This is a genomic window from Variovorax boronicumulans (assembly GCF_030812215.1).
Taxonomy (GTDB): Bacteria; Pseudomonadota; Gammaproteobacteria; order Burkholderiales; family Burkholderiaceae_C; genus Variovorax; species Variovorax boronicumulans_C.
In genome coordinates this window covers 1-55561 of sequence record NZ_JAUSSG010000004.1, presented here as the reverse complement: position 1 = coordinate 55561, position 55561 = coordinate 1, and the positions used below count along the sequence as shown (strand labels likewise).

The following is a 55561-nucleotide window of genomic DNA, read 5'->3' as shown; positions in this document are numbered from 1 at the left end:
TCACGAGCGATGCGGCCCGGCGGTGGAGGAACTCATCGAAGCCGGTCAGCTGCATGTGGCGGACAACTCGGAGCCGTCCGGCACGGTGCGCGTGACCGCGCCGACCAGCTTCTTCGATTTCTTCCGGATGGAGTGGGTGGAGACGTTCCTGGCCGAGCATCCGCTGGTGCGCCTGGACTTCGTGCTCAGCGATCTCCTGGTCGACCTGATTGCCGATCGCATCGACATCGCATTTCGGGGCGGCCCCCTGCAGGACTCCTGCTACGTGGCGCGACGGATCTTCGCAAGCTATGGCGAACTGACCGCCAGCCCGGCCTATCTGGCGGCGCATGGCGTGCCCACGTCGCTGGAGGACCTGGGCGAGCACGAGTGCGTGGTGCAGCCCGATGCCAGCGGCAACGCCGTCTGGCGCCTGCAGGACGCAGAGGGCGTGGAGAAGGACGTGCGCGTGAAAGGGCGCTTCAACAGCAACACGCAGACAGTGCTGCGCCAGGCCGCATGCGCGGGCCTGGGCATTGCCGCGCTGCCCTCGATCCTCACGGCCTCCGACATCGCCGCCGGCAGGCTGGTGCGGGTGCTGCCCGAGTACACGCGCGCCGGCCGCGGCCTGAGCGTTGTCTATCCCAGTCGCCAGCAGCGTCCGCTGGCCGTTTCGATGTTCGCCGACATGGCGGTGGAAAAACTGAGCCAGCAGGGGTGGGCCCCCGCATCTGGTGCATAGCGTTGGGCCGCGGCATTGCCTTGAAAAATGAGTGGCTGCATTTCATTCATTGATCTAGTCGAAAGCATTCGTTGTTGCAAACAATTGTCACATTAGTTTCTTGGTGACACCTACAAAGGCCAACTATTTGTGGTTGGAAAGCAGCGATGCAAATACGAATCTTGAGGGCGGCGAGGCGGCAGCGTGCGGCCGTCACCGCGGGCCGGAGCATTGCCGGCTTCACGTTGATCGAGGCGATGATCACCGTGGCCATCGTGGCCATCCTTGCGGCGATCGCGTTGCCCAGCTATCGCGACTACGTGCTGCGCGGCCAGCTCGTCGATGGCACGAACGGCCTGTCGGTCATGCGTGCCGACATGGAGCGCTACTACCAGGACAACCGGACCTATCTCAAGACGGGTTCGTTCGTGCCGCCTTGCACCGCCACCGCCAGCAGGACCAACGTCTCGGGCACCTTCCAGTTGTCGTGCGCGTCGGCGCCCGCTGCCACGTCGACCACCTACACATTGCAGGCCGTCGGCAGCGGGCCCACCAAGGGGTTCACCTTCACGGTCGATCAACTCGGTGTTCAAGGCACCACGGTCGAGGGCGTCCCCGGTTGGACGGGTTGCGACAAGGCCTGGGTGTCCAAGCGAGGCCAGGCGTGCCCCACATGAACAACCACCGGCGCCATGCGTCCGGGTTCACGCTGATCGAGATGATGGTCACGATCACGCTGCTCGGCGTTCTGACGATGCTGGCCATGCCGTCGTTCACGACCTGGATCGCCAACAACAAGGTTCGCACCGTGAGCGATTCCCTGCAGAACGGCTTGCGCCTTGCGCAGGCCGAGGCCTTGCGCCGCAGCCGGCCCATGGTCTTCTCGCTCACCAACAGCGCCGCGCCGCAGAGCGGGCTGACCGCTGTGGCCGACGGAAGCAACTGGTCGCTCAACGTTTCCAAGTCGAGCCTGGATGCCGGCAACGTGTTCGTGCAGGCCGGTGTGCTGTCGGATGTGGCGGCCGGCGTGCAGGTCAAGGGCGCGGCGGCTGTCTGCTTCAACGCCATGGGCCGCCTCGCGGTGAACAGCGATACCGGCGTGGCCGGCGCGAGCTGCAACACCGGTTCGCCGACCTTTGCCTACGACATCTCCGCGAATGGCTCGGACCGGCCGCTGCGCGTGCTCGTTGGCCTGGGCGGGCAGGTGCGCATGTGCGATCCGGCCCGAAAGCTTGCAGATTCCCCCGACGGTTGCCCATGAAGAAACGTCTTTCGAAGAAGCCCTCCGGCGCGGGGCAGTCCGGCATCGCCCTGTTGGAAGTGCTGGTCTCCGTCATGTTGTTCTTGCTGGGCATCCTCGGGCTGATCGGCTTGCAGGCGCGCGCCATCGGCCTGTCGACGGATGCGCAGGACCGCAACCGCGCCGCCCTGCTGGCCAACGACATCGCCAGCGCGATGTGGCTGGGCAAGTCGGTGGCCGTGGACACGAGCGCCGGTTCGACCTGGCAGAAACGCGTGAGCGACACCGCCAACGCAGGCCTGCCGAACGGCGCGGTGACCGTCACCGCGGTGTCGGGCACCACCAACAGCGCCGACATCGCCATCACCTGGAAAGCGCCCGACCGGTCAGGCGCGAAGGCCGAGCCACAGAGCAGCACGCTCACCACGCGGGTGACGCTCCCATGAAGCAGCAGCGCGGTCTCACACTGGTCGAGCTGCTCGTCGCGATGCTCATCGGCCTGATCGTGACGCTGGCCGTGGCCAGCATCGTCGTGGTGGGCGAGACGCACCGGCGCGTCACCACCTCCACCAACGACATGGAGCAGGCCGGCGCCTATGCGGCCTATGTGCTGGACCGCGCGCTGCGCAGCGCCGGCTCGAGCCTGGTCCAGTCGGTGCAGCCGACCGACCGGGGCGTGTTCGGCTGCAAGCTCAATGCGGCGGCCCTGCTACCCGCCGGCGCGTTTCCCGCGCCGTTCAAGAAGGCCTTTCTGCCCGGCACCACGTCCGACCTGCGGGTGGCGCCTGTGCTCATCGGCAAGAACCAGTCCGATACCGGCTCCGACGTGCTGGTGGTCATGGGCGGCGATGCGGTGGCCGGCGGCGTGCCGCGCGGCCTGACGGACCCGGGCAGCGCGAGGACGCTCTCGATGGACAACACGGTCGGCGTGTCCGCGGGCGACCTCGTGCTGGTCAGCCAGCAGGGCACGACGGACTGCCTGCTCGAGCAGGTCTCGGGCGTCGCGAGCAAGGTGCTCACGCTGGGCGGCGACTACTACACGGCCGGCAAGTCCACCTCGCTGGAAACATTGGCGGCCAGCACCTCCACCTATGTCACGCCGCTGGGCAATCCCGCGAACGGCAACGTGCAGTTCCAGCTCTTCGGCGTGGGCGACAACCGCACGCTGGTCGGCTACGACCTGCTGCTGGGCGCCGGCGGTGCGACGCAAGCCCTGGCCGACGGCGTGGCCGAGCTGCATGCCATCTACGGCGTGGACACCAACGGCGACGGCATCCTCGACAGCTGGACGGACCCGGGCGCGGCGGGGTTCGACATCGCCACCGTCATGCAGACGCCCGAGACGATGCGAAAGATCGTCGCCGTTCGCGTGGCGCTGGTCATGCGCAGCGCGAACAGGGAAAAGGAGGCGGTGTCGCCCGCCAGGCTGAAGCTCTTCGGCGACGACTTCCAGGACGCCTCGAAGAATCCGATCGCACAGACCGTGACGTTGGGCGAGGACGACCAGCACTACCGCCACCGGGTCGTCGAATTCACCATCCCGCTGCGCAACATGCTGCTGCTGCCATGAAGATTCCAAGCGCTTTCCCACGGGCCCGGCACCAGCGCGGCGTCGTCCTGCTGCTGTGCCTCATCGTGCTCGTGATCCTCCTGGCCGGCGGCGTCGCCGTGGTGCGTTCCATGAACACATCGCTGACCTCCGCCGGCAACCTGGCCTTCCGGCGCGACCTGGTGAACCAGGGCGAGAGGGCGGTGTCCTTCGTGCTGGCCAACAAGCTGGCGAGCGGGGGCGCGCTGGCGAACGCGACCGACGACCTGCCGGGCGAGAACTTCAAGGCAACCAAGCTCGACACCAACGCGCAAGGCGTGCCGCTGGCGCTGCTGGACGACAAGGCCTTCGGCGCCGTCGGCAAGGCTTCCAACGACCTCACCGACGCGGTGGCGCAGGTCAGCATCCGCTACCTGATCGATCGCCTCTGCACCAGCACCGGCCCGGCCACCAGCACCGGCTGCGTGCAGTCGTCTGCCGCGCCGGCCGGCGGCACCTCCAGCCCCACGCCGCCACCGACGCCACCCACCGCCACGATCTACCGCCTGAGCCTGCGCGTCAGCGGTCCGCGCGACACGCAGGTGTTCATGCAGTCGACGTTCACCAAGCCAGACCAGGAAGGCACCCCATCCCCATGACAAACGCTTTTTGCCGCGCATCGGCCGCGGCCTCCGGCATCGGGGCGATCGCGGCCGTCTGCCTGGGTCTGTGGTCGTGCCCGGCCGCGCTGGCGGCCACCGCCAAGCTGTCGGACCAGCCCGTGTTCGCCTCGTCCGATGTGCCGGGGAATCTTGCGTTGGCGCTGTCGGTGGAATACCCCACCGCGATCAGCGTGGCGAACCTCAACGACTACGCGGATGCCACGGAGTACCTGGGCTACTTCGATCCGCGCAAGTGCTACACGTACACCTACGTCGAGCCGGCGGTGAAGAACGGCGCCGCATCCGACAGCTACTTCCAGCCGGCCGGCGCGTCCACCGGCACCAACAAGCACAGCTGTTCGGGACAGTGGAGCGGAAATTTCATGAACTGGGCCACGATGCAGACCATCGACCCATTCCGCTGGGCGCTCTCGGGCGGTTACCGCAGCGTGGACACCACGAGCGAGACCATCCTCGAGAAGGCGTGGGGCTCCAGCCAGGGCAACACCACCAATTTCCCGCTGCGCGGCACCGATCAGGGAAACGGGCACAAGCTGCCCAAGGCATTGGTTTCCGCCGTCACGCCGTTCAGCAACTGGAACAACTTCAACACCAGCATCTGGTCGCGCGGCAACACCATGGTGTTCACCGGAACGGGCGATCCCACGGGGGCCGGGGCCGACCTGGTCAAGCTCGACGCCGCGAACAGTGCGAAGAGGGCGAACGCCGTCTACCAGGTCTACGTCCGCGTCAAGGTCTGCGACACCTCGGCCGGTGCCGGCGGCGTGGAGGCCAACTGCGTCAAGTACGGCACCAACTACAAGCCTGAAGGTTTGCTGCAGCAGAACGCCAACAAGATCCGCTACGGCACCTTCTCGTTCCTGAACGCTGGCGGCATCGCGCAGCAGGGCGGCGTGATGCGCGCGCCGATGGGTTTCATCGGCCCGACCTATCCGCAGCCGCTGTCCACCGCGGTGGTCACCAACACCCGCGGCGAATGGGATGCCACCACCGGCATCATGAGCACGAACCCCGACGCGGTTTCGGCCACGGCGAGCGGCGTCGTGCAAAGCGGGGTGATGAACTACCTCAACAAGTTCGGCCAGTCCGCGAAGAACTACATGATGTACGACAACGTCAGCGAGCTCTACTACGCTGCCGTGCGGTACTTCGAGAACCTGGGCAACGTCCCCGAATGGACCAACTCGGTGGCGGCCGGCGTGGAGGGCAGGGAGGCCAGGCTCGACGGTTTTCCCGCAGTGACCGACTGGAGCGGCAAGGACCCCATTTCCTATTCGTGCCAGAAGAATTTCATTCTGGGCATCGGCGATGACCACACCCACTACGACTACAACGTGGGCGGAAGCGCGGTGACGAGTTGGCGCGGCAATCCCGCGACGGTCGCCGCGGACTCGCTGAACAAGGCGGATGCGTGGACGAAGAACCTGCAGACGCTGGAAGGCTTCAAGGCGCCGACGCCCTGGTGGAAGGCCGGCGGCTCCGATGCGACCTACTACATCGCGGGCCTTGCCTATGGCGCGCACGTCAACGACCTGCGGCCCGACCTGGCCGGCGTGCAGAACATCTCCACCTACTGGATGGATGTCATGGAGTACCAGCGCGCCGAAGACCTGAACCCCTATTACCTGGCCGCCAAGTACGGCGGCTTCAGCGTGCCCGCGGGCTACGACCCGGCCAACACCACCGTGCCGCTCGCGCAGGAATGGTGGAACACCGCGGGCGACAGCATCGACATGAACGGCAACAAGCGCCTTCGGCCCGACAACTACTTCCTGGCCGGCAACGCCGGGCAGATGGTGAGTGGCCTGCGCGCCGCATTCACCGACATCGCCAACGCCATCAAGGCCTACACCACGTCCTTCTCGCTCTCCACCGCGCAGGCCGCGGCCACCGGCACCGCCTCGTATGCATCGCAGTACGACTCCAAGGGATGGACGGGCGTGGTCACCGCCAGCAAGCTCACCTTCGCCAGCGATGGCACGCCGTCCGCCGCACCCGTCTGGACGACCAGCACCACGCTCGAAGCCCAACTGGCCAATGGCGGCTGGGACACGGCGCGCCGCATCGCGACGTGGGACGGCAGCAAGGGCGTGGCATTCCGCGCCGCCAGCGTGACGTCGGCGCAGCTGGCCGCCCTCGCGCCCGCCTACGCCAGCACCACGAGCAGCATCGACTACCTCAACTACCTGCGTGGCGACCGCAAGAACGAAGGCGCCTCCACGGCGGCCGCAAGCACGCGGGCCTTGCGCAGCCGGTCCCTGCTGCTGGGCGACATCGTCAATTCGAAGGTCATGCCCGTCGGGCCGCCCGCGACCGGCTTTTCGGAGAAGAGCAACCCGGGCTACACGGCCTTCAAGACCAAGTGGGCCGCGCGCCCCACCATGGTCTACGTCGGCGCCAACGACGGCATGCTGCATGCATTCAATGGCGCACTGGCCGGCGCCAGCGCCGGGACCGAGCAGTTCGCCTACGTGCCGAGCGCCTTGTTCAAGGGGCCGAACGGCACGCCGCAGGTCGATGGGTTGGCGCAGCTTGGAAATCCCAAGTACGCCCACCGCTACTACGTGGATGCGACGCCACTGGCCTTCGACGTGGACCTGAACAGCGCCGGCGGCGCGTTCACCACCGCGAGCAGCGGCAACGGCGCCGACTGGCACAGCCTGCTGATCGGCGGGCTGGGCAAGGGCGGCAAGAGCTACTACGCCATCGACGTGACCGACCCCGCAGGCATGGACAGCGAAGCCGCGGTGGCCGGCAAGGTGAAATGGGAATTCACCGACGCCACCATGGGCTACAGCTATGGCGCGCCCACGGCCGTGAAGACGAAGAAGTACGGCTGGGTCGTGATCCTCACCTCGGGCTACAACAACAGCGACGGCAAGGGCTACCTGTACATCGTCAATCCCAAGACCGGTGCGCTGCTCGAGAAGATGGGGACGCCCACCGCCTCCAGCGGCCTGACGCAGGCGTCCGCCTATGTTGCCGACCATGCCGACAACACCGCGGATGCCGTCTATGCAGCGGACCTGGACGGCCAGCTCTGGCGTTTCGACCTCACTGCCGCCAAGGGCAGCAGCACCGCCTACCCGGCACCGACCCTGCTGGCCACGCTGACCGACGGATCGGGCAACGCGCAACCCGTCACCACCGCGCCGCTGATCGAGATCAACCCCGTCACCCGCAAGCGCTTCGTGCTGCTCGGCACCGGCAAGCTGCTGGACGCCTCGGACGTGAATTCGAAGGCGCCGCAGTCGTTCTACGCCATCGTCGATGGAACGGCCGGTGGCTTCAACGCCGTGACCGCGCCCATCACGCGCAGCCAGCTCACGAAGGTGGAGGATGTGCTCAAGGGCATCAGCCTCTCGAACACGTCGCCGGGCTGGTATCTCGATCTGGGTGTCGACACCGGTGTCGGCTGGCGCCTGGTCTCCAGCCCGGCGGCCTTCAACGGCATCGTGGCTTTCTCCAGCCTGCTGACCACCGGCGATGCCTGCAGTCCATCGGGGCAAAGCCGGGTCTATGCCATCAACTACGGAACGGGGCGCTCGGTGCTGCTGCCCGCCGGAACCGCCTACCAGAGCTTCCCGAGCGCCGTCACCGACCTGCGATTCGTGAGCGTGGACGGGTCCACCCGCATCGTCGTCGGGACCGACGGGAAGCCGGTGCCGGTGAAAGCCGATCTGTCGAAGGGCATCTCGCTGCGCCTCTTGAACTGGCGTGAAGTGCCGGCGGTGAACTGATGCGAATCCTCATGCAAACGGGAGGCAAGGCATGTCCGTTCTGAGAATGGGTGTCTACGGACTGCCGGCGGCCGAAACCGCCGTGATCCGGACCATCGTGCAGCTCTACGCGAGCGACCTTTCCTTTCCGTGGACGTTCGTCACCGCGCCGCCGTACGACGCATTGCTCGTCGACGAGAGCGCGACGGCGGCCGAGCGCGCCGGCTTTGCCCGCATGGCCGGTGCGCTGCTCACGCTCACGCGCAGGAACGCCGGCGGCCATGCGCACACGCTGGAGCGGCCGATACGCGCCGACCGTCTGCAGCAATGGCTCAAGAGCACCGAGCGCACCCTGCTGGCGGTGCAGTCCGTGCCATCGGGCGAGCCGGAGCAGATGGCGCCGAAGATCGAGGTCTCCGAGTCGGTGCGCTTCACGCTGCGCCGCTGGCCCTCGGCACTGCTGCTGCGCAACGACCCCGAAAAAGTGCGGATGGCCAGCCTGCTGGCGCGCCGTGCATTGAGTGCGACCGAACTGTCCGACCTGGGCGAGCTCCCGCTGTCGCGCTGCGTCATCTTTCTTCAGACGCTGCGCTCGGCGGGCGTGCTGGAGCTGCACGTGGTGCCGTCCGGCGCGCTGCCGCATGCGGACCTGCCGCGCATCCCGGGGTTGCCCGCTCCGGCGCGCGGCGCGTTCGCGCGCGGCCTCATCAACGGCATCCGCCGGCACCTGGGGCTCGCAACCCCATGAGGGAATACAAGATCCTCTTCACCGGCACCGTGGGCGCCGGCAAGACCACGGCGATCGGGTGCGTGAGCGACGCGCCGCCGGTCATGACCGACGTGCGGAACTCCGACACGTCGATCGCCAAGGAGCGCACCACCGTGGGCCTGGATTTCGGCGAGCTGACGCTGGACAACGGAGACCGCGTTCGCATGTTCGGCACTCCCGGGCAGGAGCGCTTTGCATTCCTCTGGAAGATCCTCGTTCGCAACGCGCTGGGCCTGGTCGTCCTGGTCGACAACTCGCGCCCCGATCCGCTGGCCGACCTGGCCGTCTACATGACCGGCTTCTCCGAGGCGCTGCGCACCATTCCCTGCACCGTCGGCGTGGGCCGCATGGAGACCCATCCGGTGCCCAGCCTGGACGACTATGCGCAGGCGATCGCAGCCACGGGCCGGGTGTTTCCAATTTCGAGCGTGGACGTGCGCAACAGGAGCGACGTGATCCTGCTGATCGACACGCTGCTGATGCAACTCGAAGCCGATCTGGGAGGGGAGAACGAATGACTGCCTCGCATGGCCTGTCGAAGACCGCCACCGCGCTCGCGCAGCGCGAAGCACGCAAGCTGGTCGACGAGCTGAACGGCGTGACGGCCGCGGTGATCGCCACCATCGACGGCTTCAGCGTGGCCTCGGCGGTCACCGGCGACGTGGATCCCGCGCGCGTGGCGGCCATGGCCAGTTCCATCGTGGCGATCAGCGGCGTGGTCTCCGAGGAGGCGCGCCTGGGGCGCCAGAAGAGCGTGATCGTGCAGACCGAGTCGGGCTTTGCGGTTTTCTGCAGCGTGTACCGGCGCGACGTCGAACTGGTCATCAACGTGGTCGCCCGCGATTCGGCCGTGCTGGCGCTGGTGTCGTACCGGGCCGCCCAGCTCGCCAGGACGCTCGCCGATGCCTCCCCCTTTCATGCCTGACACCTGATTTTTTCCGAAGCTTTCTTATTTTTTACTGGAGAACGAATTGGCATCCATCAAGCAGACCCTCGAAGACATCCTGTCCCTGGACGGCGCCATGTGCGCGGCCATCGTCGATTCCGGCAGCGGAATGATCCTGGGCTCCGCGGGCTCGGGCCTGGATCTCGAAATCGCCGCGGCCGGCAACACCGAGGTCGTGCGCACCAAGCTCAAGACGATGCGGGCCCTCGGCCTGAACGACGTCATCGAAGACATCCTGATCACCCTCGGGAAGCAATACCACATCGTCCGCCCCTCGATCTCCAAGGAAGGCGTGTTCATCTACGTCGTGCTGGACAAGCTGCGCGCCAACCTCGCGCTGGCCCGCCGCAAGACCCAGGACGTGGACAAGCAGCTGGATTTCTGAGCACCGCACCCCCGCCGGCCAGTGGCTGAATTCCATTTCGAGAACCCAAGGGCCACACCACATGCCTTCTCGCCCCATCCCCTCCCGTATGCTGCCGTCTGCGCCACGCACCCGGCGTTTCCTTCTGGCGTCCTGCGTCGCCGTCTCGCTGGGGCTTGCCAGCCTGCCGGGCGTCGCCAAGGACAAGGCCGTGGACGAGACGGCCATCGTGATCGGTCAGTCGGCGCCGTTCAGCGGCCCTTCCGCGCAGCTGGGCACGGAGTTCAACGTGGGGGCGCGCGTCTACTTCCAGATGGTCAACGACGCGGGTGGCGTCCACGGGCGAAAGATCGAGCTGCACGCCAAGGACGACGCCTACGACCCGAAGATGACCGCCAGCAACACGGCCGACCTGCTGGAGCAGGACCGCGCCGTGGCGCTGTTCGGCTATGTCGGCACCTCCACCACCCTGGCGGCGTTGCCTCTGGCCGTGGCTGCGCAGGTGCCGTTTTTTGCACCGGTGACCGGCGCCGAGGCGCTGCGCCAACCGTTCAATCGCGTCGTCTTCAACGTCAGGGCCAGCTATTTCGACGAGTCGGAATACATCCTCGAGCAGTTGGCGGTTACCGGCGCCAGGAACATCGCGGTCTTCCACCAGAACGATGCCTACGGCAAGGCGGGGCTCCAGGCGATGAGCAGGGCGACGGCCAAGCACGGCCTGCCGATCGTCGCGACCACCGCGATCGAGCGGCACAGCACCGAGGTGGCGGCTGCCGCCAAGGCGCTCCAGGCCGCGCATCCCGATGCCGTGGCGCTGATCAGCTCCTACGTGTCCAGCGCGGCACTCATCAAGGAAATGAAGAAGGCCGGCTATGCCGGGCGCTTCGTCAGCGTGTCCTTCGTCGGCGGCAAGGCACTGGCCGACGAGCTCGGCAGCCTTGGCGCGGGCGTGATGATTTCCGAAGTCGTTCCCTTTCCATGGGGCCGCGCGTCCGTGCTGCAGAACGAATATGCCCAGGCCATGCTGAAGGCCGGCGTGCCGCACATGAGCTTCGGATCGATGGAAGGCTTCCTGGCCGCGAAGACCCTGGTCGAAGGGCTGCGCCGCGCGGGCCGCGATCTCACGCGTGCGAGGCTGCTGGCCGCCCTGGAAACGATGAACAAGTGGGACGCGGGCGGATTCTTCGTCTCGTTCACCCCCGACAACCACAGCGGCTCGCGTTTCGTCGAGATGACGATGATCGGCACCGGGGGGCGCTTCGTTCATTGATGGCAGTACCCCGAAAGACTTGCGGCCTTCCTCGTTGCCGCATGCGCCCCGCAGGTGAGAATCCGCGCAGCTTCAACTTCCCGGCGTGGCCGTTTGAAAGAACCCCGATGCTCGAACTCCTGACAGATCCGCAGGTCTGGATTGCCTTTGCTACCCTCACGGCGCTCGAGCTCGTGCTGGGCATCGACAACATCATCTTCATCTCCATCCTGGTCGACAAGCTGCCGCCCGCCAACCGCGAGTTCGCGCGCCGGATGGGGTTGTTCATGGCGATGTTCATGCGCATCGGGCTGCTGCTGGTGCTGGCCTGGATCGTCGGGCTGGTCGCTCCGCTGTTCTCGGCGTTCGGCCAGGAGATCTCGGGGCGCGACCTGATCCTGATCCTGGGCGGCCTCTTCCTGATCTGGAAGAGCACGACCGAGGTCCATCAGTCCCTGGAGGGTGCGCACGAGCAGAAGGCGAGCGTGGCCCAGGCGACCTTCACCTCCGTCATGCTCCAGATCATCGTGATCGATCTCGTGTTCTCGCTGGACTCGATCATCACCGCGGTCGGCATGGTGGACGACGTGCGCGTCATGATCGCCGCGGTGGTAGCCTCGGTGCTGCTGATGATGGTGTTCGCAACGCCCATCGGGCGCTTCGTCTCGGCCCATCCCACCATCAAGATGCTGGCACTGGCATTCCTCGTGGTCGTGGGTGTCGTGCTGGTCGCGGAGGGCTTCGACCATCATGTGCCCAAGGGCTACGTGTACTTCGCGATGGCTTTCTCGGTGGCCGTGGAGATGCTCAACATCCGGATGCGCAAGAAGGCGAAGGCCGTGGAACTGCATCCGCCCCACATGCCGGGCTCCTGAATTCCGGCGCTCGCCCGCCCGCGCAGGGCGGGCGCATCAAGCGCCGCGCGCCCCCCGCGTGTCGGACGGCCGCTCCCCGAAGCGCGCACGGTACTGCGCCGCGAAGTGCCCGAGGTGAAGAAAGCCGTATTTCTGTGCCACCTCACGCACGCCGGTTCCTGCGACGCCGGCCGAGGTTTGCAGTTCGGCGCGGACCTTGTCGAGCCGGGCTTCGCGCAGAAACTCCATCGGCCCCTGCCCCGCATGCTGACGAAAGGCGACTTGCAGCGCGCGCGCACTGCAGCCGACTTCGCGGCAGACGTCGGCCAGCGACAGCGGCAGCTGCGCATTCGAGGCCATGTATTCCTGCGCCCTGCGCACCACGCGCGGCAGCAAGCGCCGCTGCGCGTTGCCGGCGAGTGCGCGCGAGTGGTTGTGGCCCGCCGACATCAGCAGGCTGGACATCAGGTAGGCCTCGGCATGCTCGGCCAGGGGGCTGCCCGGCTGCAGCGCATTGCCGGCATCGAGCGTGAGCCGCAGGTAGTCGATGAAATGCACCAGCGGCGCCAGCACGGGGTTGTCCAGCGGCACGCCGAGGTCGAACACCAGCGGCTGCCCGACAGGCGCCTGCAGCAGCGATTCGAGCCGCGAGAGCAGCGCGGAGCGCGCCAGCTGCACGATCAGGTGCGGGCTGTCGTCGGCCCAGCGCATCGAGAGCGGCTCGGTGGGGGAGGGCAGCGAAGCGAGCCGCGGCGTGGCATCCACCTGCTGCGCACCGCAGCGGATCTCCGCGCCGCCGCGCAGCGGAATCTGCAGCAGGAAAAAGTCCTGCAGGTACCCGGGGTCGATCTGCACGCCGGGCCCGTACTGCACGTAATTGAGGCTCACGTCCCGATGCAGGCGCGCGCTGTGGTGGCAGGCGTCCAGCTCGGTGCGCGGCCTCAGCATCACCAGCCCGTGCGGACAGAACACGCGGGCGACGCTTTCGCGTGCCTCGTCCATGTCGTGGCTCTCGAAAAGCCGGTAGCGCTGCAGCGGCAACGCGGGGGTGGTGAGGGTTTCCATGGGGCGAAGGCACCGTAGCAAAAACCATCCCCGCCCACAATTCGGGCCACCCCTCGGAAAAACCTGCGCGCCAGGGACATCGCCTGCGTTTGCGGGACGCTCCACGCGCGCGCCTCCTCGTAACGTTCGCCCCACAGGCCACCCTGGCCTGCGTGATCAATCAGTCGAACGACCAACCCAGGAGAGCAAGCGTCATGTTCAAGGGACTCGCAGGCAAGAGCGCCATCGTCACCGGCGGCGCCACATTGATAGGCGCGGGCGTGGTGCGCGCGCTGCACGCGGCCGGCGTGAAGGTCGTCGTCGCCGACATCGATGCCGACAACGGCCAGGCGCTGGCCGATTCGCTCGGCGCCGGCGTGCGGTTCGTCCGCACCGACATCACCGACGACGCGCAGGTCCAGGCCTGCGTGGCCGAGGCGGCCGCGCGGCACGGCGGGGTGCACTTTCTCGTCAACCTCGCCTGCTCGTACGTGGACGACGGCTTCAAGTCGCCGCGCGCCGACTGGCTGACCTCCTTCAATGTGAACGTGGCGAGCGCGGTGGCGATGCTGCAGGCCGCGCACCCGCACATGGTGGCGGCCGGCGGCGGGGCGGTGGTCAATTTCACGAGCATCTCGGCGCGCGTGGCGCAGACGGGGCGCTGGCTCTATCCGGTGAGCAAGGCCGCGATGGCGCAGCTCACCCGCAACATGGCGATGGACCTCGCGCAGGACAACATCCGGGTGAACAGCGTCTCGCCGGGCTGGACCTGGTCGGCCGTGATGGAGCGCCTGAGCGGCAACGACCGCGCCAAGACCGACCGCGTGGCCGCGCCCTTCCACCTGCTCGGGCGCGTCGGCGATCCGGACGAGGTGGCGCAGGTGGTGCTGTTCCTGTGCTCCGATCACGCGAGCTTCGTGACCGGTGCCGACTACGCGGTGGACGGCGGCTATGCCGCCATGGGCCCCGAGCAGGCCGTGCCTGCCATTCCCCTGTTGATGGACTAGCTCCTCGCGGAGCATCAAGGAGCAAAGCAATGAAGCGAATCGCCATCGTCGGCGCGGGCCAGTCGGGCCTGCAACTGGGTCTGGGCCTGCTCGCGGCAGGCTACGAGGTCACGATGTTCAGCAACCGCACGGGGGAGGACATCCGCCGCGGCAAGGTCATGTCGAGCCAGTGCATGTTCGACGCCTCGCTGCAGATCGAGCGCGACCTGGGCCTGGACCACTGGGCGAGCGACTGCCCGACGGTGGACGGCATCGGCCTGGCCGTGCCGCATCCCGAGCAGAAGGGCGCCAAGGCCATCGACTGGGCTGCGCAGCTCAACGCGAGCGCGCAGTCGGTCGACCAGCGCGTGAAGATCCCGGAGTGGATGGACGAATTCCAGAAGAAGGGCGGCGAGCTCGTCTTCAAGGACGCGGGCATCGACGAGCTGGAGGCCTGCACGCAGAGCCACGACCTCACGCTGGTGGCGAGCGGCAAGGGCGAGATCTCGAAGCTCTTCGAGCGCGATGCGCACAAGTCGCCCTACGACAAGCCGCAGCGTGCATTGGCGCTCACCTACGTGAAGGGCATGAAGCCGCGCGAGCCGTTCTCCGCGGTGTGCTTCAACCTGATTCCGGGCGTGGGCGAGTACTTCGTGTTCCCGGCGCTGACCACGACGGGGCCGTGCGAAATCATGGTGTTCGAAGGCGTGCCCGGCGGACCGATGGATTGCTGGGCCGAGGTGAAGACGCCCGAGGAGCATCTGGCGCGCAGCAAATGGATCCTCGATACCTTCACGCCGTGGGAGGCCGAGCGCTGCAAGGACATCGAGCTCACGGACGACAACGGCATCCTCGCGGGCCGCTTCGCGCCGACGGTGCGCAAGCCCGTGGCGACGCTGCCTTCGGGCCGCAAGGTGCTGGGCCTGGCCGACGTGGTGGTGCTCAACGATCCGATCACGGGGCAGGGCTCCAACAACGCGGCCAAGTGCGCCGACACGTACTTGAAGAGCATCCTCGCGCGCGGCGACGGCGCGGCCGATGCGGCCTGGATGCAGCAGACCTTCGACCGCTACTGGTTCGGCTATGCGCAGTGGGTCACGCAGTGGACCAACATGTTGCTCGCGCCACCGCCGCCGCATGTGCTCAACCTGCTCGGCAGCGCCGGCGCGGTGCCGCCGCTGGCGAGCGCCTTTGCCAACGGCTTCGACGATCCGCGCACCTTCTTCCCGTGGTTCGCCGACGCTGCGGAGTCGGAGCGCTACATCGCCACCTGCGCGGCTGTCGCGTAGCCCGGAGCGCACCATGAAGCGACGCGTGGCCATCGTCGGTGCCGGACAGTCCGGCATGCAGCTCGCGCTCGGCCTGCAGCGCGCGGGGCACGAGGTGACGGTTTTCTCGAACCGCTCGGCGCGGGAGATCCTCGAAGGGCCGGTGATGTCCAGCCAGTGCATGTTCGAGACCGCGCTGCAGACCGAGCGCGAGCTGGAACTGGACTGGTGGGCGGACGAATGCCCCGCCATCGAGGGCATCGGCATCGCAGTGCGCAACCCCGAGGGTGGCAAGGCCATCGAATGGCGCGCGCGGCTCGACGGGCCCGCGCAGTCGGTCGATCAGCGGCTCAAGATTCCCGCGTGGATGGCCGAGTTCGAGAAGCGCGGCGGCCGGCTGGTGCTGAAGGACGTGGGCCTCGACGATCTGGAGACTTGCGCGCAGACGCACGACCTCGTGATCGTGGCGAGCGGCAAAGGCGAGATCTCGAAACGCTTCGAGCGCGACGAGTTGCGCTCCCCATGCGACCAGCCGCAGCGCGCGCTGGCGCTCACCTATGTGAAGGGCATGAAGCCTGCCGAGCCGCATGCGCGGGTGTGCTTCAACCTGATTCCGGGCGTGGGCGAGTACTTCGTGTTTCCGGCGCTGACCACCTCGGGGCCGTGCGAGATCATGGTGTTCGAAGGTGTGCCCGGCGGTCCGATGGACTGCTGGGCCGATGTGAAGACGCCGCAGGAGCACCTCGCGCGCAGCAAGTGGATCCTCGAGACCTTCCTGCCCTGGGAGGCCGAACGCTGCACGCACATCGAACTGACCGACGACAACGGCATCCTCGCGGGCCGCTTCACGCCGACGGTGCGCAGGCCCGTCGCCGCGCTGCCTTCGGGCCGCAAGGTGCTGGGCCTGGCCGATGCGGTGGTGCTCAACGACCCGATCACGGGGCAGGGCGCGAACAATGCGGCCAAGTGCGCCGACATCTACCTCAAGCGCATCCTCGAACACGGCGACGCGCCGTTCGATGCCGAATGGATGCAGGAGACCTTCGATCGCTACTGGGAAGGCTACGCGCGCTGGGCCACCGACTGGACGAACAGCCTGCTCGCACCGCCGAAGCCGCACCTCTTGAAGCTGCTGCAGAGCGCGACCCACATGCCCGCTGTGGCGGGCACCATCGTCAACGGCTTCGACGACCCGCGCATCTTCGCGCCCTGGTGGTTCGACGCCGCCGAGGCCGACCGCTTTCTCGAAACCCGCGCACGCGAAGCGGCGGTGGACCGCTTCGACCGGCGCGACTTCCGCAAGGCGCTCGGGCAGTTCAGCACCGGCGTGACCGTCATCACGACCCGCGCCATCGACGGGCGCCGCGTGGGCATGACCGCCAATTCGTTCTCCTCGGTCTCGCTCGATCCGCCGCTGGTGCTGTGGAGCCTCGCTCGGCAGGCGCCGAGCGTGGCGGACTTCACCGGCGCCAGCCATTTCGCGATCAACGTGCTCGCGGCGAACCAGCATCACCTGTCGCGGCAGTTCTCCACGCCGCAGGCCGACAAGTTCGGTGGCGTGGACTGCTGCGAGGGCACGGCCGGCGTGCCGCTGCTGGACGGCGTCATCGCCCGCTTCACCTGCCGCAACGTGAAGCAGTACGACGGCGGAGACCATCTCATCTTCATTGGCGAAGTCGAGCGCTACGATCGCTTCGACGGCGAGCCGCTGGTGTTTCATTCAGGCTACTACCAGGTGACGACACGACACCCGGAATGCATGCAGTGAGCGCGAGCATGCGGCCCGCCTCACCACCCCACCTCATCCACGGAGCAGTTCACATGCAGAAAAAAATCCGCATCCAGGCCACCGACGGCAGCGGCAGTTTCAATGGCTACCTCGCATTGCCCAAAGCCGGCAGCGGCCCCGGCCTCGTGATCGCGCAGGAGATCTTCGGCATCAACCACACGATGCGCGAGGTCGCGGACTACTACGCGGAAGAAGGCTACGTGGTGCTGGTGCCCGATCTCTTCTGGCGCCAGGAGCCCGATGTGGAGCTCGGCTACAGCGAGGCCGACTGGCAGCGCGCCTTCGCGCTCTATGGCGGCTTCGACGAAGCCAAGGGCATGGAAGACATGCAGGCCGCGATCACCGCGCTGCGCCAGCGCCCCGAGGTGCAAGAGAAGAAGGTCGGCGTGCTCGGCTTCTGCCTCGGCGGCAAGCTCGCGTACCTAGCCGCCTGCCGCACCGACGCGGACGTGGCCGTCGGCTATTACGGCGTGGGCATCGATGCGGCGCTCGGCGAAGCCGACAACATCAAGCGTCCGCTCACGCTGCACATCGCCGAGCTCGACAAGTTCTGTCCGCCCGAGGCGCGCGACCGCATCGTGCAGACGCTGTCGGGCCGGCCCGGCGTTTCGCTCTACGTGTACCCCGGCATGGACCACGCCTTCGCGCGCAACGGCGGCGAGCACTTCCACAAGCCCTCGGCGCTCATGGCGCACGAGCGCAGCATCGCGGCGCTGAAGGGCGCCATCGGCCCCGACTACGACCTCTCGGCGCTCTGGGACAAGCACTGCGAATACGAGTTCGGCACGCGCAACGTCGACGACACGATGAGCACCATGGTGGCCGAGCCCTATGTGAACCACATTCCCACCATGACGGGCGGCGTGGGCTACAAGGCGCTGCACGCGTTCTATACGAACCACTTCGTCAACAGCAATCCGCCCGACACCTCGCTGGTGCCGATCTCGCGCACCGTGGGCGCATCGCAGGTGGTCGACGAGATGCTGTTCTGCTTCACGCACACCACGGAAATCCCGTGGATGCTGCCGGGCGTGGCGCCGACCGGCAAGCGCGTGGAAATTCCGCTGCTCGCGGTCATCAAGTTCCGCGGCGACAAGCTCTACCACGAGCACATCTACTGGGACCAAGCGAGCGTGCTGGTGCAGGTGGGGCTGCTCGACCCCAAGCTGCTGCCGGTGGCTGGCGTGGAGACGGCGCGCAAGCTCCTGGACGAGACGCTGCCCTCGAATGCCTTGATGCAGCCAAGGCGCTGAGGCACAGAGGCCGAGGTGGCAGGGCGGCGCGCGCCCCGTTGCTTCAGCTGCTCTGGCGCACCATCAGCTCGAAGCCCAGGTCCACTGTGCGCTCGGCCACCGTTTCCGCGCGCATCAGCGACAGCAGCATGGTGGCCGCGCGCTCGCCGATCTCGCGGCGCGGGGTGTGCACGGTGGTCAGCGGCGGCAGCATCTGGTCGCTGCCGCCCAGGTCGTTGAAGCCGGCGATCGCCACGCGCTCGGGCACCGGCACGCCGGTGCGCAGCGCGGCGAGCAGCGCGCCCTGCGCGAGGTCGTCGTTGCAATAGAAGATGGCGTCCACGTCGGGGTGGCGCGCGAGCAGGTCCTCGAACTGCCGGCCGCCCAGTGCCATGGACGTGGGGCCCGGCGCCAGCAGCTCGAGCGCCGGGTCGTGGCAGCCGGCCGCGCGCAGTGCCTCGCGGTAGCCCTCCAGCCGCATCATCACGCGCGGGTCGAGCTGGCCGGCGGCATAGGCAATGCGCCGGCGGCCGCGCGCGAGCAGGTGCTGCACGATGGCGCGGCCCGCGTCCTGCTGCGAGAACCCCACGCTGTGGATGCCGGGCGCGTCCGAGGTTTCCATCAGGTACACGCAGGGCGCGTCGCTGCGCGCGAGCATCTGCAAGGACGCGGCGCTGCGGTCGAAGCCGGTCAGCAGCACGCCCGCCGGCCGCTGCGAGAGGTAGCTGCGCAGCAGTGCCTCTTCCTGCGCAGGGTCGTAGTGCGTGACGCCGATGAGCGACTGGAAGCCGTGCGGCGAGAGCGCGTCCTGCACCGCCTCGAGCAATTCCACGAAGAGCTGGTTGGTCAGCGACGGGATCAGCACCGCCACATGCGAGCTGCGTGCCGAAGCGAGCGCGCGCGCCGCCACGTTCGGCACGTAGCCGAGCTGGTCGACCGCCGCCTGCACGCGGGCCTGCAGTTCGGGCGACACGTTGCGCGCGCCGCGCAGGGCGCGCGACACGGTGATCGGGCTCACGCCTGATACGCGGGCCACGTCGTCGAGCGTCACGTGGCTGGAAGAACGGGAGCGTGGGCGCTCGGGGGCGTCGGCCATGGTCGTTTTCTTAGGGTTAGTACCAAGATTGAATCGGACAGCGCTGTCCTAGGATAGCGCTGTCCAGCCCTGCGCCGATTCGGGACTAACCCCGAGCGCGCCAGAGAGCTGGTTTTTTTGGATTGTCAGGGATAGCGCTATCCCATTCATCGGCCCATCTTTGCAACGGCCGGATATTCAGGAGACAACACATGTTCGGAATGAGCAAAGAGGTTTTCCTGCTCGTCGATGCCCTGGTGGCAATCCTCGGGCTGATCCTTCTGATCACGCGCTGGCGCGTGCACCCCTTCATCGCGCTGACGCTGGCGGCCGGTTTCCTCGGGCTCACCTCGGGCATGCCGGTGGACCTGGTGATGAAGTCCTTCCAGGACGGCTTCGGCGGCGTGCTCGGCTTCGTGGGCATCGTGCTCGGCCTGGGCACCATGCTCGGCAAGATGATGGCCGAGTCGGGCGGCGCCGACCGCATCGCGCGCACGCTGATCAACGCCTTCGGCAAGGAGCGCGTGCACTGGGCCATGATGTTCGCGGCCTTCCTGGTGGGCATTCCGCTCTTCTTCGAAATCGGCTTCGTGCTGCTCATTCCGCTGGTGTTCATCGTGGCGCGGCGCACCGGCGTGTCGCTCATCCGCATCGGCATTCCGCTGCTGGCGGGCCTGTCGGTGGTGCACGGCCTCGTGCCGCCGCATCCGGGGCCGTTGCTGGCCATCGGCGTGTTCGGCGCCGACATCGGCAAGACCATCTTCTACGGCCTGCTCGTCGGCCTGCCCACCGCGATGATCGCGGGCCCGATTTTCGGCAAGTTCATCTCCAAGTACGTGCCGGGCGAAGCTTCGCCCGAGCTGCTGGAGCAACTGGCGCGCGAACCCGAGGCGCGCGAGTTGCCGGGCTTCGGCATCACCCTGGTCACGATCCTGCTGCCCGTGGCGCTGATGCTCCTGAAGACCTTCGCCGACGTGGCACTCGACGAGAAGAACATCGTGCGCCAGTGGCTGGATTTCATCGGCCACCCGATCACCGCGCTGCTGGCGGCGCTCTTGCTGTCGCTCTACACCTTCGGCTATGCGCGCGGCTTCACCAGCAAGCAGATCATGAAGTTCGTGGACGACAGCCTGGCTCCCACTGCGGCCATCGTGCTGATCATCGGCGCGGGCGGCGGCTTCAAGCAGATGCTGGTGGCCAGCGGCGTGGGCAATGCGATCGGGCAGATGGCGCTGCATGCGCAGGTCTCGCCCATCCTCCTGGCGTGGCTGGTGGCGGGCCTGATTCGCATCGCCACGGGTTCGGCCACGGTCGCCACCATCACCGGCGCGGGCATCGTCGCGCCGCTCGCCACCCTGGTGCCGGGCGTGAACCTCGAGCTGCTGGTGCTGGCCACGGGCGCGGGGTCGCTGATCCTGTCGCACGTCAACGACGCGGGCTTCTGGCTGGTCAAGCAATACTTCAACATGACGGTGGCCGAGACCTTCAAGACCTGGACGGTGATGGAAACGCTGATCTCGGTCGTGGCCCTCGCGTTCATCATGTTGCTGAGCCTGGTGGTCTGAGCGCGATCACCTGAACCTGATCACTGAGGCAAGGAGACAAGCCATGGGCCGCACCGTCATCGGCGTCGACATCGGAACCACCAGCACCAAGGCGGTGGCCTTCACGCCCGCGGGGCGTGTGCTGGCCCACCATGCGGTCGACTACCCGCTGCTGCAGCCCGAGGCCGGCGCCGCCGAGCAGGATCCCGAGCAGATCTTCCAGGCGGTGCTCGCAGCCATCGCGGGTTGCGTGCAGGAGAGCAAGGCCGCGCCCGCCGACGTGCTCGCCGTGTCCTTCAGCGCGGCCATGCACAGCCTGATCCTGGTCGACGGTGCGGGCGCGCCGCTGACCGCCAGCATCACCTGGGCCGACCAGCGCGCCGCGCGCTGGGCCGAGCGCATCCGCGACGAATGGGACGGGCTGGCGATCTACCGCCGCACGGGCACGCCGATCCATCCGATGTCGCCGCTGGCCAAGCTGGTGTGGCTGCGCCACGAGCGCGCCGAGCTCTTTGCCAGCGCGGCGCGCTTCGTCGGCATCAAGGAATACGTGTTCTTCCGGCTCTTCGGGCAATGGCAGGTCGATCACTCCATCGCCTCGGCCACGGGGCTCTTCAACATCGAGCGGCTCGACTGGGACGAAGGCGCGCTCGCGCTCGCCGGCGTGCGTGCCGACCAGTTGTCTCGCCCGGTGCCGACCACCTGGCACATCGAAGGCCTGCCGGCCGATGTCGCAACGAAATTGGGGCTTGCCACCGACACGCCTTTCGTCATCGGCGCCAACGACGGCGTGCTCTCCAATCTCGGCGTGAACGCGGTGGCGCCCGGCGAAGTGGCCGTGACCATCGGCACCAGCGGCGCGATGCGCACCGTGGTCGACCACCCGATGACCGACCCCGAGGGCCGCACCTTCTGCTATGCGCTCGCCGAGCGGCGCTGGGTGGTGGGCGGGCCAGTGAACAACGGCGGGATCATCCTGCGCTGGGTGCGCGACGAGTTCGCCTCGGCCGAGGCCGAGACCGCCAAGCGCCTGGGCATCGACACCTACGAGGTGCTCACCCGCATCGCCGAGCGCGTGTCGGCCGGCTCCGAAGGGCTGGTGTTCCATCCCTTCCTCACCGGCGAACGCGCGCCTTACTGGAACGCCGACCTGCGCGGCTCCTTCTTCGGGCTGGGCATCCACCATCGCAAGGAGCACATGATCCGCGCGGTGCTCGAGGGCGTGATCTTCAACCTCTACAGCATCCTGCCGGCGGTCGAGTCGATCGCGGGCCGCAGCGCGCACATCAAGGCCACCGGCGGCTTCGCGCGCTCGGGCATGTGGCGCCAGATGATGGCCGACGTGTTCGACCGCGAGGTGGTGGTGCCCGAGAGCTTCGAGAGCTCGTGCCTGGGCGCCGCGGTGCTCGGGCTCTATGCGCTGGGGCACGTCGATTCGCTCGACGTGGTCGCGGGCATGGTGGGCGCCACGCACCGCCACACGCCCAATGCCAAGAACGCGGCGCTCTACCGGCAGTTGCTGCCGGTGTATCTCTCGCTGCCGCGCAAGCTCGGCGAGGAGTACCGGCTGCTCGCCGCCTTCCAGCAGCAGACGGCCATGCCGCCGCCGGCGCGCAAGAGCTGACGCCTCACCCGTCCTTCACCGTTTGTCGTCCGTTGGAGATTTGGTCTTGCTGAACACGATCCCGCCGGCTTCCGCCTCCCGAGCGCATGCGTCCGCCGCGCTGCGCACCAAGCTGCAGGTCACGGCGCCCGCAGCGCGCCCGTACACCACCGCGCGCGTCCGCCCGCTCGATGCGCGGCGCGGCGCGACATCCGAGCCCGCCGTACCTGCGCTGGCGGAGACCCGGCTCACCATCCACTGCGAAACCTCCTCCGCGGCTTCGACGCGCGGCAACGATGCAAGCTGCCTGCACGAGCACGAGCTGCACCTGATCGGCGCCGCGCCCGCGCGCCTGCGCGTGGGCAACGGCATCGACGAGGAAACCCACCGCTTCGCGCCCGGCACCGTGGTGCTGCTGGGCCCACGGCTGCCGCACAGCCTCGCGTTCGAGCACCGTCCGATGCATGGCGCGGGCAATGCCGGCAGCCTGGTGCTGCGCTTCGGCGACGAGCCGCTGCGCCGCGGCATGGAACTGTTTCCCGAACTGCGCGATGCGGCGCCGCTCCTGGCGCGCGCGCGGCAAGGCGTGCAGTTCGTGGGCCTGAACGAAGGCATCGTCTCGCGGCTGCGGCGCATCGAGATGTTGCAAGGCCTGGCGCGCTTTGCGGAATTCACCGTGCTGCTCAACGAGCTCTCGCAATGGTCCGAGTACCGGCTGCTGGCCGACGCCGCGTTCACCGACGATTCGCTGGGCGAGCCCGGGGCCGCGACGCGCATCCACAAGGCGCTCGACCACATCCGCGACAACTACGCCGAGGAGCTTTCGCTGGCCGAGGTCGGCGCGGTCGTCGGCATGCGCGAGAACGCGTTCTCGCGCAGCTTCCGCCGTGCGACCGGCCAGACCTTCACCGACTTCGTGATCGGCCTGCGCGTGGCGCGCGCCTGCCGCCTGCTGGCCTCCACGCGCCAGCAGGTGAGCAGCATCTGCTACGAGGTGGGCTTCAACAACATCTCGAACTTCAACCGGCACTTCAGGCGAATCAAGGGCATGACCCCGGGTGAATTTCGGGCGGGGACCCAGGAAACCCAGAGGCCCGGCGCCTTCGCCACCCCCGCACCGTAGGCCGGATCAAGCCTTGGCCGCGGCCTCCGTGTCGTGGCCGCGCCGGCGGCGCTCGGCACGGGTGCGCTCCAGCGTGGCCTGGCTGCTTCTGGCTGCCGCCTCGCACTTCTCGTGCAGCGCGATCAGTTCGCGGTCGGTGAGCTTCTCGATGCCCATGAATTCGTTCTGGGCGTTGGACGACCGGATCAGCTCGTCCAGCTTTGTCTGCAGGGCCACGCCGTCGCGGTTCTGGGTGTTCTGGATCACAAACACCATGAGGAAGGTCACGATGGTGGTGCCGGTGTTGATGACCAGTTGCCAGGTTTCCGAGAAGCCGAAGAACGGCCCGGCAACCGCCCATGCAACGACCACGGCCACGCACACCAGGAACGTGAACGGGCTGCCCGCGATATGCGCGGTCTTGTTGGCGAACAAGGCGAACAGGCGATCCATGAGTGAGATTGCTCCTTCTCGCGCCGAAAGTGCCTGTGGCGGTGCCCGGCGTGTGTCGTCCGGTGCCGCGAGAAGGTGTTCATGAAGATGCTGCGGATGCGTCGGAGCACGCCGCAATGGACGTTCGAGAGCGCCACTGCCGGACCATGCGTGTATATACGAAGCATATATACTTCGCGTATATTTCGTATGGAGGCCGCCGATGGGCATCGTAAAGATTTCAGACCTGATGCACGAGAACCTGAGAGTGGCCGGCAATGCGCTCAGCCGGTCCATCAATTCGCAGGCCGAGCACTGGATGCGGGTCGGCATGCTGACCGAGATGCACCCGGAGCTGGACTACCGGGAAGTCTGCCAACTGCTGATACAGGCTGAACTCGCGGGGGGGCTGGACATCGCATCGGCGGTCACCGCCCAGGCCGGCAAGCCCCGCTCGCCCTCGCCCGGAAAACGCTGATGGCGCGCGACATCGTCATCAAGTCCGCCGAAGACATCGAGATGGCGCGGCGCGCTGGCCAGCTGGCTGCGGAGGTGCTCGCCATGATCGAGCCGCACGTCGTGCCGGGCGTGAGCACGGAGGCGCTCGATCGCATCTGCCACGACCACATCGTGAATGTCCAGGGCGCCATTCCGGCCAACGTGGGCTATCAGGGGTATCCGAAGACCATCCTCACTTCCGTCAACCAGGTGGTCTGCCACGGCATCCCTTCGCCCGACAAGATCCTGAAGAAGGGCGACATCGTCAACATCGATGTCGCGGTCATCAAGGACGGCTGGTTCGGCGACACCAGTCGCATGTACTTCGTCGGCACGCCCAGCGTGCTGGCCCGGCGCCTGGTGGAGACGACCTACGAAGCCATGCTCGCCGGCATCCGTCAGGTCAGGCCTGGCGCGACGCTGGGCGATGTCGGCCACGCCATCCAGTCGGTCGCGCAGCGGGAGCACTTCAGCGTGGTGCGCGAATACTGCGGGCACGGCATCGGCCGGGTCTACCACGAGGACCTGCAGGTGCTGCACTACGGGCGGCGCGGGGAGGGGCGGAGGCTGGAGGCGGGCATGGTCTTCACCATCGAACCGATGCTCAACGCGGGCCAACGCGACACCCGGCAATTGCCCGACGGCTGGACCGTCGTGACCAAGGACAGGTCCCTGTCCGCCCAGTGGGAACACATGGTGGCGGTGACGCCCGAGGGCTATGACGTGCTGACGACCTGGCCGGGCGGCACGGGCGCCTACGCGCCGATCTGATGCTTCGCGCTATTCCGGCTGGCCGCGCCAGACCCGGTGGCCGAAATACGCCATGAAGCAGAGGGAGAGCGCGATCCCGGCCACAGGGATCGGCCACGCCACATCGTCGCGCGCCAGCACGGCGCCGCAGCCCAGTCCGAACAGCAGCGCTATCGCGAAACGCATGGCGGGCTGCACCCGGTGTCCGATCGCATCGTCCAGGCCCCTGCGGCGTGCCCACGCATGCAGGGCGGCCACCAGGACGCCGATCACCATGGCCGTCGCGATGGCGCCCAGCAGCAATGGCCGCAGGCTCTCGTTGGCCCACATCACGCCGATGCCGCGGACGATGTCTTCCATTCAGGCCTTCTGCAGCTTCAGGCTTTCGACAGCTTTCGCCGTGCCTTGACCGCCGAAGCCAGTCCTTCGAGCACCGGCACCGTCTGCGCAAAGCCGATGCACGCATCGGTGATCGAAACACCGCGCTTCAGCGCGACGCCGGGCTTCAGGTCCTGCCGGCCTTCCTCGAGGTGGCTCTCGATCATGAGGCCCGTGATGCGCTGCTCGCCGCCCGCGATCTGCGCTGCCACGTCTTCGGCCACCACGATCTGCCGCTGGTGCTGCTTGCTGCTGTTGCCGTGCGAGACATCGATCATCACTTGCGGCCGCAGGCCGTTCGCAAGCAGCGCTTGGCAGCTGGACTCCACGTCCGCGGCCGAATAGTTGGGCGCCTTGCCGCCGCGCAGGATGACATGGCAGTCGTCGTTGCCGCGCGTCTCGAAGATCGCGGCCATGCCCATCTTGGTCATGCCCATGAAGGCATGCGGCGCGCGCGCCGCGAGGATGGCGTCGGCCGCCACCTTGACGCTGCCGTCCGTGCCGTTCTTGAAGCCGACCGGACAGCTCAGCCCCGAGGCCAGTTGACGGTGGCTCTGGCTCTCGGTGGTGCGCGCGCCGATGGCGCCCCAGGCGATCAGGTCGGCAATGAACTGCGGGCTCAGCAGGTCAAGGAACTCGGTGCCGGTCGGCAGGCCCAGCGTGGTGAGTTCGAGCAGCAGGCGCCGCGCGCGCTCCAGCCCTTCGTTGATGGCGAAACTGCCGTCCAGGTGCGGGTCGTTGATGTAGCCCTTCCAGCCGACGGTTGTGCGCGGCTTCTCGAAGTAGGCGCGCATCACGATCAAGAGGTCGTCCTGCAGCGAATCGGCCACCTTCTTCAGGCGTTGTGCGTATTCGAGGGCCTGGTCGTGGTCATGGATGGAGCAAGGGCCGACCACGACCACCAGCCGGTCGTCGCGCCCGTGCAGCACGTCGGCGATCGCCGCGCGGCTGCTCTCGACCAGCGCCAGCGTGTTGTCGCGCACGGGCACGCGCTCTTGCAGCAGCGCGGGAGTCATGAGCGGGCGAACGGCGCCGATGCGCACGTCGTCGATGCGGGTGGTGTCGAGCGTGCTGTCGCGGGAGCCGATTTCGGCGTCGTGGAGGGGGTCGTCGAGGCGGGGCATGGTCGTGACTTTGATTTCGGATGGGGCTCGTCCGATTGTCCATCCGAAGGCCCTAGCCGGCGGCCCCCTCATCGAAGCCGTGGAAGACGGTGAACGCCTCCACCGGCTCCCTCGGCATCGCGAGATGGTGCAGCGCCGAATCTGCCTCCGCCCAGCCGAGCGACATGCCGCACACCACGGTCTGGCCCGCGGGCAACGGCAGGCATTCGCGAATGACCGCCTCATGCCGCACGAACGACACCTGCGGGCAGGTGTCGAGCCCGCGTGCTCTTGCAGCGAGCATGAAGGTCTGCAGGAACATGCCGAAGTCGGCCCAGCTGTGCGGCATCAGCCGCTCGTCGATCGTGAAGATGAGGCCCACCGGCGCGTCGAAGAACAGGTAGTTCTGCGCCGTCCGCCGGTAGCGTGCCGCCGCATCCGCGCGGTCGATGCCCAGGGCCGCGTAGTAGCGGGCACCGAAGTCCGCCTGCCGCGATCTGCATGCGGCGGGCAGTTCCGGCGGAAAGTGCTGCGAGGCGGGCAGATCGTCGCGCTCGTGCGAGCGCAGCAGCGCCTGGCTGAGCCGGCGCTTGGCATTGCCTTCGAGCACGTGCACCGACCACGGCTGCGTGTTCGAGTTGCTCGGCGCGCAGCGCGCGACATCGAGCATTTCCACGACGAGCGCCTTGGAAACCGGCGTGGGCCGGAAGGCGCGAACCGCCTTGCGCGAGCGAATGACCGCGTCGACGACGTCTTGCGCTGCGCCGTCCGTAGGGGGAGCTTTCATCATGGCGTGATGCTCGCACGCGGGTGCGCGGCTGCCCATTGAAACTTGCGCAGCATGGGTATGCACGGCATCGGATTTGGGTGGGTCAGCCCTGACGCGTGCCCTGCTCGCCGCGCGTCGATTCCGCGATCTCCGCGAGCTGTTCCCTCAGCCAGACATGGGCCGGGTCGTGTTCGTGCCGCCGGTGCCATATGGCGCGCAGGCTCACGTTCGCCACCTCGTAGGGCAGCGGCTTGGCATGCACGTCGCCGCGGCGTGCGAAGGCCTGTGCGAGCGGCGCCGGCACGATGGAGAGCATGTCGCTGTCCACGAGGAGCTCGGGCACCGCGAGCGAATGCGGCACCGTGATGCGGTAGCGCGGACGCTGGCCGATGGCCGCGAGCGCATCTTCCAGCGCCTGCCGGTCGAACATCTCGGACTGGCGCGCCAGCCCGCGCTCGACGATGTAGCCGCTGACCGCGCCTTCCTCCTGCCCGCCGAGCGAAACCGTCACCAGCGGAAATTCCGCGAGGTCGTCCACGCGCAGCCGGCGCCGGCGCAGCGGATGGCCCTTGCGCATGACCAGCACGTCCTCTTGCGTCCACACGGGGCCGCTCTGGAAGCGTGGCGGCACCTCCGCGAAGATGCCGATGGCCAGGTCGATGCGGCCCACGTCGATCTGCTCGGCCAGGTCCAGCCGCGTGGACGGCCGCACGACGAGGTCCACCGCCGGCGCAATGGCGTTCACGCGGCGGCTGAGGCCGACCAGCAGCACCGAGGTCACGTAGTCGTTCGCGGCCAGCACGAAGGTGCGCGAGGCGGTCGCGGGATCGAAGGGCTGCACGCCGAGCGTGTCGTGGATGCTGCGCAGGGCCTCTCGCAGCGGCGCGGCCATCGCCAGTGCGCGTGCGGTGGGCTCCATGCCACGCGCGGTGCGAATGAAGAGTTCGTCCTGCAGCGCCTCGCGCAGGCGCGCCAGCGCATGGCTGATCGCGGACTGGCTCAGGTGCAGGCGCTTGCCCGCACGCAGGAGGTTCTGGTCCTCGAAGACGGCATCGAACACGCGAAGCAGGTTGAGGTCCATGCGGTTCGGATTCACTGCGGCCATCTTTTTCTCCTCATGTTGCACGCGCTGCATTGTCGTGTTGCAGATTGATCGCTTCCAGCGGCACAGGCGCGGTGGCACCGTTCGTCCATGCGTTCCTGGCGGGACATGGGCGAGACCAACAACTGGAGCAATCAATCATGGTGCATCACATTTCAAGGCGGACTTTCGCAAAGCGCGCTGCGTGTCTCGTGCCGGGCGCGGCGCTGTCGCCAGCACTTGCAATCGCGCAGACCGATGCAGCGGTGGGGCGGCTCGTCGTGGGCTATCCGCCCGGCGGCACGCTCGACCAGACCGCGCGCCGCCTCACCGAATCGTGGCGCGCGCAGGGCCGGCCATACCTCGTGGACAACCGGCCCGGCGCCGCCGGGCGCATCGCCAATGCGCAGCTCAAGCGCGAGAAGCCGGACGGCAGCGTGCTCCTGTGCACGCACACCTCGGCGATGACGATCTACCCGCACGTCTACGCCAACCTCGCGTACGACCCTGCCAAGGATTTCAGGCCCGTCGCATTGCTGGCCTCCGCGACCTGCGTCCTTGCCGTGAGCAGCGCCGTGCCGCCCGAAGTGAAGACGCTGGCCGACTACGTGCGCTGGCTCCGGCGCACCGAGACCGGCCGCGCCTACGCGTCGCCCGCGGCGGGCTCGCTCGCGCAGTTCCTGGGCTACCGCTTCTCGCAGGCGGCCGGCGTGCCGCTCACGCACGTGGCCTATCGCGGTTCCGCGCCCGCGGTGCAGGACCTGCTGGGCGCGCAGATTCCTGCCTACATCGGCTTCGTGGGCGACTTTCTCCAGTACCTGGAGAGCGGCAAGCTGCGCCTCCTGGCCGCGAGCAGCGAGCGCCGCTCGCGCTTCCTGAAGAACGTGCCGACCTTCACGGAGCAGGGCTTCGACAGCGTGACCGGGCTCGAGAGCTATGGGATCTACGCGCCCGCCGCCACGCCGGAGAAAACCGTGGCGGCGCTCGCCGAAGCCACGCAAACCGCATCGCGCGACAGCACGCTCGTTGCAGGCCTGTCGCAGATCGGGCTGGAAGCCGCCTACCTCGCGCCGGCCGACTTCACGCGCCTCATTGCCACCGAGCGGGAGCGATGGAAGCCGGTGGTCGCGGCCTCCGGCTTCCGGGCCGACGAGTAAGGCAAGAAGAACCCTCGAAGCAAAAGGAAAAACCACCGATGACCGACCACGAAAAACTGATCGAAGCCAGCCTGCCGTTTCTTGCGGAAATCCAGAACATGACCACGGGGACCGAGGTGGAGCAGTGGCTCAACGCCACGTATCCACCCGGCTCGCCGCTCTATGACGAGCTGGCCACGCTGGTGAAGGCCGGCGTGCGCGACGGCTGGGCCGCCAACGTCGAGATACGTGGGCGCAAGTACCGGCGCGCGCGGCTGTGCGACCCATCGGCGCGCACGTTCAACTTCAGCATCACCGCGGTCTACATGGACAGCACAGACAACATGCAAGGCAACCCCGAGGAAAGCTTTCGCGGCGACTACCACGCGCACCCCTACGGCGAATTCAACATGGTGGTGCCGCTCGACGACGGTGCCGCGCTGGCGGGCCCCAACGGATGGTGCTACGGCGGATGGACCGCCCCCGCGCCGGGGAGCCATCACTATCCGGAGGCGAAGGGCGGTGCGGTCATCGCGCTGTTCTACCTGCCGGCGGGGCGGATCTCCTACGACATGAAGGCGCCGGGCATCTCCGCCTAGCGCATGTTGCTCAAGCCTCGCTGGTCGCTGCTTCCGCCGCGATCCAGTTCTCGAAATCCCGCACCCGCTGCGGCACCGGCCGGTCCGCGCGCCAGGCCATGAAGTAGCCGCCCTCGGTGGGAACGCGCAGGTCGAAGGGCGCGACCAGCCGGCCGTTGGCCAGGTCGTCGCGCACGAAGGCGAGCAGCCCCACCATGACGCCCAGCTCCTCGGCCGCCGCCTGGTAGGCCATGGCGGCGTTCTCGAACTGCAGGCCCCGCCGCGTGTCGATGCCGGGCGCGCCGGCCGCCGCAAGCCAGGTCTGCCAGTCGTGCGGCCGGTTGAGCGAACTGAGCAGCGCCTGGTGCGCGAGGTCGCTCGGCTGCTCGAGCGGCGGTTCGCGCCGCAGCAGCGCCGGCGCGCACACCGGCAGCAGCGTCTCGCGGAAGAGCAACCTGTAGCCCGGGCCGACCGGCGGGCTCGGCTCCGAATGGATGCTCACGTCGATGTCATCGCGGTCGAAGTCGGTCGGCTTGTGCGAGGTGGTGATCTGCACGTCGATGCGTGGATGCAGCGCATGAAAGCGCGCGAGCCGCGGAATCAGCCAGCGGATCGCGAAGGTCGGCGGCAACTTGATGCGCAGCAGCCATTCGTCGGGGCTTTGCTGCTGCAGCTGGCGGGTGCCGTGCTCGATCTGGTCGAGCGCCACCCGCATGCTCGCGAAATAGCTCTCCCCGGCGGGCGTGAGGCGGATGCCGTGCCGTCCGCGCTCGAAGAGTTGCACTCCGAGCCAGTCTTCCAGCGTGGCGATGTGCCGGCTGACCGCGCCCTGCGTCACGAACAGTTCCTGCGCGGCGCGCGTGAAGTTGCCGCAGCGCGCGGCCGCCTCGAAGGCGCGGAGGGCATTGAGCGGGGGCAGTTTGCGTGTCATGGGGTATGAAGTTTACTCATGCCTGCATGCCTTTATTGTGATTGCGAGGCGGGCAGGTCGAGGCATAGCATGCGCTCATTACAAAGACAGGAGACACCGCCATGACGATGAAGAAACTGCATGCCTGCATGCGTTCTTGCCTGATGACCGCCGTGCTGCTCGGCGCGCACGCGGCCGCGTCGGCCGACGACGCGGCTGTGAAGAACTATCCCTCGCAGCCCATCAAGCTGATGGTGCCGTGGCCGGCAGGCGGCGGCGTGGACACCACCGCGCGCATCGTGTCCGAGCTGCTCGGCCATCGCCTTGGCCAGCCCTTCGTGGTGGACAACCGCGCCGGGGCGGGCGGCAACATCGGCACCGAGCTTGCGGCGCGGCAGAAGCCCGATGGCTACAACCTGCTGATGTCCTCGATCAGCCCGAACGCGGTGAACATCAGCCTGTACAGCAAGCTGGGCTTCGATCCGGTGAAGGACTTCGAGCCCATCGTCTATGTCTCGGCCGTGCCCAACATCCTCGTGGTGCCGGCCAACTCGCCGTTCAAGACCGTCAAGGATGTCATCGATGCGGCGCGGGCGAACCCGGGCAAGCTCAACTATGGCTCGGGTGGCATCGGTTCGTCGCAGCATCTGGCGGCGGTGCAGTTCGCTGCCGCCGCGAAGATCGACATCGTGCACGTGCCCTACAAGGGCACCGCGCCGGCCGAGGCCGACCTCGCGGCGGGCCATGTGTCGCTGATGCTCGACACCACCACCTGCCTGCCCTTCATCGCCGGAGGTCGCATGCGCGCGCTGGCCGTGGCCTCCAAGATGCGCAACCCCGCGCTGCCCGATGTGCCGACCTTCGACGAGGTGGGCCTCAAGGGCGTCTACGCCTCGTCGTGGTACGGCCTCTCGGCGCCGGCCGGCACGCCGCGTCCCATCATCGACAAGCTCAACGCCGAGGCCAACGCCGTGCTCAAGTCGCCCGAGCTGCACAAGCGCATGGCCGCGTTCGGCGCCGAGGTCGGCGGCGGCACGCCCGAGGACTTCGGGCGCTTCATGGCGAGCGAGACCAAGCGCTATGCGGAGATCGTGCGCATCTCCGGCGTGAAGCTCGACTGATCACTTTTCCTTCCATCGCTTCCCCCATGTCCTTCGCTCCCCGCACCCTCTTCGACAAGATCTGGCAGCCGCACGTGGTGATGCAGCGCGACGACGGCCAGAGCCTGCTGTACGTCGACCGCCACCTGGTGCAGGACGGCTCCGCGCCCGCCTTCGAGATGCTGCGCCAGCGCGGCCTTCCGGTACGCCGCCCGGACCGCGCCTTCGCCACGCCCGACCACTACGTGCCCACCGGTTCGCGCGCGCTCGCCGACATTGCCGACCCGGAGAAGCGTGCGATGGCAGAGGCGCTGAAGGACGACAGCGCGGCCGCGGGCATCCGCTTCTTCGGCCTCGACGATTTGCGCCAGGGCATCGTGCATGTGGTGGGTCCGGAGCAGGGCCTGAGCCTGCCGGGCAGCGTGATCGTCTGTGGCGACAGCCACACCGCCACGCACGGTGCGCTCGGTGCGCTTGCCTTCGGCATCGGCGCTTCGGAAGTGGCGCATGTGCTCGCCACGCAGACCCTGTGGCAGCGCAAGCCCCGCACGCTGCGCGTGACCATCGACGGACGCCTGTCCGAAGGTGTCTCGGCCAAGGACATCATCCTCGCGGTCATCGCGCGGCTCGGCGCCGCGGGCGGCACGGGGCACGTCATCGAGTATGCGGGGGAGGCGATCCGCGCGCTCTCGATGGCCGGGCGCATGACGGTGTGCAACATGTCCATCGAGGCCGGTGCGCGCGCGGGCATGGTGGCGCCCGACGACACCACCTTCGAATGGCTGGCCGGCCGGCCCGAGGCGCCGCAGGGTGCGGCGTGGGATGAGGCTGTTGCGCGCTGGCGCGAATTGCCCGGCGACGAGGGCGCGGTGTTCGACACCGAACTGCGCCTCTCGGCCGGCGACATCGCGCCGATGGTGACCTGGGGCAACAGCCCCGAGGACGCCTTGCCGATCACCGGCCGTGTGCCCGACCCCGCCGAGGCCGCCACTGCCGAGCGCCGCGCATCGATGCAGCGCACGCTCGCCTACATGGGCCTGCAAGCAGGGCAGATGCTCGACGAGGTCGCGGTCGACCGCGTCTTCATCGGCTCGTGCACCAACGGCCGCATCGAGGACATGCGCAGCGCCGCCGATGTGGTGCGAGGCAGGCGCGTGGCCGAGGGCGTGGAAGCCTGGGTCGTGCCCGGCTCCGGCCTCGTGAAGCAGCAGGCCGAGGCCGAGGGGCTCGATGCCGTGTTCCGTGCGGCGGGCCTGCAATGGCGCCATGCCGGCTGCTCGATGTGCCTGGGCACGAACGGCGACCAGGTGGCCGCGGGCCAGCGCTGCGCCTCGACCTCCAACCGCAACTTCGTCGGCCGGCAGGGGCCGGGTTCGCGCACGCACCTCATGAGCCCGGCGATGGCCGCCGCCGCCGCCATTACCGGACGGCTGACGGACGTGCGCCGTCTGCTCGCATCGCACTGACGACAACCTTCGAACGGCCATTCCATGGAAGCTTTCACACGACTCGAAGCGCTGGCGGTGCCGCTGGCACGCGCCAACATCGACACCGACCAGATCGTGCCCGCGCTGTACCTGCAGAAGCCGCGCTCCGACAACTTCGGCGACTATCTTTTCCACGACGTGCGGCATGACGCGCACGGCCGGCGACGCGACGAATTCGTGCTCAACGCGCCGGTGTATGCCGATGCACGCATCCTGGTGGCCGGGCCCAACTTCGGCTGCGGCTCGTCGCGCGAGCACGCCGTCTGGGCGCTGTACGACGGAGGCTTTCGCGCGGTGATCGCGCCGAGCTTCGGCGACATCTTCTTCAGCAACGCATTGAAGAACGGCCTGCTGCCGGTGCGGCTGCCCCAAGCGGTGGTGCAGCGGATGCTCGACGACCTGCTCGCGGCGCCGGGAACTCGCATGACCGTCGACTTGCGCACGCAGACCGTCGCCGGTCCGGGCGGCCGCGTCGAGCCCTTCCGCATCGATCCGTTTCCGCGCCAGTGCCTGCTCGAAGGGCTGGACGAGATCGACTACACGCTGGCGCAGCACGCGGCCATCGACGCATTCGAGCAAGGCCGCGAGCGCGGCGCGGCTCCTCTTTGAAGTGTGAACCTGAAAGGTTTGAAATGAAGATTGCAGTGATGCCGGGCGACGGCATTGGCCGCGAGGTCACGGCGCAGGCCGTGAAGGTGCTCAAGGCGGTGGTGGGCAGCGGCCAATCCCTGGAGCTGGTGGAAGCGGCGATCGGGCAGGCCGGCATCGATGCCGCCGGCGATCCCCTGCCGGCGGCCACGAGCGAGATCGCGCGCAAGGCCGACGCCATCTTGTTCGGCGCGGCCGGCATGCCCGGCGACGAGGAGATCCCGTTCATGATGCGGCCCGGCGCGAGCCTGTTGCGCCTGCGCAAGGAACTGGGGCTGTTCGCCAACTTTCGCCCGGCCTTCCTGTTCCCCGAACTGATCGGCGCTTCGACACTCAAGCCCGAAGTGGTCGACGGGCTCGACCTGATGATCCTGCGCGAGCTCACCGGCGACGTGTATTTCGGCGAGCCGCGCGGCAGCGGCCTCAATGCCAGCGGCGAGCGCGAAGCCTTCAACACGATGCGCTATTCGGAACCCGAGGTGGAGCGCATCGCGCACGTCGCATTTCGCACCGCGCGCGCGCGCAGCCGCAAGCTCTGCTCGGTCGACAAGGCCAACGTGCTCGAGGTGATGCAGCTGTGGCGCGAGGTGGTCACGCGCGTGGGCAAGGAATATCCGGACGTCGAGCTCACGCACCTCTTCGTCGATGCGGCCGCAATGCAACTGATGCGCGCGCCGAAGCAGTTCGACGTGATCGTCACCGGCAACATCTTCGGCGACATCCTCTCGGATGCCGCCGCGATGCTCACCGGCTCCATCGGCATGCTGCCCTCGGCGTCGATGGCGGCGGGCACCTTTGGGTTGTACGAGCCGGTGCATGGCACCGCGCCCGACATCGCGGGCAAGAACCTGGCGAACCCGCTGGCCTCGATCCTGTCGATGGCGATGATGCTGCGCTTCTCGTTCGATCAGCCCGGCAATGCCGGACGCGTGGAGGGCGCGGTGCGCCGCGTGCTGGCCGAGGGCCTGCGCACAGGCGACATCTTCCAGCCCGGCTGCACCCGCGTGGGTACCGAGGAGATGGGCGATGCGGTGGTTGCCGCGCTGGCAAATCTTAGTAGCTAGCGCAGCACCAGCACCGGAATGTGCGAGTGCGTGAGCACATGCAGCGTCTCGCTGCCCATGAGCAGGCGCGCGAGGCTGCGGCGTCCGTGGGAGGCCATCACGATGAGATCGCATTCCTGGTTCTTCGCGGTCGCGACGATGGCCTCGGCGACCTGGTTCGATTTCATGACGATGGCCTGCGCATTGCGAACGCCTTTGTCGAGCGCGGTGGCTGCCACCCTGTCGACGAGGCGCTGCGCGGCCCGGTTCGTCTGCTCCTGCGTGGCTTCGATGTCACGCTGGCTCAGCATCATCGAGCCTTCGAAGTAGCCGAAGGGCTCGATGTGCGCGACGTTGACGGCCACCAGTTCCGCGCCGCTCAGCACGGCCAGGTCGATGGCGGCGGCGACCGCCTGTTCCGACAGCGCGGAGCCGTCGGTGGCGACAAGAACACGCTTGTACATGGCAGGCTCCTTGGCCCCCGGCACCGCGGGTGCCCTCGCAATTCAGTCTAGTTCGCGGGGCCCGGCCTTCAAGGCGGGCGCGTGGGTCGCCGCCTCTAAAAACGCGGACGCGCGAACGCGCGCTGCTCAGTTGCCGCGCTTGGGCCAGTGATGGCGTGTGCCGCCCGCGCGGCGGTCGGCCTTTTCGGGCACCACGCCCTGTGCGCTCAGCTCGGTGCCGCGCACTTCGAGCCGGCGCAGGCACTGGAGAAAGATCTCGATGTGCGCGGCATCGATGCCGTCGAGCAGTTCGGTGTTGAGGCTTGCGACGCGGGGAAACAGCTCGCCGAAGAGTTGCCGGCCCGAAGGGCTCAGGCGCACATGCACTTCGCGGCGGTCCTCCGTGTCCTGGCGGCGCTCGACCAGCTTCTTCTCGGTGAGGCTGCGCAGGCCCCGCGAGGTGCGCACGCGGTCCAGGTCGAGCCGCTGCGCGAGCGCCGAGGGCGTGATCTCGCCGACTTCGGCGAGCGTGCCGATCATTCCCCACTCGCGGCGCGTGATGCCGAAGCCGCCCTCGACCATGCGGGTCACCATGCCGCCGCCGGCGCGCGCCGCACGCGACAGCCGGTAGAGGAGCAGGTCGTTGAGGGAACGGGGAGCGCGCAATGCGCCTGCATCGGGAAAAACTGACATGGAGATCGCAAGGTGTTGTGGCCGCGCCGCCTCGGCTGCCGATGATGGATTAGATCAACTATTTGTTACCTAGTTATAAATAAAGTAACAAAAACCGGCCTGTCGCCGGAAGCAGGAGATCTCGTGGCCATTGTCTTTTCCCGGCGAAAGCTCACAGCGTGGGGCATCGCCGCCCTGGCCTGTTGCGCCGGTTTCGCAGCGCAAGCGCAAAACCTGGACGGGCCGCTCACGCTCGTCGTCGGCTATGCGCCGGGCGGCAGCACCGACCGCATGGCGCGGCTCATCGCGGAGCGGCTGAGCCCGAAGATCGGCGTGCCGGTGACGGTCGAGAACCGCCCCGGCGAAGGCGGCAGGCTGGCGGCCAAGCAACTGCGGCGCGCAACGGCCGCCGAAAACGTGCTGATGCTCGGCAACCCCGCCGTGATGGTGATCGCGCCGCTCGTGATCAAGGACGCGGGCTACGACCCCGACAAGGACTTCGTGCCGGTCTCCCAGGTCAGCAGCTACGACTTCGCGCTGGCCGTGGGCAACAAGCTGCAGCTCGACCGTGCGATGTTCCTGGTGGGCCGGCTCTGGGCGCACCCGGAAGAAGCGGTCTTCGGCGTGCCGGCCACCGGCAGCTTGCCGCACTTCTTCGGCCTCATGGTGGGCGATGCATTGAGCGTGCAGCCGCAGATCAAGGGCTATGGCGGCTCGGCGCCGCTGGCGGCGGACCTGAGCGGCGGCTCGCTGCCGATCGCGATCGACACCATGGACTCGCTCTACGCGCAGCACGTGGCCGGCAAGATCCGCATCCTGGCCGTGTCGGGCAAGAAGCGCGCGAGCTTCGCGCCCTCGGTGCCGACCTTTCGCGAGGCCGGCATGAAGATCGATGCCGACGGCTGGAACACCTTCTTCGCGCCGAGCACGATGCCGCAGCCGAAGGTGCAGCTGCTGGCCACGAAGATCCGCGAAGTCATGCAGGACCCGGGTCTGCAGAAGGCGGCCGATGCGCTCTACATCACGCCTGTCGTGAGCACCGCCGCGGAGACCGCGCAGATGCTCAAGAACTACCGCCAGCAATGGGAGCCGGTGGTGCGCCGCTCCGGCTTCGCGCCCTGATTGCCGCGGCAGCGCCGGCCTTGGAGAACTAGGCGGATCGCAGCGGCGGCAATCGCCGCGGGATCGTGTGCGCCTTCACGATCGAGGTGTTCGTCTCGGCCTTCGCCGCGATGCGATCGAGGATGCCGTCCAACTGCTCCAGCGATTGCAGGAAGAGCCGCGCGATGAAGCAGTCTTCCCCCGTGACCTTGTCGCATTCGCAGAACTCCGGCGTGTTCTCGATCAGCTTCTGCACCGCCTGCAACTGACCCGGCAAGGGACGGATGCGCACGATGGCCTGGAACTGGTAGCCGAGCGCCTTGGGGTTCAGCGCCAGCGTGTAGGCGCGGATCACGTCGCGCTCTTCCAGCCGCCGCAGCCGCTCGGCCACGCTGGGCGAAGAAAGGCCCACCTGCTGGGCGAGGTCCTTGAGCGACATGCGCGCGTTGGCGCCGAGCGCGGTCAGGATGTCCTGGTCGATGTCGTCGAGCATGGTGCGATCTCCGGTGATTCGAGAAACGAGCCTAATTTTCGATGGCAATCGGGTGCCGTTGCCTTTTTTAAAGCATTCTCATCCGTTGCCAAAGCTGGCACGCTTCACGCCATGCAAATCAAGCTTCGCGGCGCGCTCGAGATGAGCGCCGCCATGGTGATTTCCGGAACCATCGGATGGTTCGTGGTGCGCTTCAACCAGCCGCTGGTCGACGTGCTGTTCTGGCGCTGCGTGTTCGGCGCCGCCACGCTGCTGGTCGCATGCGCCGCGCTGGGCGTGCTGCGACGCGGCCTCACGCCGCGCACCTTCGCGCTGGCCGCGTTCGGCGGCGTGGCGCTGGTGGTCAACTGGCTGCTGATCTTTGCGTCGTTCCCGCGCGCATCGATCTCCATCGCCACCGCGGTCTACAACACGCAGCCCTTCATGCTCGTCGCGCTCGGTGCGCTGCTGTTCTCCGAGCGGCTGACGGCGATGAAAGTGGGCTGGCTCTGCATCGCCTTCGCCGGCGTCGTGCTGGTGGCGCAGGCCAAGGGCGGTGGCGGCGCCGATGGCTCGGCCTATCTCTCGGGCGTGCTGATGGCACTGGGCGCCGCCTTCTGCTACGCGGTGGCCGCGATCGTTGCGAAGAAGCTCGGCGACATGGCGCCGCACCTCATCGCGCTGATACAGGTCTGCGTGGGCATCGTCATGCTCGCGCCGTTCGCGCATCTGCGGGCGCTGCCTACCGATGCGGGCACCTGGGGCGTGCACCTCACGATGGGCGTGATCTACACAGGGCTCGTGTTCATCCTGCTGTACGGCGCGATCCAGAAGCTGCCGACAACGGTGGCCGGCGCGCTGTCGTTCATCTATCCGCTGGTGGCGATCGGCGTGGACTTCGTGGCCTTCGGCCAGCGGTTGACGCCGGCGCAGCTTGCAGGTGCGGCGGCCATCCTGATCGCGGCGGCGGGCATGACCTTCGGGTGGACATTGCCCGGCCTGTCGCGGCGGTCGGCCACCGTCGAGGAGCGCTGATTCACCGGGGGCGAACGCCCGCCGGCTGCAGATGCCGCTGCAGCCAGCTCCGCATGATCGTGCGCCGCTCGGTGCCGGCGGCTGCGTCGAGAAAGGCTTCCGCATCCACCCTGGACAGGGGCTCGGATCGCGTCAACGTGGTCGCCACGGATTGCACCTGCAGCCAGAGCGCGCCGCAATGAACGCACGCATGGATCGTGAGTTCGTACGCGTCGACCCGGCCGAGATACGCCTCGGTCGGGTCGCGCCCGGGCGTGCCGCAGCAGGTCCATTCCAGCGTCATGTCTTGCGGCTGCCGCGCCGCATTCGCCCATCCCGCAAAGCGGGACCAGAGGCTTGTTCTTGCTTGCATTTCGATGTTCTGACGACTGCGCTGCATGGTGCTTCGGGGAGCGAAGCCGGAGCAGGCAGCCTATCGGGTTGCGCGTAAAAAAGGCGAAAAAACAGAGAGCATCACTCGGCGTGTGCCGGGCTGGCCGTGCGGCCACTCCATCGCGCGGCCGCCCGCTTCACCAGCAGATAGAACAACGGCACGAAGAAGATCCCCAACGCCGTCGCCGCGAGCACGCCGCCGAACACGCCGGTGCCGATCGCAGTCTGGCTGCCCGAACCCGCGCCGGTGGCGAGCGCCAGCGGGATCACGCCGGCCAGGAACGCGAGCGAGGTCATCAGGATCGGCCGCAGCCGCAGGCGTGCGCCTTCGGCCACCGCTTCGAGCAGCGGTACCCCGCGCCGCAGCGCCGCTTCCGCGAACTCGATGATCAGGATCGCGTTCTTGGCCGACAGCCCGATGGTCGCGAGCAGGCCGACCTGGAAGTAGATGTCGTTCGACAGCCCGCGCAGCGCCGCCGCGATCACCGCGCCGAGCACGCCCAGCGGAATGACCAGCATCACCGAGAACGGCACCGACCAGCTCTCGTAGAGCGCCGCCAGGCACAGGAACACCACGAGGATCGACAGCGCGAACAAGAGCGGCGCCTGCCCGCCCGAGAGGCGTTCCTGGTAGGAGAGCCCGCTCCATGCGTAGCCCGTGCCGCTCTGCTTCTTTGCGACGGTCTCGATGGCGCCCATGGCCGTGCCCGAACTCACGCCCTGCGCGGCGGCGCCCTGGATCTGCACGGCCGGTACGCCGTTGTAGCGCTCCAGCTGCGAAGCGCCCTGGCTCCAGCGCGTGGTGGCGAAGGCGGAGAACGGCGTCATCGCGCCGGTCGCGCCGCGTACCGACCACTGGCGGATGTCTTCCGGTGCCGAGCGGTAGGGCGCATCGGCCTGCACGTACACGCGCTTCACGCGGCCGCGGTCGATGAAGTCGTTCACGTAGTTGCCGCCCCAGGCGGTGCCCAGCGTGGAGTTCACGTCGTCCAGCGACAGGCGCAGCGCCGAGGCCTTCAGCTGGTCGATGTCGACCTGCAGCTGCGGCGTGTTGGCGATGCTGTTGGCGCGCACGGACTGCAGGCGCGTGTCTTTCTTTGCGTCGCGCACGAGCTTCTCGCGCGCCTGCACCAGCTTTGCCGCGCCCATGCCCGAGGTGTCCTGCAGCCAGAACTCGAAGCCGTTGGATTCGCCGAGTCCTTCGATGGGCGGCGGCACCATGCCGTGGACCTCGGCGTCGCGCTGCTGTGCCGAGAGCGCGGTGCCGGCGCGTTCGCTGATGGCCTGTGCGCGCTGGTCCGCGCCACGCCGCTCGGACCAGTCCTTGAGCGAGACAAAAGCCATGCCCTGGTTCTGCCCCGAGCCGCCGTAGCTCCAGCCCGAGATCGTGAAGATCGTGTCGGTGGTGTCCTTCTCGGCTTCGAGAAAGTGTTTCTCGACGGCACGGTTCACCGCGTCGGTGCGGCCCTGCGTGGCGCCCGCCGGCAGCGTCAGCTGCACCATCACGCTGCCCTGGTCTTCCTCGGGCAGGAAGCCGCCGGGCAGGCTGAGGTAGAGCGCGCCCATGCCGGCCACGATGGCCAGGTAGATGGCGGCAAAGCGCCAGGGCTTGCCGAGCATGCGGCCCAGCAGCCCGACGTAGCGCCCCTGCGCCGCGTCGAAGCGGCGGTTGAACGCACCGAGAAAACCTCTTGTGCGCGGCGCCGTGCCGGCCTTCAGGAAGCGCGCGCACAGCGCGGGAATCAGCACGATGGCGACCACCACCGAGAGCGCCATCGACGCGATGATCGTCACCGAGAACTGCCGGTAGATCACGCCCACCGAGCCGCCGAAGAACGTCATCGGCAGGAACACCGCCGACACCACCACCGCGATGCCTATCAGCGCGCCGGTGATCTCGCCCATCGACTTGATGGTGGCGGCCTTCGCGTCGAGCCCTTCTTCATGCATCACGCGCTCGACGTTCTCCACCACCACGATGGCGTCGTCCACCAGGAGGCCGATGGCCAGCACCATGCCGAACAGCGTCAGCACGTTGATCGAATAGCCGAAGGCGGCCAGCACGCCGAAGGTGCCCAGCAGCACCACCGGCACGGTGATCGCGGGAATCACCGTGGCGCGCCAGTTCTGCAAGAAGAGGAACATCACGACCACCACCAGCGCGATGGCTTCGAGCAGCGTCTTGATGACCGACTGGATCGAGATCTTCACGAAGCGCGTCGTGTCTTCGGCATAGGCCACGCGCAAGCCGGCGGGCAACGACGATTCCAGTTCGGCAATGCGCGCCTTCACCGCGTTGGCGGTGGTGAGCGCGTTGGCGCCCGGCGCGAGCATCACGGCCGAGCCCGCGGCCGGGTGGCCGTTCAGGCGCGTGGTCTCCGAGTACGACTCGCTGCCGATTTCCACCCGCGCCACGTCGCCCAGCCGCACCACGGCGCCATCGGCCTGCGTCTTGAGCACGATGCCGCGGAACTGCTCGGGCGTCTGCAGCCGCGAGAGCGCCGTGACCGTGGCGTTGAGCTGCTGCTTCGCCGACGAAGGCCGCGCGCCGATCTCGCCCACCGACACCTGCGTGTTCTGCGCGGCGATGGCGGCCGTGACGTCCGAGGGCATGAGCTGGTAGCTCGCGAGCCGGTGCGGATCGAGCCAGATGCGCATCGCATACGCCGCGCCGAAGGCCTGCACCGAGCCCACGCCGTCGACGCGGCTGATCGGGTCGCGCAGGTTGCTGGCCATCCAGTCGGAGATGTCGGTGTCGGTGCGGCGGTCGGTCTCGTCGTAGAGCGCCACGATCAGGAGGAAGTTGTTCTGCGACTTCGCCACCGTCAGGCCCTGCTGCTGCACCGCCTGCGGCAGGCGGCTGGTGGCCTGGCTGATCTTGTTCTGCACCTGCATCTGCGCGGTGTCGGGGTCGATGCCCTGGCGGAAGGTGACGCTGATCTCGGCCCAGCCGGCGGAGCTGCTCGTCGACTTGAAGTACAGCAGCCCGTCGATGCCCTTCAGCTGCTGCTCGATGACCTGCGTGACGCTGCTCTCCAGCGCCTGCGCCGAGGCGCCGGGGTAGTTGGCGGAGACCACGACCGTGGGCGGCGCGATGTCCGGGTACTGCGACACCGGCAGCGTGCGGATGGCCACGCCGCCCGCCAGCATGATGAGGATGGCAATGACCCAGGCGAAGACCGGGCGCTGGATGAAGAAATTCGCGATCACTGCTGTCTGCTTGTCTTGTTTTTCATTCGGCGGCGGTGGTGGCCGTCTCCAGGGGCACCGGCACCGGCTTCACTTTCTCGCCGGGGTGCGCGCGCTGCAGACCGTCGACCACGAGGCGGTCGCCTTCGCGCAGGCCCTTGGTCACGATCCACTGGTCGCCCGACGCGCTGCGCACTTCGAGCGGCCGCAGCTCGACCTTGTCGCCCGCGCCGACGACCAGCGCGGTCGGCTCGCCCTTTTCGTCGCGGCTCACGCCGCGCTGGGGCGCGAGGATGGCGTGGCGCTCCACGCCGGCTTCCACCTGTGCGCGCACGTACATGCCGGGCAGCAGCAGCCCTTGCGGGTTCGGAAATTCCGCGCGCAGCGTGACCGAACCCGTCGCGGCATCGACGCCGACCTCGGTGAACTTCAGCGTGCCTTCGTGCGGATACGGCAGGCCGTCTTCCATGCGCAGCGTCACGCGCGTGCTGGCCGGCGCCATGTCGCCCGAGATGAAACGGCGCTTGAGCTTCGTCAGCTCCAGGCTCGACTGGATGACGTCGACGTAGATCGGATCGAGCCGCTGTATCGTCGCCAGCGCCGTCGCCTGCCCCGGCGCGACGAGCGCGCCCTCGGTAATGGACGAGCGCCCGATGCGCCCCGCGATGGGCGCGGTGATGCGCGTGAATTCGAGGTTGATGCGCGCCGCCTTCACCGCCGCCTGCGCGGCCTTCACGCCCGCCTGGGCCTGCGCGAGCGCGGCCTGGGCCTCGTCGTGTTCCTGCCGGCTGACCGCGTTGGCCTTGACGAGTTCGCCGTGCCGCTCGGCCTTGCTGCGCAGGCTTGCGATGCTGGCCTGGGCGGTGGCCAGCGAGGCCTCGGCCTGTTCGTGCGCAGCCTCGAACGGACCGGGTTCGATCTCGTAGAGCACCTGCCCCGCGCGGACCATGCCGCCTTCCTCGAAGAGGCGCTTGCGCACGATGCCGTTGACCTGCGGGCGCACCTCCGACACGCGGAAGGCGGCGGTGCGTCCGGCGAGTTCGGTGAGCACCGGCACGTCGCCGGCGTGCAGCGTCACCACGCCGACTTCGCCCGGCGCGTCGGCGGCGGTGGAGGCCGGCTTGCCGCCGCAGGCCGCGAGTGCGAGCGAGGCGAGCAGGGAAAGGGAGAGCAGGAGCTTGGAGGTCATGAGCGTCTGGGGCGTCCGGAATCGCGGTGCGAGCCTGTCCGGCGCAGTCCGGGAAAACCCCGGTTGCACGTCGATATTGCACCTGAATGGTGCATTCTGCCTGTGGCGCGGAACCGCGATACGGCGCATGGGCATGGCCTCCGTAGGGGCAAGCAAAACGAAAAAAAGCCAACGCTCACACAGCCTTGCGGCTGTGCGGGGCGTTGGCGGGGCGCCGGCGCGAAGGCCGGCGATCTGGCTGGAAGGGCGCTCCCGCCTCACCGCTCGCGCGGCGAGGCGGAGCCGGAACTAACTGGCGCGTTGCTGGCGCCGGCCCAGTGCGAACACCGAGTTCGGCGCGTCCACGACGAACGGCTTGCGCACCGGCGTGCCGACCACGGTGGTCCGCCTGCTGCCGGCCGCGCTGGTGGCGGCCTGCACGCCCTTGGCCTTCTGTTCGTCGACCAGGCTTTGCAGCGAGATCGACTTCAGGAACTCGACGGCCCGCAGGTTGACCGAGGCCCAGAGGTCGTCGACTTCGCAGCGGCCGGAGTCGTCTACATCCCCGCCCGCGCGGCGGCGCGTGGTCTCGTTGCCGTGGTCCTCGATGGAAAGCACGATGTCCGCCACGCTGATGAGCGCGGCCTTGCGGCTGAGCGAGTAGCCGCCGCCCGGACCCCGCGTCGATTCGACCAGGTCGTTGCGGCGCAGCTTGGCGAACAGCAGTTCCAGGTACGACAGCGAGACCCGTTGGCGCAGGCTGATCGAAGCCAGCGTGACCGGGCCCGAGCGGCCGTGCAGTGCGATGTCGATCATCGCGGTGACCGCAAAGCGGCCCTTGGTGGTGAGGCGCATGGAAGGTTCCCTTCTTGAGCGTTACTCGTCCCGGCTGCCGCCCATGCCCAAGAGGGCCAGCAGCGCCTGGAACACGTTGTAGATGCTGAGATAGACGCCCAGCGTGGCGGAGATGTAGTTGGTCTCCAGGCCGTCCTTCACGCGCTTGAGGTCATGCAGGATGAAGGCCGAGAAGATGCCGATGGCGGCGACCGCCAGCGTCATCATCAGCGCGCTCGACTGGATGAAGAAGTTGGCGATGCCGGCCACCAGCAGCAGGATGGCGCCGATGAAGAGCCACTTGCCCATGGCCGACAGGTCGCGCTTGATGACCGACGACAGCGTGGCCATGCCCAGGAAGATCGCGCCGGTGCCGGCAAAGGCCGTCATCACCAGGTTTGCGCCGTTCGAGAGACCCAGCACCGAGCCCACGAGGCGCGACAGCATCACGCCCATGAAGAAGGTGAAGGCCAGCAGCACCGGCACGCCGGCGGCCGAGTTCTTGGTCTTCTCGATGGCGTACATGAAGCCGAAGGCGCCGCCGAGGAACACCATGAGGCCGATGCCCGGCGACATGGCGCGCGCGAGGCCGGTGGAGACGCCGATCCAGGCGCCGAGCACGGTGGGCACCATCGACAGCGCGAGCAGCCAGTAGGTGTTGCGAAGAACGCGGTTGCGTTCCTGGGCCGACGCGACGGGTACGTCGAAGCCGGGGTGGTAGGTGGGTTGACCGTTGTTCATTCTGATTCCTTGATCGGGCGTCCCGACGAAGCGGGTACGCGGTAAATGGCACGAGAGGGGGCGGTGTTCGCGATGCGGGCGCGGTTGCCGGAATGCGGCGACGCGGTCGGATCGGGAAGAAGGCGGGAGCCGCAAAGGCTCCAGTCGCGGCGGAGCCTTAGGCGACCAGGGCGGGGGCGCGGGGTGGCCGCTTGGGCCGATCGAGGAGCGGCGAAAGCGCGGGCGTCAGGGCGAGGCCGCGTGGTTGCTCGGAGAGGAAAAGCGGCACCGCCAAGGGATGGCGGGCGTCGACCAGTTCGACGTGTTCGGAGCCTGCCTCGTCATGCGATGGCAATTCGTCCGACAGGTCCATGGCATCGATCAGCAGTGCATCGGAGAGCGCCATGCTGCTCGTGCAGGTCTGCATGTCGGCCGTGGCATGCGCGGAATGACCGGCGCCCACGAACCCCTGCGCAAACACGGCAAAGCCGTAGAGCGACAGCATGAGGGCGAGGACAGTAGCGGCGAACCAACGTGACATGAAGTCGCCATTTTACCCGTCGCCCCTTGCCGGGCTTTCGGGCGGGTTGTTTCACCGACCGGGGCGGTCGGACGTTTCAGGCCCTTTCGGCCGCGGGGGGCGCGTCGTCCCCGGGTTGCAGCCACTCGCGCGCATGGGTGCGCAGCGCGTCGATCTGCAGCCAGACCAGGGCCAGTTCGGTGTGGATGGTGCGTTCCGCCGCGCCGGCATCGCCCGCCGGCGCGGTGGCGGCCGCAAGGGCCGCGCGCACGGCGGGTTCGGTGGCGGGATCGTCCGCGATCGCACCGCCCTGCAGCCCGCCGGCCAGCGCTTCGAGCGCCGCCGCCGCGCCTTCGGCCGCGTCGCGCAGCACCGCCATGTGCGGCGAATCGGGCAGCGCGGCGCGGTGCGCGCCGAGCGCCGACAGGTAACTCAACAGCGTGTGCGAACGGATGAGAAAGCGCAGCGCAATGCCCGCGCGCGGCCGCACGTAGCCCGGCTCGCGGAACATGTCCGACACCGCCGTCGACAGCGCCGCATCGGCGTTGTGGTCGTTGCGCCGCGCGAGGCGGTAGTCGAGGTGGTCGCGCGGACCGGTGCCGTACTGCTCGACGATCCGGCGCAGATACCCCGCATGGCTGCGCATGGCCGTGGCCGCCAGTTCGTTGATGCGCCGCGCCTGCCAATGCGGCAGCACCAGCAGCACCGCGAGGCCGGCGATGGCGCTGCCGATGGCGGTGTCGACCAGCCGCGGCACGAGCAGCAAGCCGCTGTCGCCCACCTGGTTGAAGCACATCAGCACCAGCAGCGTCATCGCGGCCGTCGCGAGAAGGTAGCGCGTGGCGCGTGTCGCGAAGAACAGCACGCCCGCCACCACTGCGATCACCGACTGCACCAGCGGCTGCGGAAAGAGCTGCAGCAGCGCCCAGCCGGCCACCACGCCGAGGGCCGTGCCGGCGATGCGCTGGCCCATGCGCGAGACGGTATCGCCAAAGGTCTGCTGGCAGACGAACAGCGTGGTCAGCAGGATCCAGTAGCCCTGCGCGGGGTGGATCAGGTGCATCACGCCGTAGCCCGCGACGAGCGCGATCGCGAGCCGCAGCGCGTGGCGAAACAGCGGCGAGCGCGGCGTGAGCTGCCGCCGCACGCGCTCCACCGCATCGCGCCACGAACGCGGCGAGCGGTTGAAGAGGCCCATCTCGGTCCGGCCCGCGCGGGCCGACGGCTGGCTCGCACCGGCGAGTTGCCCGTCGAGCTGCGCGAGGTTGCGCGCGAGCGCCTCCACCGAGGCCAGGAGCGCGAGCCGTTCCGGCGTGGTCGCCCGCGCCCGCTCGTGTTCGATGGCACCGCGCAGGTCGGCCAGTGCCTGCACGGTTTCCTCGCCCACCTCGAAAGGCTCGCGCCGCGCGATCGAGCTGGCAAGCCGCTGGCACGCCAGCCCCTGCAGGCCGAGCACGCGCTGGCAGCGGTACAGAAGATCGCTGTGGAAGAACGCGTCGGCCAGCGCGTTGTAGTCGTCGTGCGAGGAACTCGCGCGTTCGTGCACGTCCTGCGCGATGAGGTAGAGCCCGCGGTAGCGCGAGATGCGCCCGGTCGGCGCCCGCGCACCGATGCGGCGGAAGATGCTTTCCTTCGCGGCATTCAGCTCGGTCACCACTTCGGCGTTGAGTTGCGCGAGCGAGAGCCGCTTCTGTTCGATGTCGATGCCCCGCAGCGGCTCGAAGAGCGACGCCTTGAAGCGCACGAAGTTGCCGAGCACGGTGAACAGCGTGACCAGCCGCGCCTGCACCGGCTGCGCCGGAAAGGCCGCGCACCACAGCACCGAGAAGACGCCATACCAGCCGGCACCGGCCAGCAGCAGCAAGGATTCGCGCCCCCGACCGTGGCCTTGCGCGCCCTGGTTCTCGATGCCGAGCGTGGCGTACATCGCGAGGATCAGCGTCGCATAGGCGATGGCCTTGTAGCGGGCCTCCACCGCGCCCAGCATCGTGAGCCAGAAGGCGGCGAACGCGAGCCCGGCGATGAAGAGCACCGGCCGGCCGAACAGCGCCTCGACCGAGAAGGACAGCACCGCGAAGCAGGCCTGCGTCACGAGCTGCGCGCGAAGGCGGCCGCGCCAGCTGTCGTCGGTCTCGGCGAGCGCGCTGGCGATGGCGCCGAGGAACAAGGGAATCACCGCATCGGTGTGGCCGGTGTAGCCGCACACCGCCATCAGGCTGCCGAGGGTGAGAAAAATGCGCAGCGGCTGTGCGCGGGAAGCAAAGGAACGCAGGCGCTGGCGCAGCGCATCGGGAGACAGGGGGAGCATGGCTGCGATCTTGCACGATGCATGCCACGAGGCCGGCGAGCCTTCGGGCCCTCGAGTCAGGCTTGTGGCGGCGCCTCCCACGCGAACCCCACCCCGTACACCGAGCGGATCCAGTCGTGCAGGGGCGACACCGCGCCCAGCTTGCGGCGCAGGTTCTTCACATGGCTGTCGATGGCGCGCTCGGTCACGTCCACCGTGTCGTCATAAGCGAGCTCCAGCAGCCGCGCGCGCGAGAAGATGCGGCCCGGGTGCCGCGACAGCACCTGCAGCAGCCCGAACTCGCGGCGCGTGAGGTTCAGCGGCGTGCCTTCGAGCGAGGCGCGCCAGTGCACGTCGTCGAGCACGAGGCCCGGCGCACCGCCCTGCGGGGCCTGCCCGGGCGCGCTGCCAGGCGCCGTGCGCCGCAGCACGGCACGCACCCGCGCCACCAGCTCGCGCGGCGAGAAGGGCTTGCACACATAGTCGTCCGCACCAAGCTCCAGGCCGAGCAGGCGGTCGACCTCCTCGATGCGCGCGGTGAGCATGATGATCGGATGCGCCGTGTGCTCGCGCGCGCGCCGCAGCACCTCGATGCCGTCCAGCCGCGGCAGCATGATGTCCAGCAGCGTCAGGTCGGGCGGCGAGGCAACGATGCTGTCGAGGGCACTCTGCCCGTCGGAGAAATGCGCGGTTTCGTAGCCGCTGTGGCGCAGGTAGTCCTGCACCACCGAGGCGATGTCGATCTCGTCCTCGACGATGACGATGCGTGTCATGCGGATGCCGCCAGTGGAAGGGTGATGGTCATGCGCACCCCGCCGAGCGGCGATGGAGCGGCCTCGATGCTGCCGCCATGCGCCTCGATGGTCGCGCGGCAGATCGAGAGGCCGAGGCCCGAGCCGCCGAGTGCGCGGCTGCGCGAGGTTTCGCCGCGGAACAGGCGGTCGAAGAGCCGCGGCATTTCTTCGTCGGGCACGCCGGGTGCGCTGTCGTCGAACAGCAGCGTGAGGCAGTTGCCGGTCCACGCGCCTTCGATGGTCGCGTCGATGCGCAGCCGGCCGCCCGCATCGGTGTAGGCCAGCGTGTTCTCCAGCAGGTTCATGAAGACCTGGTGCAGCCGGTGCGCATCGCCGTCGATCACCGGCTGGGCCGATGCGGCGATGCGGTCGATCGCGTCCCGGTTGACCGCGATGCCGCGCTGGGCGAAGCGGTCGCGCGTGTGGTCCAGCGCCTCTTTCAGCAGCGTGAGCGGAAACACGGCGGTGGTGAGCAAGTCGTTCTGCGGTTCGCGCATGCTGCTGCGCAGGTCGTCGACCAGCTGGCCGAGCCGGATCACCTGCCGGTGCATGCGCAGCGCGGTGCGTTCGTCGAAGGTGCGCACGCCGTCCTGCAGTGCCTCGATTTCCGCGCGCATCGCCGCGAGCGGTGTGCGCAGCTCGTGCGCCGCATCGGCCAGCCAGGCGCGCCGCGAGGCCTCGATCTTGTCCAGGCGCTGTGCCATGTCGTTGAAGGTCTTGCCCAGCAGCGCGAGTTCGTCGGAGCCATGGACCGTCACGCGGGTGGAAAGCCGCCCGCGCGCCACGTCCTGCGCCGCCTGCGTCAGCGCGTCGATGGGCTTGAACCAGCGGCGCGCGAGCAGCCACGACAGCACCAAGGCGAAGGCGAGACCGCACATGCCGGTGAGCGCGATCACGCCCGACTGGCGTGCGAGGAAGGCGCGATCGGCTTCGCTCTCGAAGCCCTGCGCGGGCGCGAGCGCCAGGTAGCCGACGACCGAGCGCCCGCGCCGGATCGGCAGGCGCGCGGCGTTCTCGAAATCGATGGTGGCGCCGACCACCGGTGTGCCGTGTGCGTCGAGCACGGCCAGGCGCTGGTAGATCGAATCGGCCGCCGAGCGTGGGTCGGGAAAGAACCAGGGCGGCGGTGGCATCGAGAAGCGCCGGGGCAGCAGGTCCAGCTGCGGCGAGGCGGCCGAAGAGGAGGCCGGGGGCAGCGGCGGCGGCGGTGCTCCGCTGTCGGGGTCGCCATCGCTCCGGGTGGTGCCCTGCACGCGGCGCTCGTACCAGGGCGGAAGCCGCCGGTCGTCGGGGCTGGCCGCACCGTCGAGCACGCCCGCCAGCTGGCCCATGCGCAGGCGGTGCCAGGCCTCGTCGTTGTCGCGCAGCTTCTTCCAGTCGCCGTTGGCGATGTAGTGCTTCAAGAGGAGCTGGGAGAGCCAGTCCATGCGCCGGATCTCGATCTCGGCGACGTAGGCGCCCAGGCCCCGCTGCAGCGCGATGATGGAAAAGCCCACGAAGCTGAGCAGCAACACGACCAGCAAGGCGGCCAGCGCCAGGAAGATCTTCCGGGAGAGTGTCAGACGCGGCATGGGGGTTCGTTCACGCCTTCTCAGGCATGGCCGCATTCTGCGGCATGCGTTTCGGGCAGGCGGGCGTCATAGGCAAGCGGCGGATCATGGCGGGCAAATGGGGAGAAATCTGGGAGGAATCTGGGAAGAATCCGCTCGGGTGGCCCTCCCACATTTCTCCCGATTCGAAACGCACGATGCCTGCCCATGAACCCGGCCACGCATCGTCCCCGCCACAGAATCCTCCATGCCTTTGCCGCCGTCGCGCTGGCCTGGGCCAGTCCGGCGCACTGCGCGCCGGCGCGTCCCGCCTGGTCGTGGGCCGATGTCTGGTCCGACCCCGGCATGGACCTGCTCCTTCTGTGGCTCACGGCGGTCTTCTGGGTGGTCACCCATGTATGGACGCTGCTGGTCGTCTGGGCGGAGGCGCGCGCCACACGGGCCAGGGCGCCGGGCGCCGAGGCCGAGGAGGAAAGCGCATGAGCGGCATCGCGCAATCCGCCAAGGACTGAGCGTTGCAGACCGCGATGCCGTCTCACAGCGAAACCGCCTGGATGCATCCCGTGGCGACGCCATCGACCGGCGGGTTGCCGTTGGTCCAACGCCTCATGGGCCTGCTGGCCTTCAGTGGCCTGGCACTGGGCGCCTGCATCGCCGCGCGTGGGGGATGCGGCGAGCGCCTTCCGGCCGAGGGGCGCAACGCGAGCCTCTCGACCCTGGCGCCGATCATGCGCACCGGCCCGGCCACGCCGCGCGATGCCGCGTGCCGCGCTCAGGCAGGCCGCTCCGCGAAACTGAAGCCCACGCCGTAGATCGAGCGGATCCAGCCGTGCGAGGGCGCCACGGCCGTGAGCTTCTTGCGCAGGTTCTTGATGTGCCCGTCGACCGCGCGCTCGTTCACATCGAGCGCTTCCGGAAACGCGGCCTCCAGCAGCTTCGAGCGCGTGAACACCCGCCCCGGATCGCGCGACAACGTGCGCAGCAGCAGGAGCTCGCGGCGGGTGAGATCGAGCGCGTGCCCCTCCAGGTGCGCGCCGCCATGCGCGTCCCGGAACGACACCGACTTCGACGGTGCCGCAGAAGCCCCGTCGCGCTGCGCATGGCGGCGCAGCACTGTGTGCACGCGCGCCACCACCTCACGCGGCGAGAACGGCTTGCAGACATAGTCATCGGCGCCCAGGTCGAGCCCGCGCAGGCGGTCGACCTCGCGCGTGCGTGCCGTCAGCATGATGATCGGATGGTCGCTGTGCGAGCGCACCTTCTGCAGCACCTGCAGGCCGTCGATCTGCGGCAGCGCCACGTCGAGCAAGGTGAGCGCGGGCGGCGAACTCAGGATGCGGTCGAGCGCCGCCGCGCCGTCCCCGATGTGCTCGACCTGGTGGCCGGCGTTGTGGAGGTGGTCCAGCAGTGAAAAGGCGCTGTCGCGCCCGTCTTCGACCATCAGGATGCGGCTCATGGCGTGGTCCCTTTCCTCAAAAGGAAGTTCCGATCTGGAACTGGAAACGCTGCGTGCGGTCCGCCGCGATGCCATTGGCGGTGTCGACCTTCTGGTAGGCGAGCGGCACCGCATAGGCCAGCCGCAGCGGGCCCAGCGGCGAGATCCAGCTGATGCCCAGCCCCGCCGAGGCGCGAATGCGGTTCTGCGCCTTCCACTGCGCATCGGTCATGCTCGCGGTGCGGTCGGCGAACACGTTGCCCGCATCGAAGAAGGTGTAGAGCCTGAGCGACCGGTCGTTGCCCGCGCCGGGGAAGGGCGTGCTGAACTCCATGTTGAAGATCGCGCGGCGTGTGCCGCCGAGCGAACCACCGGTGACGGCATCGACCGGCCCGAGCGAGTTCTGCTCGAAACCGCGAATGGAACCGAGCCCGCCCGCGTAGAAGTTCTTGAAGATCGGGAAGGTGCTGCCGCCCAGCGCCTTCGCATAGCCGAGCTGGCCGTTGATGGCCAGCGTGTACTGCTTGGAGAGCGCGAAGTACTGCTGGTACTGGTAGTCGGTCTTCAGGTAGCGCAGCGCACTGCCCACGCCCACCTCGAGGTTCGCGCGCTGCAGGCGCCCGGTGGTCGGCACCAGCGCGCTGTCGCGGTCGTCGCGGGACCACCCCACCGTCGCGGGAATGCCCACCACGTTGCTGCCGCTGCACACCACGCTCGGCGCGGTGCCGGTGCACTTGAAGTAGTCGAGGTAGGCCTGCGGCGTGCCGGTGTAGACGTAGGAGCCGTCGACCAACGTGTACGCGCCGTTGGTGCCGGGCGTGAACGAGTAGCGCTCCACGCCGATGCCAAGGAACACCGTGTCCAGTTCGCCCACCGGCAGCCCGAAGCGCACCGAGCCGCCATCGCTCGCGAGCTTGTAGTTGCCGTCGGCCTCGTAGTAGGGCCGCGTGGTCGTGTGAAAGACGTTGAGCGTGCGCGAGATGCCGTCTTTCGTGAAGTACGGGTCGGTGGCGGTGAGCGAGATCGTGCGGTTGTACGAGCTGGTGTTGACCTGCAGCCCGAGGTAGTTGCCCGAGCCGAACACGTTCTCCTGCGTGATGCCGAAGGTGAGCGAGATCTTGTCGGTCGACGAGTAGCCCGCGCCCAGTTGCAGCGAGCCGGTGGGCTTCTCGGCCACGTTGACCGTGAGGTCGATCTGGTCGTTGCTGCCGGGCACCTCGGCGGTCTCCACGTTCACCTCGGTGAAGTAGCCGAGCCGGTCGACGCGGTCGCGCGAGAGCTTGATCTTGTTGCCGTCGTACCAGGCGCCTTCGAACTGCCGGAACTCGCGGCGGATCACCTCGTCGCGCGTTCGCGCGTTGCCGCCGATGTTCAGCCGCCGCACGTAGACGCGCCGCGCGGGTTCCGCCTTCAGCACCATCGTGACGCGGTGGTTGGCCCGATCGATGTCGGGTTCTGCCTTCACCCGCGCGAACGCGTAGCCGAAGGTGCCGAAGTAATCGGTGAAGGCCTTGGTGGTGGCGGCCACGTCCTCGCCGTTGTAGGGCGCGCCGGGGCGTACCGTCACGAGGGTCTTGAACTCGTCTTCGCGGCCGAAATAATTACCTTCGAGCCGCACGCCGGCCACCGCGAACTTCTCGCCCTCGGTGATGTTGAGCGTGAGGTCGATCGACTGCCGGTCCGGCGAGATGGCGACCTGCGTGGAGTCGATGCGGAACTCCAGGTAGCCGCGCGTGAGGTAGTAGGAGCGCAGCGTTTCCTGGTCGGCGGCGAGCTTGCTGCGCGAGTACTGGTTCGACTTGGTGTACCAGTCGAGCCAGCCGCCGCTGTCCTGGTCGAACAGGTCGAGCAGCGTGCTCTCGCTGAAGGCCTTGTTGCCGACGACGCGCACGCTCTTGATGCGCGCGGACTCGCCTTCGGCGACGGTGAACGTCAGGTTGACGCGGTTGCGCTCCAGCGGCGTGACGGTGGTCACGACCTCGGCGTTGTAGAGGCTGCGGCTCACGTACTGGCGCTTGAGCTCCTGCTCGGCGCGGTCGGCCAGCGCCTTGTCGTAGGGGCGGCCTTCGGCGAGACCGATTTCGCGCAATGCTTTCTGCAGCGCGGACTTCTCGAACTCCTTGGTGCCGACGAAGTCGACATCGGCGACCGTGGGACGCTCTTCCACGATGACCACGAGCACGTTGCCATCGACGTCGATGCGCACGTCCTTGAAAAGACCCAGTTCGAACAGCGCGCGAATGGCCGCGCTGCCGCGCTCGTCGCTGTAGTTGTCGCCGGCCTTGATGCCGAGGGTGGAAAAGACGGTGCCGGGCTCGACGCGCTGCAGGCCTTCGAGGCGTATGTCGCGAACGGTGAAAGGGTCGGCCGCCCATGCGGGAACGGCGGCCATCGAAACGAGCAGTGCAGCGATGGCCGCGAGGGACTTGGGGAAATGCATCGCCGCATGGTCTTCGGCAATGTCGGAGAAATATGGGACGCTTTCTGGGGGCTTTGGTAAAGGCTGTTACTGCAACCCCATGGCGCGCATGACGGGCCATCGCACAGGCGGTTGCTGTTCGTTTCTTTCGCGGAAGTTCTGCAGATGCATCTCCATCGACAGGTCGCCCTGGATGTCGAGCAGGCGCTGCACGGTGCGTTCGACGGCCTGGGCATCGAGCAGCGGATAGGTGCGCGCGGTGCGACCGTTGTTGCGCACGAGCCGCGCGATGTAGGGCAGGTCTTGCTGCGTGATGACGGCGGCGGGCATGACGCCTTCGAGCTCCACGCCTTCGCAGGGCAGGAGCACGAAGTACTGCAGGCGCAGGTCATCGGGCAGCAGGCTGCGAAGCTGCGTCGTCTTGCGCCCGCCTTGCCATGCGGGGTCTTTCACTTCGCGTGCGCGTGCGCATCCGTTGAGCCGCAAAAACCAGCGCGGCGGGGCCTCGTCGGATTTCTTCCGGTAGACGAAGGCGTTGCGCCATGCCTTGATCTCGAACAGGTACACACCGGTCTCGCACACGATGACGGCATCGATGCGCGCCGTGGGAACCGCGCATCCCGAAGGCATCGGGATGATGAGGTTGCGAAGAATGCGCAAGTGAGAAAAGGCCGGGGTGAATGCGTTGGACAGCTGCTGTATGCCCAGCGATGCGGCGACGGTGCTTTGCAAAACAATGGTCATGTGGACTCCTTCGGAATGGCGAAGCATTGCTGGGCTTTTGGGAGACTTTTAGTACGTGCTCGTTTGGGGGGCGCGGGGGGGGGGGGGGGGGGGGGCCCCCCCCCCCCCCCCGGGGGGGGGGGGGGGGGCGCGGCCGCACACCTACCCGGGGCGTTCCCACCCCGCCCGGCCCGGGTGGACGATGGCCAGCGCGCGCGT

At 68.1% G+C, this 55561-nt stretch carries 55 protein-coding genes and 1 pseudogene (1 of these 56 cut by a window edge); 33 read left to right on the top strand and 23 right to left on the bottom strand.

From position 1 onward, the window contains the following. The 13 genes from J2W23_RS12215 to J2W23_RS12155 form a co-directional block, all read left to right on the top strand. Positions 1-721, top strand: partial view of a LysR family transcriptional regulator gene (locus tag J2W23_RS12215; protein ID WP_307648926.1) — the 3' portion only. It extends 194 nt beyond the left edge of the window; only the last 721 of its 915 coding nucleotides appear in the window; its start codon lies beyond the left edge, outside the window; it ends in the stop codon at positions 719-721. Positions 722-867: 146 nt separating this feature from the next. Further along, positions 868-1377, top strand: a complete 510-nt coding sequence (locus J2W23_RS12210) for a type IV pilin protein (RefSeq protein WP_307648925.1) — start codon at positions 868-870, stop codon at positions 1375-1377. Further along, positions 1374-1961, top strand: a complete 588-nt coding sequence (locus tag J2W23_RS12205) for a GspH/FimT family pseudopilin (protein ID WP_307648924.1) — start codon at positions 1374-1376, stop codon at positions 1959-1961. The genes J2W23_RS12210 and J2W23_RS12205 overlap by 4 nt, the downstream gene beginning before the upstream one ends. Next, positions 1958-2386: a type IV pilus modification PilV family protein gene (locus J2W23_RS12200; protein ID WP_307648923.1), complete on the top strand. Its 429-nt coding sequence runs from the start codon at positions 1958-1960 to the stop codon at positions 2384-2386. The genes J2W23_RS12205 and J2W23_RS12200 overlap by 4 nt, the downstream gene beginning before the upstream one ends. Next, entirely contained in the window at positions 2383-3510 is a 1128-nt protein-coding gene (locus J2W23_RS12195) for a PilW family protein (protein ID WP_218104649.1), read from the top strand. The genes J2W23_RS12200 and J2W23_RS12195 overlap by 4 nt, the downstream gene beginning before the upstream one ends. Beyond that, on the top strand, positions 3507-4127 hold the full coding sequence (locus J2W23_RS12190; RefSeq protein WP_307648922.1) for a hypothetical protein: 621 nt from the start codon (positions 3507-3509) through the stop codon (positions 4125-4127). Before J2W23_RS12195 ends, J2W23_RS12190 begins: the two co-directional genes overlap by 4 nt. Then, complete coding sequence (locus J2W23_RS12185) at positions 4124-7891, top strand: pilus assembly protein (RefSeq protein ID WP_307648921.1); 3768 nt, start codon at positions 4124-4126, stop codon at positions 7889-7891. Before J2W23_RS12190 ends, J2W23_RS12185 begins: the two co-directional genes overlap by 4 nt. 31 nt (positions 7892-7922) lie before the next feature. Next, positions 7923-8618, top strand: a complete 696-nt coding sequence (locus tag J2W23_RS12180) for a hypothetical protein (protein ID WP_307648920.1) — start codon at positions 7923-7925, stop codon at positions 8616-8618. Further along, positions 8615-9157 carry a GTP-binding protein gene (locus J2W23_RS12175; protein ID WP_307648919.1) on the top strand — a complete coding sequence of 181 codons (543 nt, stop codon included), beginning with the start codon at positions 8615-8617 and terminating at the stop codon, positions 9155-9157. Before J2W23_RS12180 ends, J2W23_RS12175 begins: the two co-directional genes overlap by 4 nt. Then, on the top strand, positions 9154-9564 hold the full coding sequence (locus tag J2W23_RS12170) for a roadblock/LC7 domain-containing protein (protein ID WP_176659301.1): 411 nt from the start codon (positions 9154-9156) through the stop codon (positions 9562-9564). The genes J2W23_RS12175 and J2W23_RS12170 overlap by 4 nt, the downstream gene beginning before the upstream one ends. Before the next feature lie 46 nt (positions 9565-9610). Continuing rightward, positions 9611-9970, top strand: a complete 360-nt coding sequence (locus tag J2W23_RS12165; protein WP_307648918.1) for a hypothetical protein — start codon at positions 9611-9613, stop codon at positions 9968-9970. Positions 9971-10031: 61 nt separating this feature from the next. Further along, positions 10032-11219: an ABC transporter substrate-binding protein gene (locus tag J2W23_RS12160; protein ID WP_307648917.1), complete on the top strand. Its 1188-nt coding sequence runs from the start codon at positions 10032-10034 to the stop codon at positions 11217-11219. A 107-nt stretch (positions 11220-11326) separates the two neighbouring features. After that, positions 11327-12073: a TerC family protein gene (locus J2W23_RS12155; RefSeq protein ID WP_307648916.1), complete on the top strand. Its 747-nt coding sequence runs from the start codon at positions 11327-11329 to the stop codon at positions 12071-12073. A 36-nt stretch (positions 12074-12109) separates the two neighbouring features. Here the strand turns inward: J2W23_RS12155 and J2W23_RS12150 are convergent, their stop codons facing one another. Next, positions 12110-13117: an AraC family transcriptional regulator gene (locus tag J2W23_RS12150; protein WP_307648915.1), complete on the bottom strand. Its 1008-nt coding sequence runs from the start codon at positions 13115-13117 to the stop codon at positions 12110-12112. A 194-nt stretch (positions 13118-13311) separates the two neighbouring features. Between J2W23_RS12150 and J2W23_RS12145 the strand changes: the two genes are divergently transcribed. The 5 genes and pseudogenes from J2W23_RS12145 (at position 13312) to J2W23_RS12125 (ending at position 18392) form a co-directional block, all read left to right on the top strand. Further along, positions 13312-14103 carry an SDR family oxidoreductase gene (locus J2W23_RS12145; protein WP_307648914.1) on the top strand — a complete coding sequence of 264 codons (792 nt, stop codon included), beginning with the start codon at positions 13312-13314 and terminating at the stop codon, positions 14101-14103. Between the two features lie 29 nt (positions 14104-14132). After that, entirely contained in the window at positions 14133-15371 is a 1239-nt protein-coding gene (locus J2W23_RS12140; protein ID WP_307648913.1) for a styrene monooxygenase/indole monooxygenase family protein, read from the top strand. 13 nt (positions 15372-15384) lie between these two features. Beyond that, a pseudogene (locus J2W23_RS12135) lies at positions 15385-16620 on the top strand (styrene monooxygenase/indole monooxygenase family protein); the annotation flags it as partial. Beyond that, a complete protein-coding gene (locus J2W23_RS12130) occupies positions 16621-17118 on the top strand; it encodes a flavin reductase family protein (protein ID WP_307649232.1) in 498 nt (165 codons plus the stop codon). A gap of 53 nt (positions 17119-17171) precedes the next feature. Further along, a complete protein-coding gene (locus tag J2W23_RS12125) occupies positions 17172-18392 on the top strand; it encodes a dienelactone hydrolase family protein (protein WP_307648912.1) in 1221 nt (406 codons plus the stop codon). Positions 18393-18435: 43 nt separating this feature from the next. On the opposite strand, the gene J2W23_RS12120 is transcribed toward J2W23_RS12125, so the two are convergent. After that, complete coding sequence (locus tag J2W23_RS12120; protein WP_307648911.1) at positions 18436-19467, bottom strand: LacI family DNA-binding transcriptional regulator; 1032 nt, start codon at positions 19465-19467, stop codon at positions 18436-18438. Between the two features lie 191 nt (positions 19468-19658). Between J2W23_RS12120 and J2W23_RS12115 the strand changes: the two genes are divergently transcribed. From J2W23_RS12115 to J2W23_RS12105, 3 genes are read left to right on the top strand one after another with little or no spacing between them, the layout of a single operon-like run. Then, positions 19659-21011 (top strand): GntP family permease, encoded by a 1353-nt coding sequence (locus tag J2W23_RS12115; protein WP_176659311.1) that lies wholly within the window; start codon positions 19659-19661, stop codon positions 21009-21011. A 43-nt stretch (positions 21012-21054) separates the two neighbouring features. After that, positions 21055-22614 carry a gluconokinase gene (gene gntK / locus J2W23_RS12110; protein ID WP_307648910.1) on the top strand — a complete coding sequence of 520 codons (1560 nt, stop codon included), beginning with the start codon at positions 21055-21057 and terminating at the stop codon, positions 22612-22614. 46 nt (positions 22615-22660) lie between these two features. Continuing rightward, positions 22661-23716 (top strand): AraC family transcriptional regulator, encoded by a 1056-nt coding sequence (locus J2W23_RS12105; protein ID WP_307648909.1) that lies wholly within the window; start codon positions 22661-22663, stop codon positions 23714-23716. A 6-nt stretch (positions 23717-23722) separates the two neighbouring features. Here the strand turns inward: J2W23_RS12105 and J2W23_RS12100 are convergent, their stop codons facing one another. After that, the gene (locus J2W23_RS12100) at positions 23723-24148 is read right to left on the bottom strand and encodes a low affinity iron permease family protein (RefSeq protein WP_307648908.1); all 426 of its coding nucleotides are present in this window, start codon (positions 24146-24148) and stop codon (positions 23723-23725) included. Positions 24149-24350: 202 nt separating this feature from the next. Here J2W23_RS12100 and J2W23_RS12095 point away from each other — a divergent pair, with 202 nt between their 5' ends. Next, positions 24351-24605: a ParD-like family protein gene (locus J2W23_RS12095; protein ID WP_176659314.1), complete on the top strand. Its 255-nt coding sequence runs from the start codon at positions 24351-24353 to the stop codon at positions 24603-24605. Then, positions 24605-25396 carry a type I methionyl aminopeptidase gene (gene map, locus J2W23_RS12090; RefSeq protein WP_307648907.1) on the top strand — a complete coding sequence of 264 codons (792 nt, stop codon included), beginning with the start codon at positions 24605-24607 and terminating at the stop codon, positions 25394-25396. Before J2W23_RS12095 ends, map begins: the two co-directional genes overlap by 1 nt. A gap of 9 nt (positions 25397-25405) precedes the next feature. On the opposite strand, the gene J2W23_RS12085 is transcribed toward map, so the two are convergent. From J2W23_RS12085 to J2W23_RS12070, 4 genes are all read right to left on the bottom strand, one after another. After that, positions 25406-25735, bottom strand: coding sequence for a hypothetical protein (locus J2W23_RS12085; RefSeq protein ID WP_307648906.1), 330 nt, complete (start codon positions 25733-25735; stop codon positions 25406-25408). A 17-nt stretch (positions 25736-25752) separates the two neighbouring features. After that, on the bottom strand, positions 25753-26877 hold the full coding sequence (locus tag J2W23_RS12080; protein ID WP_307648905.1) for a 3-deoxy-7-phosphoheptulonate synthase: 1125 nt from the start codon (positions 26875-26877) through the stop codon (positions 25753-25755). Between the two features lie 52 nt (positions 26878-26929). Continuing rightward, positions 26930-27646, bottom strand: coding sequence for a nitroreductase (locus J2W23_RS12075; RefSeq protein ID WP_307648904.1), 717 nt, complete (start codon positions 27644-27646; stop codon positions 26930-26932). An 82-nt stretch (positions 27647-27728) separates the two neighbouring features. Next, a complete protein-coding gene (locus J2W23_RS12070) occupies positions 27729-28730 on the bottom strand; it encodes a LysR substrate-binding domain-containing protein (RefSeq protein WP_176659318.1) in 1002 nt (333 codons plus the stop codon). A gap of 137 nt (positions 28731-28867) precedes the next feature. Here J2W23_RS12070 and J2W23_RS12065 point away from each other — a divergent pair, with 137 nt between their 5' ends. Both J2W23_RS12065 and J2W23_RS12060 read left to right on the top strand, forming a co-directional pair. Next, a complete protein-coding gene (locus J2W23_RS12065; protein WP_307648903.1) occupies positions 28868-29863 on the top strand; it encodes a tripartite tricarboxylate transporter substrate-binding protein in 996 nt (331 codons plus the stop codon). 38 nt (positions 29864-29901) lie between these two features. After that, positions 29902-30441, top strand: a complete 540-nt coding sequence (locus tag J2W23_RS12060; RefSeq protein ID WP_307648902.1) for a 4-hydroxylaminobenzoate lyase — start codon at positions 29902-29904, stop codon at positions 30439-30441. Positions 30442-30451: 10 nt separating this feature from the next. On the opposite strand, the gene gcvA is transcribed toward J2W23_RS12060, so the two are convergent. After that, positions 30452-31351: a transcriptional regulator GcvA gene (gcvA, locus tag J2W23_RS12055; protein WP_307648901.1), complete on the bottom strand. Its 900-nt coding sequence runs from the start codon at positions 31349-31351 to the stop codon at positions 30452-30454. A gap of 101 nt (positions 31352-31452) precedes the next feature. Here gcvA and J2W23_RS12050 point away from each other — a divergent pair, with 101 nt between their 5' ends. From J2W23_RS12050 to leuB, 4 genes are read left to right on the top strand one after another with little or no spacing between them, the layout of a single operon-like run. Further along, positions 31453-32451 carry a Bug family tripartite tricarboxylate transporter substrate binding protein gene (locus J2W23_RS12050; RefSeq protein WP_176659322.1) on the top strand — a complete coding sequence of 333 codons (999 nt, stop codon included), beginning with the start codon at positions 31453-31455 and terminating at the stop codon, positions 32449-32451. Between the two features lie 26 nt (positions 32452-32477). Next, a complete protein-coding gene (gene leuC, locus J2W23_RS12045) occupies positions 32478-33896 on the top strand; it encodes a 3-isopropylmalate dehydratase large subunit (protein ID WP_307648900.1) in 1419 nt (472 codons plus the stop codon). 24 nt (positions 33897-33920) lie between these two features. Then, the gene (gene leuD / locus J2W23_RS12040; protein ID WP_307648899.1) at positions 33921-34526 is read left to right on the top strand and encodes a 3-isopropylmalate dehydratase small subunit; all 606 of its coding nucleotides are present in this window, start codon (positions 33921-33923) and stop codon (positions 34524-34526) included. A 23-nt stretch (positions 34527-34549) separates the two neighbouring features. Continuing rightward, on the top strand, positions 34550-35629 hold the full coding sequence (leuB, locus tag J2W23_RS12035) for a 3-isopropylmalate dehydrogenase (RefSeq protein ID WP_307648898.1): 1080 nt from the start codon (positions 34550-34552) through the stop codon (positions 35627-35629). Here the strand turns inward: leuB and J2W23_RS12030 are convergent. Further along, a complete protein-coding gene (locus J2W23_RS12030) occupies positions 35626-36072 on the bottom strand; it encodes a universal stress protein (RefSeq protein WP_307648897.1) in 447 nt (148 codons plus the stop codon). The two genes, leuB and J2W23_RS12030, sit on opposite strands and share 4 nt — an antisense overlap. Before the next feature lie 126 nt (positions 36073-36198). After that, complete coding sequence (locus J2W23_RS12025) at positions 36199-36744, bottom strand: MarR family winged helix-turn-helix transcriptional regulator (RefSeq protein ID WP_176659327.1); 546 nt, start codon at positions 36742-36744, stop codon at positions 36199-36201. A 123-nt stretch (positions 36745-36867) separates the two neighbouring features. On the opposite strand from J2W23_RS12025, the gene J2W23_RS12020 reads away from it, so the two are divergent. Further along, positions 36868-37845 (top strand): tripartite tricarboxylate transporter substrate-binding protein, encoded by a 978-nt coding sequence (locus J2W23_RS12020; RefSeq protein WP_176659328.1) that lies wholly within the window; start codon positions 36868-36870, stop codon positions 37843-37845. A gap of 28 nt (positions 37846-37873) precedes the next feature. Here J2W23_RS12020 and J2W23_RS12015 read toward each other — a convergent pair whose 3' ends face one another. Further along, positions 37874-38317, bottom strand: coding sequence for an Lrp/AsnC family transcriptional regulator (locus J2W23_RS12015; RefSeq protein ID WP_176659329.1), 444 nt, complete (start codon positions 38315-38317; stop codon positions 37874-37876). A 111-nt stretch (positions 38318-38428) separates the two neighbouring features. On the opposite strand from J2W23_RS12015, the gene J2W23_RS12010 reads away from it, so the two are divergent. Next, positions 38429-39331 (top strand): DMT family transporter, encoded by a 903-nt coding sequence (locus J2W23_RS12010; protein ID WP_307648896.1) that lies wholly within the window; start codon positions 38429-38431, stop codon positions 39329-39331. A gap of 1 nt (position 39332) precedes the next feature. Here J2W23_RS12010 and J2W23_RS12005 read toward each other — a convergent pair whose 3' ends face one another. From J2W23_RS12005 to J2W23_RS11965, 9 genes are all read right to left on the bottom strand, one after another. Next, entirely contained in the window at positions 39333-39683 is a 351-nt protein-coding gene (locus J2W23_RS12005; RefSeq protein ID WP_307648895.1) for a hypothetical protein, read from the bottom strand. 101 nt (positions 39684-39784) lie between these two features. Next, positions 39785-42913, bottom strand: coding sequence for an efflux RND transporter permease subunit (locus tag J2W23_RS12000; RefSeq protein WP_307648894.1), 3129 nt, complete (start codon positions 42911-42913; stop codon positions 39785-39787). Between the two features lie 22 nt (positions 42914-42935). Further along, positions 42936-44081: an efflux RND transporter periplasmic adaptor subunit gene (locus tag J2W23_RS11995; RefSeq protein WP_307648893.1), complete on the bottom strand. Its 1146-nt coding sequence runs from the start codon at positions 44079-44081 to the stop codon at positions 42936-42938. Between the two features lie 288 nt (positions 44082-44369). Further along, on the bottom strand, positions 44370-44915 hold the full coding sequence (locus J2W23_RS11990) for an Rrf2 family transcriptional regulator (protein WP_176659333.1): 546 nt from the start codon (positions 44913-44915) through the stop codon (positions 44370-44372). Positions 44916-44936: 21 nt separating this feature from the next. Further along, the gene (locus J2W23_RS11985) at positions 44937-45635 is read right to left on the bottom strand and encodes a Bax inhibitor-1/YccA family protein (protein WP_307648892.1); all 699 of its coding nucleotides are present in this window, start codon (positions 45633-45635) and stop codon (positions 44937-44939) included. 157 nt (positions 45636-45792) lie between these two features. Next, the gene (locus J2W23_RS11980) at positions 45793-46119 is read right to left on the bottom strand and encodes a hypothetical protein (protein WP_176659335.1); all 327 of its coding nucleotides are present in this window, start codon (positions 46117-46119) and stop codon (positions 45793-45795) included. Between the two features lie 112 nt (positions 46120-46231). Beyond that, a complete protein-coding gene (yccS, locus tag J2W23_RS11975) occupies positions 46232-48442 on the bottom strand; it encodes a YccS family putative transporter (RefSeq protein WP_307648891.1) in 2211 nt (736 codons plus the stop codon). Positions 48443-48498: 56 nt separating this feature from the next. Continuing rightward, on the bottom strand, positions 48499-49194 hold the full coding sequence (locus J2W23_RS11970; protein WP_176659337.1) for a response regulator: 696 nt from the start codon (positions 49192-49194) through the stop codon (positions 48499-48501). Next, positions 49191-50786 (bottom strand): ATP-binding protein, encoded by a 1596-nt coding sequence (locus J2W23_RS11965; protein WP_307648890.1) that lies wholly within the window; start codon positions 50784-50786, stop codon positions 49191-49193. The genes J2W23_RS11970 and J2W23_RS11965 overlap by 4 nt, the downstream gene beginning before the upstream one ends. A gap of 324 nt (positions 50787-51110) precedes the next feature. Between J2W23_RS11965 and J2W23_RS11960 the strand changes: the two genes are divergently transcribed. Further along, positions 51111-51248: a hypothetical protein gene (locus J2W23_RS11960; RefSeq protein WP_307648889.1), complete on the top strand. Its 138-nt coding sequence runs from the start codon at positions 51111-51113 to the stop codon at positions 51246-51248. Between the two features lie 44 nt (positions 51249-51292). After that, a complete protein-coding gene (locus J2W23_RS11955; RefSeq protein ID WP_307648888.1) occupies positions 51293-51577 on the top strand; it encodes a hypothetical protein in 285 nt (94 codons plus the stop codon). Here the strand turns inward: J2W23_RS11955 and J2W23_RS11950 are convergent. From J2W23_RS11950 to J2W23_RS11940, 3 genes are all read right to left on the bottom strand, one after another. Further along, a complete protein-coding gene (locus tag J2W23_RS11950) occupies positions 51538-52221 on the bottom strand; it encodes a response regulator (RefSeq protein WP_176659340.1) in 684 nt (227 codons plus the stop codon). The genes J2W23_RS11955 and J2W23_RS11950 overlap by 40 nt on opposite strands. Positions 52222-52237: 16 nt before the next feature. Then, on the bottom strand, positions 52238-54640 hold the full coding sequence (bamA, locus tag J2W23_RS11945; RefSeq protein WP_307648887.1) for an outer membrane protein assembly factor BamA: 2403 nt from the start codon (positions 54638-54640) through the stop codon (positions 52238-52240). A gap of 66 nt (positions 54641-54706) precedes the next feature. Next, positions 54707-55363 carry a nuclease-related domain-containing protein gene (locus tag J2W23_RS11940; protein WP_307648886.1) on the bottom strand — a complete coding sequence of 219 codons (657 nt, stop codon included), beginning with the start codon at positions 55361-55363 and terminating at the stop codon, positions 54707-54709. Between the last annotated feature and the right edge of the window lie 198 nt (positions 55364-55561).

Coding starts and splice junctions, on each gene's coding strand:
- J2W23_RS12210 (WP_307648925.1), top strand. CDS start 868: ATGCAAATACGAATCTTGAGGGCGGCGAGGCGGCAGCGTGCGGCCGTC.
- J2W23_RS12205 (WP_307648924.1), top strand. CDS start 1,374: ATGAACAACCACCGGCGCCATGCGTCCGGGTTCACGCTGATCGAGATG.
- J2W23_RS12200 (WP_307648923.1), top strand. CDS start 1,958: ATGAAGAAACGTCTTTCGAAGAAGCCCTCCGGCGCGGGGCAGTCCGGC.
- J2W23_RS12195 (WP_218104649.1), top strand. CDS start 2,383: ATGAAGCAGCAGCGCGGTCTCACACTGGTCGAGCTGCTCGTCGCGATG.
- J2W23_RS12190 (WP_307648922.1), top strand. CDS start 3,507: ATGAAGATTCCAAGCGCTTTCCCACGGGCCCGGCACCAGCGCGGCGTC.
- J2W23_RS12185 (WP_307648921.1), top strand. CDS start 4,124: ATGACAAACGCTTTTTGCCGCGCATCGGCCGCGGCCTCCGGCATCGGG.
- J2W23_RS12180 (WP_307648920.1), top strand. CDS start 7,923: ATGTCCGTTCTGAGAATGGGTGTCTACGGACTGCCGGCGGCCGAAACC.
- J2W23_RS12175 (WP_307648919.1), top strand. CDS start 8,615: ATGAGGGAATACAAGATCCTCTTCACCGGCACCGTGGGCGCCGGCAAG.
- J2W23_RS12170 (WP_176659301.1), top strand. CDS start 9,154: ATGACTGCCTCGCATGGCCTGTCGAAGACCGCCACCGCGCTCGCGCAG.
- J2W23_RS12160 (WP_307648917.1), top strand. CDS start 10,032: ATGCCTTCTCGCCCCATCCCCTCCCGTATGCTGCCGTCTGCGCCACGC.
- J2W23_RS12155 (WP_307648916.1), top strand. CDS start 11,327: ATGCTCGAACTCCTGACAGATCCGCAGGTCTGGATTGCCTTTGCTACC.
- J2W23_RS12150 (WP_307648915.1), bottom strand. CDS start 13,117: ATGGAAACCCTCACCACCCCCGCGTTGCCGCTGCAGCGCTACCGGCTT.
- J2W23_RS12145 (WP_307648914.1), top strand. CDS start 13,312: ATGTTCAAGGGACTCGCAGGCAAGAGCGCCATCGTCACCGGCGGCGCC.
- J2W23_RS12140 (WP_307648913.1), top strand. CDS start 14,133: ATGAAGCGAATCGCCATCGTCGGCGCGGGCCAGTCGGGCCTGCAACTG.
- J2W23_RS12125 (WP_307648912.1), top strand. CDS start 17,172: ATGCAGAAAAAAATCCGCATCCAGGCCACCGACGGCAGCGGCAGTTTC.
- J2W23_RS12120 (WP_307648911.1), bottom strand. CDS start 19,467: ATGGCCGACGCCCCCGAGCGCCCACGCTCCCGTTCTTCCAGCCACGTG.
- J2W23_RS12115 (WP_176659311.1), top strand. CDS start 19,659: ATGTTCGGAATGAGCAAAGAGGTTTTCCTGCTCGTCGATGCCCTGGTG.
- gntK (WP_307648910.1), top strand. CDS start 21,055: ATGGGCCGCACCGTCATCGGCGTCGACATCGGAACCACCAGCACCAAG.
- J2W23_RS12100 (WP_307648908.1), bottom strand. CDS start 24,148: ATGGATCGCCTGTTCGCCTTGTTCGCCAACAAGACCGCGCATATCGCG.
- J2W23_RS12095 (WP_176659314.1), top strand. CDS start 24,351: ATGGGCATCGTAAAGATTTCAGACCTGATGCACGAGAACCTGAGAGTG.
- map (WP_307648907.1), top strand. CDS start 24,605: ATGGCGCGCGACATCGTCATCAAGTCCGCCGAAGACATCGAGATGGCG.
- J2W23_RS12085 (WP_307648906.1), bottom strand. CDS start 25,735: ATGGAAGACATCGTCCGCGGCATCGGCGTGATGTGGGCCAACGAGAGC.
- J2W23_RS12080 (WP_307648905.1), bottom strand. CDS start 26,877: ATGCCCCGCCTCGACGACCCCCTCCACGACGCCGAAATCGGCTCCCGC.
- J2W23_RS12075 (WP_307648904.1), bottom strand. CDS start 27,646: ATGATGAAAGCTCCCCCTACGGACGGCGCAGCGCAAGACGTCGTCGAC.
- J2W23_RS12070 (WP_176659318.1), bottom strand. CDS start 28,730: ATGGCCGCAGTGAATCCGAACCGCATGGACCTCAACCTGCTTCGCGTG.
- J2W23_RS12065 (WP_307648903.1), top strand. CDS start 28,868: ATGGTGCATCACATTTCAAGGCGGACTTTCGCAAAGCGCGCTGCGTGT.
- J2W23_RS12060 (WP_307648902.1), top strand. CDS start 29,902: ATGACCGACCACGAAAAACTGATCGAAGCCAGCCTGCCGTTTCTTGCG.
- gcvA (WP_307648901.1), bottom strand. CDS start 31,351: ATGACACGCAAACTGCCCCCGCTCAATGCCCTCCGCGCCTTCGAGGCG.
- J2W23_RS12050 (WP_176659322.1), top strand. CDS start 31,453: ATGACGATGAAGAAACTGCATGCCTGCATGCGTTCTTGCCTGATGACC.
- leuC (WP_307648900.1), top strand. CDS start 32,478: ATGTCCTTCGCTCCCCGCACCCTCTTCGACAAGATCTGGCAGCCGCAC.
- leuD (WP_307648899.1), top strand. CDS start 33,921: ATGGAAGCTTTCACACGACTCGAAGCGCTGGCGGTGCCGCTGGCACGC.
- leuB (WP_307648898.1), top strand. CDS start 34,550: ATGAAGATTGCAGTGATGCCGGGCGACGGCATTGGCCGCGAGGTCACG.
- J2W23_RS12030 (WP_307648897.1), bottom strand. CDS start 36,072: ATGTACAAGCGTGTTCTTGTCGCCACCGACGGCTCCGCGCTGTCGGAA.
- J2W23_RS12025 (WP_176659327.1), bottom strand. CDS start 36,744: ATGTCAGTTTTTCCCGATGCAGGCGCATTGCGCGCTCCCCGTTCCCTC.
- J2W23_RS12015 (WP_176659329.1), bottom strand. CDS start 38,317: ATGCTCGACGACATCGACCAGGACATCCTGACCGCGCTCGGCGCCAAC.
- J2W23_RS12010 (WP_307648896.1), top strand. CDS start 38,429: ATGCAAATCAAGCTTCGCGGCGCGCTCGAGATGAGCGCCGCCATGGTG.
- J2W23_RS12005 (WP_307648895.1), bottom strand. CDS start 39,683: ATGCAAGCAAGAACAAGCCTCTGGTCCCGCTTTGCGGGATGGGCGAAT.
- J2W23_RS11995 (WP_307648893.1), bottom strand. CDS start 44,081: ATGACCTCCAAGCTCCTGCTCTCCCTTTCCCTGCTCGCCTCGCTCGCA.
- J2W23_RS11990 (WP_176659333.1), bottom strand. CDS start 44,915: ATGCGCCTCACCACCAAGGGCCGCTTTGCGGTCACCGCGATGATCGAC.
- J2W23_RS11985 (WP_307648892.1), bottom strand. CDS start 45,635: ATGAACAACGGTCAACCCACCTACCACCCCGGCTTCGACGTACCCGTC.
- J2W23_RS11980 (WP_176659335.1), bottom strand. CDS start 46,119: ATGCTGTCGCTCTACGGCTTTGCCGTGTTTGCGCAGGGGTTCGTGGGC.
- yccS (WP_307648891.1), bottom strand. CDS start 48,442: ATGCTCCCCCTGTCTCCCGATGCGCTGCGCCAGCGCCTGCGTTCCTTT.
- J2W23_RS11970 (WP_176659337.1), bottom strand. CDS start 49,194: ATGACACGCATCGTCATCGTCGAGGACGAGATCGACATCGCCTCGGTG.
- J2W23_RS11965 (WP_307648890.1), bottom strand. CDS start 50,786: ATGCCGCGTCTGACACTCTCCCGGAAGATCTTCCTGGCGCTGGCCGCC.
- J2W23_RS11960 (WP_307648889.1), top strand. CDS start 51,111: ATGGACCTGCTCCTTCTGTGGCTCACGGCGGTCTTCTGGGTGGTCACC.
- J2W23_RS11955 (WP_307648888.1), top strand. CDS start 51,293: ATGCCGTCTCACAGCGAAACCGCCTGGATGCATCCCGTGGCGACGCCA.
- J2W23_RS11950 (WP_176659340.1), bottom strand. CDS start 52,221: ATGAGCCGCATCCTGATGGTCGAAGACGGGCGCGACAGCGCCTTTTCA.
- bamA (WP_307648887.1), bottom strand. CDS start 54,640: ATGCATTTCCCCAAGTCCCTCGCGGCCATCGCTGCACTGCTCGTTTCG.
- J2W23_RS11940 (WP_307648886.1), bottom strand. CDS start 55,363: ATGACCATTGTTTTGCAAAGCACCGTCGCCGCATCGCTGGGCATACAG.